The organism is Salinispora pacifica CNR114 (genome assembly GCF_000514775.1).
In the GTDB taxonomy this organism is placed as follows: domain Bacteria; phylum Actinomycetota; class Actinomycetes; order Mycobacteriales; family Micromonosporaceae; genus Micromonospora; species Micromonospora pacifica.
In genome coordinates, this window is sequence record NZ_AZWO01000017.1 from 1 (window position 1) to 54,691 (window position 54,691).

General features: G+C 70.5%; 59 protein-coding genes and 1 pseudogene (1 of these 60 cut by a window edge). 27 read left to right on the plus strand and 33 right to left on the minus strand.

Annotated features, from left to right (window positions below):
- Positions 1-976 (plus strand): alpha/beta fold hydrolase (locus B118_RS0111975; protein ID WP_028188370.1); only part of this gene is annotated, 976 nt, incomplete at its 5' end.
- A gap of 89 nt (positions 977-1,065) precedes the next feature.
- Positions 1,066-1,554, plus strand: a complete 489-nt coding sequence (locus B118_RS0111980; protein ID WP_027646959.1) for a methylated-DNA--[protein]-cysteine S-methyltransferase — start codon at positions 1,066-1,068, stop codon at positions 1,552-1,554.
- On the opposite strand, the gene B118_RS0111985 is transcribed toward B118_RS0111980, so the two are convergent.
- Positions 1,551-1,784, minus strand: coding sequence for a DUF397 domain-containing protein (locus tag B118_RS0111985; protein WP_018254948.1), 234 nt, complete (start codon positions 1,782-1,784; stop codon positions 1,551-1,553). The two genes, B118_RS0111980 and B118_RS0111985, sit on opposite strands and share 4 nt — an antisense overlap.
- 146 nt (positions 1,785-1,930) lie before the next feature.
- Between B118_RS0111985 and B118_RS30270 the strand changes: the two are divergent.
- A pseudogene (locus tag B118_RS30270) lies at positions 1,931-2,023 on the plus strand (methylated-DNA--[protein]-cysteine S-methyltransferase); the annotation flags it as partial.
- On the opposite strand, the gene B118_RS0111990 reads toward B118_RS30270, so the two are convergent.
- Together B118_RS0111990 and B118_RS0111995 are read right to left on the minus strand one after the other, a co-directional pair.
- On the minus strand, positions 2,020-2,253 hold the full coding sequence (locus B118_RS0111990) for a DUF397 domain-containing protein (RefSeq protein ID WP_018221908.1): 234 nt from the start codon (positions 2,251-2,253) through the stop codon (positions 2,020-2,022). The pseudogene B118_RS30270 and the gene B118_RS0111990 overlap by 4 nt on opposite strands.
- Before the next feature lie 2 nt (positions 2,254-2,255).
- Positions 2,256-3,110 carry a helix-turn-helix domain-containing protein gene (locus tag B118_RS0111995; protein WP_026270893.1) on the minus strand — a complete coding sequence of 285 codons (855 nt, stop codon included), beginning with the start codon at positions 3,108-3,110 and terminating at the stop codon, positions 2,256-2,258.
- Between the two features lie 416 nt (positions 3,111-3,526).
- Between B118_RS0111995 and B118_RS0112000 the strand changes: the two genes are divergently transcribed.
- Positions 3,527-3,832, plus strand: a complete 306-nt coding sequence (locus tag B118_RS0112000; protein ID WP_028192820.1) for a hypothetical protein — start codon at positions 3,527-3,529, stop codon at positions 3,830-3,832.
- On the plus strand, positions 3,832-4,089 hold the full coding sequence (locus B118_RS0112005; RefSeq protein ID WP_027646960.1) for a hypothetical protein: 258 nt from the start codon (positions 3,832-3,834) through the stop codon (positions 4,087-4,089). The genes B118_RS0112000 and B118_RS0112005 overlap by 1 nt, the downstream gene beginning before the upstream one ends.
- Before the next feature lie 29 nt (positions 4,090-4,118).
- Here the strand turns inward: B118_RS0112005 and B118_RS0112010 are convergent, their stop codons facing one another.
- Positions 4,119-5,819 carry an RCC1 domain-containing protein gene (locus tag B118_RS0112010; RefSeq protein WP_028192821.1) on the minus strand — a complete coding sequence of 567 codons (1,701 nt, stop codon included), beginning with the start codon at positions 5,817-5,819 and terminating at the stop codon, positions 4,119-4,121.
- Positions 5,820-6,309: 490 nt separating this feature from the next.
- Here B118_RS0112010 and B118_RS0112015 point away from each other — a divergent pair, with 490 nt between their 5' ends.
- Together B118_RS0112015 and B118_RS0112020 are read left to right on the plus strand one after the other, a co-directional pair.
- Positions 6,310-6,927, plus strand: a complete 618-nt coding sequence (locus tag B118_RS0112015) for a hypothetical protein (RefSeq protein WP_018812343.1) — start codon at positions 6,310-6,312, stop codon at positions 6,925-6,927.
- Between the two features lie 123 nt (positions 6,928-7,050).
- The gene (locus B118_RS0112020; protein WP_028192822.1) at positions 7,051-7,536 is read left to right on the plus strand and encodes a GNAT family N-acetyltransferase; all 486 of its coding nucleotides are present in this window, start codon (positions 7,051-7,053) and stop codon (positions 7,534-7,536) included.
- A gap of 107 nt (positions 7,537-7,643) precedes the next feature.
- On the opposite strand, the gene B118_RS0112025 is transcribed toward B118_RS0112020, so the two are convergent.
- The 3 genes from B118_RS0112025 to B118_RS0112035 form a co-directional block, all read right to left on the minus strand.
- A complete protein-coding gene (locus tag B118_RS0112025; RefSeq protein WP_028192823.1) occupies positions 7,644-8,540 on the minus strand; it encodes a hypothetical protein in 897 nt (298 codons plus the stop codon).
- A 114-nt stretch (positions 8,541-8,654) separates the two neighbouring features.
- Positions 8,655-9,734, minus strand: a complete 1,080-nt coding sequence (locus B118_RS0112030) for an inositol-3-phosphate synthase (protein WP_018221916.1) — start codon at positions 9,732-9,734, stop codon at positions 8,655-8,657.
- Between the two features lie 23 nt (positions 9,735-9,757).
- On the minus strand, positions 9,758-10,393 hold the full coding sequence (locus tag B118_RS0112035) for a PadR family transcriptional regulator (RefSeq protein WP_018221917.1): 636 nt from the start codon (positions 10,391-10,393) through the stop codon (positions 9,758-9,760).
- A gap of 171 nt (positions 10,394-10,564) precedes the next feature.
- Between B118_RS0112035 and B118_RS0112040 the strand changes: the two genes are divergently transcribed.
- Positions 10,565-11,020, plus strand: coding sequence for a DUF5318 domain-containing protein (locus B118_RS0112040; RefSeq protein WP_028185228.1), 456 nt, complete (start codon positions 10,565-10,567; stop codon positions 11,018-11,020).
- Positions 11,021-11,159: 139 nt separating this feature from the next.
- On the opposite strand, the gene B118_RS32805 is transcribed toward B118_RS0112040, so the two are convergent.
- A complete protein-coding gene (locus B118_RS32805; protein ID WP_028188366.1) occupies positions 11,160-11,978 on the minus strand; it encodes a hypothetical protein in 819 nt (272 codons plus the stop codon).
- Here B118_RS32805 and B118_RS0112050 point away from each other — a divergent pair.
- Complete coding sequence (locus B118_RS0112050) at positions 11,947-14,241, plus strand: transglycosylase domain-containing protein (RefSeq protein ID WP_238323906.1); 2,295 nt, start codon at positions 11,947-11,949, stop codon at positions 14,239-14,241. The genes B118_RS32805 and B118_RS0112050 overlap by 32 nt on opposite strands.
- Positions 14,242-14,398: 157 nt before the next feature.
- Entirely contained in the window at positions 14,399-15,874 is a 1,476-nt protein-coding gene (locus tag B118_RS0112055) for a glycosyltransferase family 87 protein (RefSeq protein ID WP_028192825.1), read from the plus strand.
- Positions 15,875-15,890: 16 nt separating this feature from the next.
- Here B118_RS0112055 and B118_RS0112060 read toward each other — a convergent pair whose 3' ends face one another.
- Positions 15,891-18,032 carry a hypothetical protein gene (locus B118_RS0112060; protein ID WP_028192826.1) on the minus strand — a complete coding sequence of 714 codons (2,142 nt, stop codon included), beginning with the start codon at positions 18,030-18,032 and terminating at the stop codon, positions 15,891-15,893.
- Positions 18,029-18,820: a deoxyribonuclease IV gene (locus B118_RS0112065; protein ID WP_028192827.1), complete on the minus strand. Its 792-nt coding sequence runs from the start codon at positions 18,818-18,820 to the stop codon at positions 18,029-18,031. The genes B118_RS0112060 and B118_RS0112065 overlap by 4 nt, the downstream gene beginning before the upstream one ends.
- A 536-nt stretch (positions 18,821-19,356) precedes the next feature.
- Between B118_RS0112065 and rpsF the strand changes: the two genes are divergently transcribed.
- The 5 genes from rpsF to dnaB all read left to right on the plus strand — a co-directional run bounded on the left by rpsF (position 19,357) and on the right by dnaB (position 22,842).
- Complete coding sequence (rpsF, locus tag B118_RS0112070) at positions 19,357-19,647, plus strand: 30S ribosomal protein S6 (protein WP_025618049.1); 291 nt, start codon at positions 19,357-19,359, stop codon at positions 19,645-19,647.
- Positions 19,648-19,737: 90 nt separating this feature from the next.
- The gene (locus tag B118_RS0112075; protein WP_018221923.1) at positions 19,738-20,271 is read left to right on the plus strand and encodes a single-stranded DNA-binding protein; all 534 of its coding nucleotides are present in this window, start codon (positions 19,738-19,740) and stop codon (positions 20,269-20,271) included.
- A 41-nt stretch (positions 20,272-20,312) separates the two neighbouring features.
- Complete coding sequence (gene rpsR / locus B118_RS0112080; protein ID WP_007073789.1) at positions 20,313-20,552, plus strand: 30S ribosomal protein S18; 240 nt, start codon at positions 20,313-20,315, stop codon at positions 20,550-20,552.
- Between the two features lie 14 nt (positions 20,553-20,566).
- Positions 20,567-21,013 carry a 50S ribosomal protein L9 gene (rplI, locus tag B118_RS0112085; RefSeq protein WP_018221924.1) on the plus strand — a complete coding sequence of 149 codons (447 nt, stop codon included), beginning with the start codon at positions 20,567-20,569 and terminating at the stop codon, positions 21,011-21,013.
- A gap of 422 nt (positions 21,014-21,435) precedes the next feature.
- The gene (dnaB, locus tag B118_RS0112095; RefSeq protein ID WP_018812334.1) at positions 21,436-22,842 is read left to right on the plus strand and encodes a replicative DNA helicase; all 1,407 of its coding nucleotides are present in this window, start codon (positions 21,436-21,438) and stop codon (positions 22,840-22,842) included.
- Positions 22,843-22,986: 144 nt separating this feature from the next.
- Here dnaB and B118_RS0112100 read toward each other — a convergent pair whose 3' ends face one another.
- Genes B118_RS0112100 through B118_RS0112110 form a run of 3 tightly spaced genes read right to left on the minus strand, consistent with a single transcriptional unit; the run spans position 22,987 to position 25,322 of the window.
- Entirely contained in the window at positions 22,987-23,361 is a 375-nt protein-coding gene (locus B118_RS0112100) for a TFIIB-type zinc ribbon-containing protein (protein ID WP_018812333.1), read from the minus strand.
- Positions 23,362-23,380: 19 nt separating this feature from the next.
- Positions 23,381-24,013: a phosphoribosyltransferase gene (locus B118_RS0112105; RefSeq protein WP_018221928.1), complete on the minus strand. Its 633-nt coding sequence runs from the start codon at positions 24,011-24,013 to the stop codon at positions 23,381-23,383.
- A gap of 19 nt (positions 24,014-24,032) precedes the next feature.
- A complete protein-coding gene (locus B118_RS0112110) occupies positions 24,033-25,322 on the minus strand; it encodes a glycosyltransferase 87 family protein (RefSeq protein ID WP_028192828.1) in 1,290 nt (429 codons plus the stop codon).
- A gap of 124 nt (positions 25,323-25,446) precedes the next feature.
- On the opposite strand from B118_RS0112110, the gene moaC reads away from it, so the two are divergent.
- The 4 genes from moaC to B118_RS0112130 are packed head-to-tail and all read left to right on the plus strand — an operon-like array spanning position 25,447 to position 28,138.
- Positions 25,447-25,938 (plus strand): cyclic pyranopterin monophosphate synthase MoaC, encoded by a 492-nt coding sequence (gene moaC / locus B118_RS0112115; RefSeq protein ID WP_026185566.1) that lies wholly within the window; start codon positions 25,447-25,449, stop codon positions 25,936-25,938.
- Positions 25,935-26,408, plus strand: a complete 474-nt coding sequence (locus tag B118_RS0112120; RefSeq protein ID WP_018221931.1) for a MogA/MoaB family molybdenum cofactor biosynthesis protein — start codon at positions 25,935-25,937, stop codon at positions 26,406-26,408. Before moaC ends, B118_RS0112120 begins: the two co-directional genes overlap by 4 nt.
- Before the next feature lie 54 nt (positions 26,409-26,462).
- Positions 26,463-27,713: a molybdopterin molybdotransferase MoeA gene (locus B118_RS0112125; RefSeq protein ID WP_018812330.1), complete on the plus strand. Its 1,251-nt coding sequence runs from the start codon at positions 26,463-26,465 to the stop codon at positions 27,711-27,713.
- Positions 27,710-28,138, plus strand: a complete 429-nt coding sequence (locus B118_RS0112130; protein ID WP_018221933.1) for a molybdenum cofactor biosynthesis protein MoaE — start codon at positions 27,710-27,712, stop codon at positions 28,136-28,138. The genes B118_RS0112125 and B118_RS0112130 overlap by 4 nt, the downstream gene beginning before the upstream one ends.
- A gap of 19 nt (positions 28,139-28,157) precedes the next feature.
- On the opposite strand, the gene B118_RS0112135 is transcribed toward B118_RS0112130, so the two are convergent.
- Entirely contained in the window at positions 28,158-29,591 is a 1,434-nt protein-coding gene (locus B118_RS0112135; RefSeq protein ID WP_028192829.1) for a glycosyltransferase 87 family protein, read from the minus strand.
- A 212-nt stretch (positions 29,592-29,803) separates the two neighbouring features.
- Positions 29,804-30,349 carry a DoxX family protein gene (locus B118_RS0112140; protein WP_026185568.1) on the minus strand — a complete coding sequence of 182 codons (546 nt, stop codon included), beginning with the start codon at positions 30,347-30,349 and terminating at the stop codon, positions 29,804-29,806.
- Positions 30,350-30,490: 141 nt separating this feature from the next.
- On the opposite strand from B118_RS0112140, the gene B118_RS0112145 reads away from it, so the two are divergent.
- Positions 30,491-31,027, plus strand: a complete 537-nt coding sequence (locus B118_RS0112145) for a GNAT family N-acetyltransferase (protein ID WP_033660614.1) — start codon at positions 30,491-30,493, stop codon at positions 31,025-31,027.
- 30 nt (positions 31,028-31,057) lie between these two features.
- Here B118_RS0112145 and B118_RS0112150 read toward each other — a convergent pair whose 3' ends face one another.
- From B118_RS0112150 to B118_RS0112180, 7 genes are all read right to left on the minus strand, one after another.
- Complete coding sequence (locus B118_RS0112150) at positions 31,058-32,296, minus strand: ATP-binding protein (protein ID WP_018812326.1); 1,239 nt, start codon at positions 32,294-32,296, stop codon at positions 31,058-31,060.
- Positions 32,297-32,482: 186 nt separating this feature from the next.
- Positions 32,483-32,983, minus strand: a complete 501-nt coding sequence (locus tag B118_RS0112155; protein ID WP_018812325.1) for an LppU/SCO3897 family protein — start codon at positions 32,981-32,983, stop codon at positions 32,483-32,485.
- Between the two features lie 82 nt (positions 32,984-33,065).
- The gene (locus B118_RS0112160; RefSeq protein WP_028185223.1) at positions 33,066-36,260 is read right to left on the minus strand and encodes a UvrD-helicase domain-containing protein; all 3,195 of its coding nucleotides are present in this window, start codon (positions 36,258-36,260) and stop codon (positions 33,066-33,068) included.
- Between the two features lie 61 nt (positions 36,261-36,321).
- Positions 36,322-37,572 (minus strand): metallophosphoesterase, encoded by a 1,251-nt coding sequence (locus tag B118_RS0112165; protein WP_028192830.1) that lies wholly within the window; start codon positions 37,570-37,572, stop codon positions 36,322-36,324.
- 13 nt (positions 37,573-37,585) lie between these two features.
- Complete coding sequence (locus tag B118_RS0112170; RefSeq protein WP_028192831.1) at positions 37,586-37,882, minus strand: MoaD/ThiS family protein; 297 nt, start codon at positions 37,880-37,882, stop codon at positions 37,586-37,588.
- A gap of 1 nt (position 37,883) precedes the next feature.
- The gene (gene moaA, locus B118_RS0112175) at positions 37,884-38,897 is read right to left on the minus strand and encodes a GTP 3',8-cyclase MoaA (RefSeq protein WP_026270884.1); all 1,014 of its coding nucleotides are present in this window, start codon (positions 38,895-38,897) and stop codon (positions 37,884-37,886) included.
- A 1-nt stretch (position 38,898) separates the two neighbouring features.
- Positions 38,899-39,807 carry a fructosamine kinase family protein gene (locus tag B118_RS0112180; protein ID WP_018221943.1) on the minus strand — a complete coding sequence of 303 codons (909 nt, stop codon included), beginning with the start codon at positions 39,805-39,807 and terminating at the stop codon, positions 38,899-38,901.
- A 150-nt stretch (positions 39,808-39,957) separates the two neighbouring features.
- Here B118_RS0112180 and B118_RS0112185 point away from each other — a divergent pair, with 150 nt between their 5' ends.
- From B118_RS0112185 to B118_RS0112195, 3 genes are read left to right on the plus strand one after another with little or no spacing between them, the layout of a single operon-like run.
- Positions 39,958-41,028 (plus strand): DUF4192 domain-containing protein, encoded by a 1,071-nt coding sequence (locus tag B118_RS0112185; protein ID WP_018812319.1) that lies wholly within the window; start codon positions 39,958-39,960, stop codon positions 41,026-41,028.
- Positions 40,959-41,741 carry a molybdenum cofactor guanylyltransferase gene (mobA, locus tag B118_RS28240; protein WP_018812318.1) on the plus strand — a complete coding sequence of 261 codons (783 nt, stop codon included), beginning with the start codon at positions 40,959-40,961 and terminating at the stop codon, positions 41,739-41,741. Before B118_RS0112185 ends, mobA begins: the two co-directional genes overlap by 70 nt.
- Complete coding sequence (locus B118_RS0112195; RefSeq protein ID WP_026270882.1) at positions 41,738-42,007, plus strand: DUF6457 domain-containing protein; 270 nt, start codon at positions 41,738-41,740, stop codon at positions 42,005-42,007. The genes mobA and B118_RS0112195 overlap by 4 nt, the downstream gene beginning before the upstream one ends.
- A gap of 79 nt (positions 42,008-42,086) precedes the next feature.
- On the opposite strand, the gene B118_RS0112200 is transcribed toward B118_RS0112195, so the two are convergent.
- Together B118_RS0112200 and B118_RS0112205 are read right to left on the minus strand one after the other, a co-directional pair.
- Complete coding sequence (locus tag B118_RS0112200; RefSeq protein WP_018812316.1) at positions 42,087-44,033, minus strand: beta-propeller domain-containing protein; 1,947 nt, start codon at positions 44,031-44,033, stop codon at positions 42,087-42,089.
- A gap of 130 nt (positions 44,034-44,163) precedes the next feature.
- Positions 44,164-44,619, minus strand: a complete 456-nt coding sequence (locus B118_RS0112205; protein ID WP_018221948.1) for an Lrp/AsnC family transcriptional regulator — start codon at positions 44,617-44,619, stop codon at positions 44,164-44,166.
- Positions 44,620-44,725: 106 nt separating this feature from the next.
- Here B118_RS0112205 and ddaH point away from each other — a divergent pair, with 106 nt between their 5' ends.
- A complete protein-coding gene (gene ddaH / locus B118_RS0112210; RefSeq protein ID WP_018221949.1) occupies positions 44,726-45,511 on the plus strand; it encodes a dimethylargininase in 786 nt (261 codons plus the stop codon).
- A 62-nt stretch (positions 45,512-45,573) separates the two neighbouring features.
- Here ddaH and B118_RS0112215 read toward each other — a convergent pair whose 3' ends face one another.
- Positions 45,574-46,767: an ABC transporter substrate-binding protein gene (locus tag B118_RS0112215; RefSeq protein ID WP_018221950.1), complete on the minus strand. Its 1,194-nt coding sequence runs from the start codon at positions 46,765-46,767 to the stop codon at positions 45,574-45,576.
- Between the two features lie 82 nt (positions 46,768-46,849).
- On the minus strand, positions 46,850-47,644 hold the full coding sequence (locus B118_RS0112220) for an alpha/beta hydrolase family protein (RefSeq protein ID WP_018221951.1): 795 nt from the start codon (positions 47,642-47,644) through the stop codon (positions 46,850-46,852).
- A 79-nt stretch (positions 47,645-47,723) separates the two neighbouring features.
- Between B118_RS0112220 and B118_RS0112225 the strand changes: the two genes are divergently transcribed.
- Positions 47,724-48,341, plus strand: a complete 618-nt coding sequence (locus B118_RS0112225; protein WP_026185572.1) for a bacterial proteasome activator family protein — start codon at positions 47,724-47,726, stop codon at positions 48,339-48,341.
- A gap of 20 nt (positions 48,342-48,361) precedes the next feature.
- Here the strand turns inward: B118_RS0112225 and B118_RS0112230 are convergent, their stop codons facing one another.
- Together B118_RS0112230 and B118_RS0112235 are read right to left on the minus strand one after the other, a co-directional pair.
- Positions 48,362-49,183, minus strand: a complete 822-nt coding sequence (locus tag B118_RS0112230) for an HAD family hydrolase (protein ID WP_018221953.1) — start codon at positions 49,181-49,183, stop codon at positions 48,362-48,364.
- 204 nt (positions 49,184-49,387) lie between these two features.
- Complete coding sequence (locus B118_RS0112235) at positions 49,388-50,128, minus strand: hypothetical protein (RefSeq protein WP_028192832.1); 741 nt, start codon at positions 50,126-50,128, stop codon at positions 49,388-49,390.
- Positions 50,129-50,324: 196 nt separating this feature from the next.
- Between B118_RS0112235 and B118_RS0112240 the strand changes: the two genes are divergently transcribed.
- Positions 50,325-50,669: a metallopeptidase family protein gene (locus tag B118_RS0112240; RefSeq protein ID WP_018727698.1), complete on the plus strand. Its 345-nt coding sequence runs from the start codon at positions 50,325-50,327 to the stop codon at positions 50,667-50,669.
- Positions 50,670-50,744: 75 nt separating this feature from the next.
- On the opposite strand, the gene pheA is transcribed toward B118_RS0112240, so the two are convergent.
- The 5 genes from pheA to B118_RS0112265 form a co-directional block, all read right to left on the minus strand.
- Entirely contained in the window at positions 50,745-51,695 is a 951-nt protein-coding gene (gene pheA, locus B118_RS0112245) for a prephenate dehydratase (protein WP_018221956.1), read from the minus strand.
- Between the two features lie 9 nt (positions 51,696-51,704).
- Positions 51,705-52,190: a hypothetical protein gene (locus B118_RS0112250; protein ID WP_026185573.1), complete on the minus strand. Its 486-nt coding sequence runs from the start codon at positions 52,188-52,190 to the stop codon at positions 51,705-51,707.
- A 267-nt stretch (positions 52,191-52,457) separates the two neighbouring features.
- The gene (locus B118_RS0112255; RefSeq protein ID WP_018221957.1) at positions 52,458-52,841 is read right to left on the minus strand and encodes an ACT domain-containing protein; all 384 of its coding nucleotides are present in this window, start codon (positions 52,839-52,841) and stop codon (positions 52,458-52,460) included.
- 75 nt (positions 52,842-52,916) lie between these two features.
- Positions 52,917-53,375 (minus strand): hypothetical protein, encoded by a 459-nt coding sequence (locus tag B118_RS0112260; protein ID WP_018221958.1) that lies wholly within the window; start codon positions 53,373-53,375, stop codon positions 52,917-52,919.
- Positions 53,376-53,516: 141 nt separating this feature from the next.
- Positions 53,517-54,227 carry a hypothetical protein gene (locus B118_RS0112265; RefSeq protein ID WP_026185574.1) on the minus strand — a complete coding sequence of 237 codons (711 nt, stop codon included), beginning with the start codon at positions 54,225-54,227 and terminating at the stop codon, positions 53,517-53,519.
- Between the two features lie 160 nt (positions 54,228-54,387).
- On the opposite strand from B118_RS0112265, the gene B118_RS0112270 reads away from it, so the two are divergent.
- Positions 54,388-54,691, plus strand: partial view of an arginine deiminase gene (locus tag B118_RS0112270; protein WP_018221960.1) — the start only. The gene runs 917 nt beyond the window's last position; only the first 304 of its 1,221 coding nucleotides appear in the window; its start codon is at positions 54,388-54,390; its stop codon lies off the right edge, out of view.

A 54,691-nucleotide genomic window follows, 5' to 3' on the forward strand; every position in this document is an offset into this window, starting at 1 on the left:
CCGCCGTCGTCCCGTGTGGGCCGCGCTGCTGGCCGGTGTGGCCGTGCTCAGTATCGCCGCCGGCGGCACCGCCATCGCCACCAACAGCGCCAGCGAGGCCCAAGCCGACCCCGCCGCCGCCGGAAAACGATCAGACCGCAACGAGGGCTTCGTCACCACCCGCGACGGCGTCGACATCTTCTACAAAGACTGGGGCCCCCGCGACGGACGACCCGTCATCTTCAGCCACGGCTGGCCCCTGAACTCCGACAGCTGGGAATCCCAGATGATGCACCTGGCCGACAACGGCTACCGCGTCATCGCCCACGACCGCCGAGGCCACGGCCGCTCCTCCCAAACCTGGGAGGGCAACGACATGAACCACTACGCCGACGACCTCGCCACCGTCATCAAAAAGCTCAAGCTCAAAGACGCCACCCTCGTCGGATTCTCCACCGGCGGCGGAGAAGTCGCCCGCTACGTCGGCCGACACGGCACCGACCGCATCGCCCAGGTCGCCCTCGTCGGCGCCGTCACCCCACTGATGCTCAAAACCCCCGACAACCCCAACGGCGTACCCATCGACGTCTTCGACGGCCTCCGCGAAGGCTCCCTCGCCGACCGCTCCCAGCTCTACCGCGACCTCGCCAACGGACCCTTCTTCGGCGCCAACCGCCCCGACGCCCAGGTATCGCAGGGCATGAAGGACACCTTCTGGCTCCAGAGCATGCAGGCCGGCCACAAGGCCGCCTACGACTCGATCAAAGCCTTCTCCGAAACCGACCTCACCGAAGACCTCACACGCTTCGACGTACCCACCCTCATCATCCACGGCGGCGACGACCAGGTCGTACCGATCGAGAACTCCGCCAAGGAAGCCCACGAAATCGTCACCGACTCCACCCTCAAGATCTACCCCGACGGCCCCCACGGCATCACCGACACCCACAAGCAGCAGCTCAACAACGACCTACTCACCTTCGTCAACAGCCTCTGACCACCCAGACCACCACAAACCGGGGGTGGGCCGGCCACAACGGGCCGGCCCACCCCCGGTTTGTCGTACCGGCGAAGGAGAATGGGCGGATGCGCTGGACCGTGCTCGCCTCGCCGATCGGCGAGTTCTCCCTGGCCACCGACGGTGAGACCGTGTGCGGAGCGCACTTCGCGCGGGTCACCGAGGCGGCCGACGAACCAGCCGACGACCTCTCGGCCCGCGCCGTGGCCGAGCTACGGGCCTACTTCGCCGGTGAGCTGACCGCCTTCACCGTGCCGGTGCGGATCCCCCGGGGTTCGGAGTTCGAGCGGGCGGTGTGGCGGGAGATGACCGCCATCCCCTACGGGGAGACGCTCACCTACGGCGAGGTGGCCCGGCGGCTCGGCGACGCCTCGGCGGCGCGCGCGGTCGGCGTGGCATGCAACCGGAACCCGGTGCCGGTGATCGTGCCCTGCCACCGGATCGTCGGTTCCGGCGGGAAGCTGGTCGGCTTCGGTGGCGGGCTCGACCGGAAGGTGAAGCTGTTGGAGTTGGAGGCCGGCGTGGCCCTTCGGCGAAGCTGGTCGGCGGCGGGCTAGCCGGTCAGGGTGCCGGACCGTAGGCCGGTGAGGAAGTCGGTCCAGCTGGTGGCGGAGAAGCCGAGGACCGGACCGGAGCGGTCCTTGCTGTCGCGTACGGCGACTCGCCTGCTCCCATCGAGCACCGGCCCCGCCTCCACGCAGTTGCCGCCACCGTTGCCACTGCGGGTGCTGACTCGCCAATCAACCGGTGCCAGGTTCACCGGTCTGGTCGTGTCTGTCGCCACCATTGCCAACTCACTCCAGACGCGCCTCGAGATCGAAGAGAAGTCGCTGCACGGCACCGTTGCGCAGTGCCATGGTGCGAAGACGATCGTCGCCGTAGTCAATCGACCTTGTCGAGAAGTAACCGGCTGATCGTGCGTTATCTGGAGCTGTCGGCTTCGGTGGCGGGCTCGACCGGAGGGTGAAGCTGTTGGAGTTGGAGGCCGGCGTGGCCCTTCGGCGAAGCTGGTCGGCGGCGGATTAGCCGGTCAGGGTGCCGGACCGTAGGCCGGTGAGGAAGTCGGTCCAGCTGGTGGCGGAGAAGCCGAGGACCGGGCCGGAGCGGTCCTTGCTGTCGCGTACGGCGACTCGCCTGCTCCCATCGAGCACCGGCCCCGCCTCGACACAGTCACCGCCACCACTGCCACTGCGGGTGCTGACGTGCCAGGCGACCCTGCTCGGCTCGATCGGGTGGACCCAGGTCTTCGCCGCCATGCTCACTCCAGACGTGCTTCCAGATCAAAGAGGAACCGCTGCACGGCCCCATTGTGTAGGGCCGCGCTGCGCAGTCGATCGTAGCGCCGGAAGAGTGAGTGTGCCTTGTCTCCCTCGACCACGATGCTGCCGGCGGCAGTGGCGATGCAGCCGGCTGGCGGGTACGGCCGGCGCATTCGGAAGGCGTCGAAGGAACCGTTCGGGCTGGCATGTGCGCCCGCCTCGCCCGGTAAGATCATGATTTCAACATTCGGCCAGGTGGCCACAGAACGCAGGTGAGCGAGTTGTGCACGCATGACTTCCGTGCTGCCCACCAGCCGGCGAAGGGCGCACTCGTCAATGACGGTGGAGAGCTGGACGGGCTCGGCGTCAGTCAGTCTGCGTTGGCGGCCCATTCTGACTTCGACAAAGCGGTCAATTTCGGTGTTGGAGGCGCTGTGGTCCCAGGCGCGGATCACAGCCTCGGCGTACTCGTGGGTCTGTAACAGGCCGGGCAGCACAGCGACCTCGAACGAGTAGATGTGGGTAGCCCTGCTCTCCAGCCAGACCCAGTCGATCAGTGCGCCGGCGACGTTCGCAGTGAACCCGTCCCACCAGCCTTTCTGCCAGACGTCTTGCGCCATCGTCTTGAGATCTTCCCTGCGCTTTGGGTCGTCGATGCCGCATACGTCGAGGTATGCCAGCACCTCGGGTAGGCGGGCAGCGACGAATCCAGACTCCATCCGGCTCAACGTGCCAGGGTTGCGATTTACGTAGTCGCCGACCTCTTTCAGGGTCAGCCCCGCCGTCTCCCGCATCACCCGGAGTTGCTGGCCGATCCATTGCGCTCGCAGCGTCGCTGTCTGCCCGCCCGCCATTGTTGCTCCTCTCGACGTAGCCAGCTTCGTATAAAAGCATGGCCAGCACAATATTGTGGTTTCCGTGATGATGGTCCATGCTGGCTGTGCTGAACTAACTACCGAAAGTTGAGGAGCGGGTCGGGGTGGGCTCTGGTTTGGCGGCCGGCCCACCCCGACCCGGAAACGAGCCGTGGGAGACATCGCGATAGATCGCGTCCCGAAGACCGACTCAGAGACTGTCTACCATGCCGTACCCCTGTGCCGGCAGCCCGCCGGTCCCAGGCCGATGCGTGCCTCCCCCGGCTTCCGACCGTCCGGTGCTTCTCGATGCCGGACCAGGCCGGGCGTGCATTTGGTCCTACGCCGTCGCGATTGGTCGTGGCTGCCAACTCCGTTGCGACCTGTGCGCGCCCCAACGGAAGGGTGCCAACGGCATGGCTGTCCATCAGAGCAGCGCGCGAGCGGAAACGCTGGCCGCGCACGAGATGCTCGCCGCGCATGTCCTCGATCCGGAAAGCCAACTCTGCCGGGTCTGTCTGGCTGTCGCACCATGCTCACCGGCCAACGCGGCGGCAAACCGGCTGGTCGAGCTGGGCCTCCCGGTTCTCGAACCAGTACTGCCGTCGCAACGCCGCGACGCGCTGCGGCGCTGGTTCGCGCCACATCGGCGAGTTCGACCACGTTCGGCACCGCTGCTCACCTGGGCCTGGCGTAGGCGGTTCGGGTTGGTGGTGGACTGATGCGACTCAGCTTCGATCCGGAGGAGCCACCGGAGGACCCGCCGGCCGAGTGCGTGTCGCCGACCGTTTGGCGGTTGAGCTATCGGCTGCACCGCAGCCACCAACTCACCGATGCCGGCCGTTGCACCTGTGGCGACCCGTTTCCGTGCTCTTCTCGCCGGCTCGTGGAGCGCGGCTTTTTGGCAGCGCTCGGCGTGAACACCGAAGTAGGTCGTGCGGGCGATCTGCTGGACCGACTCACCCAGGAGGAGAGGTAGCGCTGAGGTGCCGACCAACGACGGCTCGCTCAGCGCGGGTGGTGGGTTGGTCGGTATCGGCGGGCGAGGTGGATCAGGGCGGTGCCGATGAGGAGGAGCAGGGCGGCGGCGCCGACGGTGGTGGGCAGGCTTGGGCCGGTGATGGGGAGCCCGGGGTCGTCGGGGGTGTCGGGGCTGGGGCTGGTGGGTGTGTCGATGGTGATGGTGGTGGCCTCCGACTGACCGCTGGGGCAGGTGTTGGTGCTGGTGTAGTGGGCGGTGAGGGTGTGGCTGCCGGCCGGGAGCCTGGTCGTGTGGGCGGCGGTGTTGGCGCCATCCAGGGGCACGGTGTGGAGGTCACTGCTGCCGTTTCGGAAGGTGATGGTTCCGGTGGGGGCGTCGGTGGTGCAGGTGACGGCGGCGGTGAGAGTGACGTCCTGATCCGGTTCCGGGTTCCGCGGTGCGACCTCCAGCGTGGTGGTGGAACTCGGTCGTTCGATGAGGGCCATGCCGTGGTCGTTGCCGGCGGCGATGGTGGCGATGGCGGCGCCGGTCGGCAGGTTGACCTTCACCGGGGTGTTGCTCTGGTTGGTGGTGCCGTCGCCCAGTTGGCCGGCGTAGTTGCCGCCCCAGGCGAGGGCGGCGCCGGTGGAGGTCATCGCCAGGCTGTGGCCGCCGCCGGCGGCGATGGTGGTGAGCGTGGTGCCGGTCGGTAGGTCTACCTCCACCGGGGTGTTGCGGTTGGTGGTGGTGCCGTCGCCCAACTGGCCGTAGTAGTTGTAGCCCCAGGCGAGGGCGCTGCCGGTGGAGGTCATCGCCAGGCTGTGGACGCCGCCGCCGGCGGCGATGGTGGTGACGGTGGTGTTCGGGGGGAGATTGACGGCCACCGGAACAAGACGGTCGGTGTTGGTGCCATCGCCCAGCTCGCCGTAGTTGTTACTGCCCCAGGCGAAGGCGGTGCCGGTGGAGGTTGCCGCCAGGCTGTGGACGCCGCCGGCGGCGATGGAGGTGACGGTGGTGCCGGTCGGCAGGTCCACCTCCACCGGGGTGTTTCTGTTGTCGGTGGTGCCGTCGCCCAGTTGGCCGGCGTAGTTGCCGCCCCAGGCGAGGGCGGTGCCGGCCGTGGTTATCGCCAGGCTGTGGACGGCGCCGGCGGCGATGGAGGTGACGGTGGTGCCGGTCGGTAGGTCCACCTCCACCGGGGTGTTGCGGTTGGTGGTGGTGCCGTCGCCCAACTGGCTGAAGAAGTTGTAGCCCCAGGCGAGGACGACACCATCGGAGGTCAACGCGAGGCTGTGGTTGTGGCCGGCGGCGATGGCGGTGATCGTGGTGCTCGGGGGGAGGTTGACCGCCACCGGGGTGTTTCTGTTGTCGGTGGTGCCGTCGCCCAGTTCGCCGGAGATGTTTTCGCCCCAGGCGAGGACGGCACCATCGGAGGTCAACGCGAGGCTGTGGCCGTTGCCGGCGGCGATGGCGGTGATCGTGGTGTTGGCCGGTAACTCCGCTTCCACGGGGACGGGGCTGTCGGTGGTGGTGCCGTTGCCGAGCTCGCCCTCGCCGTTTCCTCCCCAGGCGAGGACGGTCTCCGACATCGCGTTGGACGCGGCAGGCCGCTGCGCGAGGGCTGGCCACCCGCCGGTCACCTGTGTCACGGTCACCGCCAGCGCGAGGAAGAACCAGCCGGTCACGGTGCGTCCCGCTCGGCGCGCGTCGGTGTCCCGGACTACCCATCGGGGAGTTTCCGGCATCATTTGTACCTCCGAGCGGACAGTGCTGCGCAAACCAAACGTGCGTATCATCGACTACCGATCTCCCGGACCGGCTGAGAAACGCCCGGCAATGCCCGAATCGGCCAAATCTCCCCTGCCCGAACGCTGGCCGTCGAGGGGTGTGCCGAAAGGCCACCATTGAGGTCGATGCCCTGAGCTCGGGAGCGGTCTGTCTGATAGATGCCTGTTTGAGGGGTGACCGGGGTCGCGGTGGGGGACGGAATCGTGGCGGGCGCCGGGGCGTTACACCATGCGTACGACCGAGGAAGTGCCCCGCCGTAAGCGGGGACGGCCGCCGGGAATGGCGGTGGCCGGCCGGTCGTTATCTCCGGACCGGCGCCGTGCGTGTCCCGACGAGACCCGCGGTCGCCGACCTATCCCTTGGTTCTTTGAGCGCCGGACGGTGCTTGTACCCCGCTCCCGACCCCCTTCGGGTGCGTGTGGGTGTCGACCCCCGAATGGAGCAACACTCATGAACACGATCATGTTGCGTAGTGCGCTTGGTATTGCTGGTCTGGCCTTCGGTGCCGGTGTGGTCGCTGGTCCCCAGGCCTTCGACACCAGCACCGATTCCACCCCCACCCCCACCCCGAGCGCGTCGGCGGCCTCGACCACCGCGGCGGCCGCGGTGCCGGCGGAGAAGCCGGACATGGGCACGCTGATCCCGCACGGTACGCAGGGTGAGCAGTCGCGGATCGACCTGGGTGGCGAGCAGACCGGCAACGTGAGAGCCATCATCGAGGCCACGAAGGCCGCTGGCATGGACGAGCGGGCCGCCGTGGTGGCGATCGCCACCAGTCTGCAGGAGTCGAAGCTGGAGAACCTGGGTCACCTGGGTGCGCGTAACGACCACGACTCGCAGGGCCTGTTCCAGCAGCGTCCGTCGTCTGGTTGGGGCACGGTGGAGCAGATCACCGACCCCGCCTACTCCACCACCGCTTTCCTGGAGGGTCTGCGGCAGGTCGAGGGCTGGCAGGACATGCCGTTGACCGAGGCCGCGCAGAAGGTGCAGGTGTCGGCGTTCCCGTTCCACTACGCCCAGTGGGAGACCCAGGCCGCTGACCTGGTGGCCGAGCACTGGACCAGCTGACCCAAACCCGTAGACCTAACCCACAAGGAGAAAGACACTGTTGGCCGGCACCCGGTTCGGGTGTCGGCCAACAGCTCTCTCTGGAGCGCGCTGCCGGTTTTAGGAGGAGGTGACCAACGCCCGATGACGATTCGTGAGTTCCAGGAAGCCGACTGGCCGCAGGTCTGGCCGATCCTCCGGGAAGTCGTACGGGCTCAGGAGACGTTCACGTACGATCCGAACCTCTCCCCTGACGAGGCGCGTGAGGTGTGGATCGAGCCAGCACCCGGGTTGACCGTCGTCGCGGTTAGGAGTGAGCGGGTCCTGGGCAGCGCGAAAATGGGTACGAATCGGGCGGGACCCGGGTCGCATGTCTGCACGGCCAGCTTCATCGTGGCCGCCGGCGCCCGCGGGCAGGGGGTCGGCACCGCGTTGTGCCGCTTCGCGCTGGACTGGGCTCACCAGCGCGGGTACGCCGGCATGCAGTTCAACGCCGTTGCCGCGTCGAACCGGACTGCGGTGTCGGTGTACGAGCGGCTCGGCTTCCGTATCGTCGGTACGGTGCCGGGTGCGTTCGCTCACCCGACGTTTGGTCGGGTCGGTCTGCACGTGATGTACCAGGAGCTCTGATACCCGCCACCACATATCTCACCCGCCGGCGGGAACACGGTGTGGGCCGGCACCCGGTTCGGGTGTCGGCCAACGGCTGCCGCTGGGAAGCGCTGGTTGTCGGGCTGTCACCGCGGACTGTTGGTGACGGTCTGCCCGCGGCGTCCGGCGCGAGTCAGGCCGACGGCGAGCAGTGCGTACGCGATCAATTCGATGGCGGCGGCCAGCGCGGGAAGCGGTGCCAACCTCAGCGACGGCGGCGCGAGGACGAACGAGCTGACCACGGCGGGGTTCCACCTGACGGCGAGCAGCAGGTCCATCGTGGCAAGCGCCAGGTCCACCTGCGGCAGGGCGGCGACAGCGAGGAGCGCGGCACCTACGGCGGCGATCGCCCGACCCCGCCGGAACAGTACGGCGGTGAGGCAGATCGCGACCAGCCCGAGTACGAGTGGCGCCAGCAGCACCGAACCGGCGCTGAGCACGGTCGTTGAGACCGGATCGGTCGAAGTGGAGTTCGATTGCTCTCGCGCGGACAGGTCGAGGGCCAACTCACTGAGCCGGACGGCTGGATATGCCACGAACAGCAGAGTGGCGAGTACGGTGCCCACAACGACCGGCCTCCGACGCGCGGCCGGCTGGTGGGCGATCGGCCAGCGACGTCCGGCTCCGAGCAGCAGCAGGGAAGCAGTCAGGGGCGCCCAGGTCAGGGCGAGACCGTCGGTGAGCAGGACCGGCGACGGAGAGGGGCCTTCGGGCGCGGGGAGCAGCAGCCGCAGGTCGCGGTCATGGTTGATGGCGGCCGGAGCGGTGCGGTACGCCTCCACGACGAGCACGAGGAGTGTGGCCGGTACGACCCAGCGGGGCTTCGGCAGCTCACCGAGGAGCGCGTAGCCCCCAAGCGCCAGCAGAGCCAAGATCTCCGCGTGGCGCAGTGGGGGATCGTCGAACAGGACGCCGAGGACGTGGGTGGTGGCCAGTACGGCCGCCGTGCCGAGCAGCAGCGGTCGTAGGCGCACCGCCGTCATGCTGCCACGAGTGTTGGTGGTGTGCTGCCCCACGCCGGACGCGGCACGGTGCGCTCGCCCGCGACGGCGGTGCGGGCCGGAGCCACCCGGGCCCGGCCCGCACCTGTCAGAACGTCAGCGTGCGATCTCGCCGGCGATGAACTCCTCGACGGCGGCGTGCGCGTCGGAGTCGGCGTACTGCACCGGCGGGGACTTCATGAAGTACGACGACGCCGACAGGATCGGGCCGCCGATCTTCCGGTCCAGGGCGATCTTCGCGGCCCGGACCGCGTCGATGATGACGCCGGCCGAGTTCGGCGAGTCCCACACCTCAAGCTTCAGCTCCGCGTTGAGCGGGGTGTCGCCGAAGGAGCGGCCCTCCAGGCGGATGTAGGCCCACTTGCGGTCGTCCAGCCACGGCACGTGGTCCGACGGGCCGATGTGCACGTCGCTCTTGGCCATCTCGTGCGGCACCTGGGAGGTGACCGACTGGGTCTTCGAGATCTTCTTGGAGACCAGGCGGTTGCGCTCCAACATGTTCATGAAGTCCATGTTGCCGCCGAAGTTGAGCTGGTAGGTGCGCAGCAACTCGACGCCACGGTCCTCGAACAGCTTCGCGAGGGCGCGGTGCACGATGGTGGCGCCGACCTGGCTCTTGATGTCGTCACCGACGATCGGCAGGCCCGCGTCCTCGAACTTCTTCGCCCAGACCGGGTCGGAGGCGATGAAGACGGGGAGGGCGTTGACGAAGGCGCAGCCGGCCTCGATCGCGGCCTGGGCGTAGAACTTGCCGGCCTCCTCGGAGCCCACCGGCAGGTAGGCCACGACCACGTCGACCTTGGCCGCGCGCAGCGTCTCGGCCACGTTCACCGGCTGGGTGTCCGACTCCTCGATGATCTCGCGGTAGTACTGGCCGAGACCGTCGAACGTCGGGCCGCGCTGCACGGTCACCCCGGTCGGGGGCACGTCGCACAGCTTGATGGTGTTGTTCTCGCTGGCGACGATCGCCTCGGCGAGGTCCATGCCCACCTTCTTGGCGTCCACATCGAACGCCGCGACGAACTCCACGTCCGAGACGTGGTAGTCGCCGAAGGTGACGTGCATGAGACCCGGGACGCGGTCGTTCGGGTCGGCGTTCCGGTAGTACTCCACGCCCTGTACGAGGGACGAGGCGCAGTTACCCACACCGACGATGGCGACGCGGACGGAGCCCATAGCGTCTGCCTCCTTCTCCTTCATCACGGCCGCTCTTCCCTGGACTCTCCAGGCGGAGGCGGGCTGTTGTCTTCTGGTCGACCGCCGGCCGCCCCGGTGATCGGGGCTGTCGGGGCACGGCCGGAGCGCTCGTTGGCGATGAGCTCCTCCAGCCAGCGAACCTCACGCTCACAGGCGTCCAGGCCGTGGCGTTGCAGTTCCAGGGTGTACGCGTCGAGCCGTTCGGCGGCGCGACCGAGCACGTCGCGGAGCCCTTCGCGGCGCTCCTCGATTTTGCGGCGGCGACCCTCCAGGATGCGAAGTCGGGTTGCCTGGTCGGTGCGGGCGAAGAACGCGAAGTGCACGCCGAAACCGGTGTCGTCATACGTCTCGGGCCCGGCTTGGGCGATGAGTTGGGCGAACCGTTCCTTGCCCTCCGCGGTGATTTTGTAAACCACGCGGCCTCGTCGGCTGGTCAGCGCGGGAACGTCCGAGACGGTGGGTGTCTCGTTGGCCTCGGTGATCCACCCTGCCGCCTGTAGGCGGCGCAGGGTCGGGTAGAGGCTTCCGTAGCTGATGGCCGCCCGGATGGCGCCGAGTTTCGCGGTGAGCTCCTTGCGTAGCTCGTAACCGTGCATCGGAGCCTCCTGCAGGAGACCGAGGATGGCGAATTCGAGCACTGCCATCCTCCTTACCCTGCTCACCCGAGCACTAACCGCGACGATGTATCGGGCCGATACATCGTCACGCTAGCGGATTGCCGCGGGTGGGGCAAACCTCGCACCGCCGTGTCTCGATTACAGATAGTCACTCGGTCGCCGGGTGGGGCGGCACCGCGTACTCTCGTGCTCATGCGTACGCAGCGCCAGGTGGTCGACTACTCGCTCCGGAAGCGGGCGGCGCTGCGGGATCTCCTGACCAACCGGGTCGGCCCGGATGACCTCTGCGATGCCTCGCCCTACCTGAAGAACGCGGCCCGGTTCCACGGCGAGCCGACCGACGAGCGGTGCCCGATCTGTCGGAGTGAGAACCTGACGCGCGTGCACTACATTTACGGCGACGAACTCCGGCAGTCCGCCGGTCAGGCCCGGAGACTGGCGGAGCTGCCCGCGTTGGCGATGACACTGCGTGAGTTTCAGGTCTTCGTGGTAGAAGTGTGCCTCGGCTGCGCCTGGAACCACCTCATCGAGCAGTATCTGCTCGGCCGGGACGGGCTGGCGGAGAACAGGCCGGAGCAGGTCGTGGTGGGCGGGGCGCCCTCAACGGACGCCCCAGGCAGGCGACGGAGGCGAGAGGCGCAACGGTGACGTCAGCACGATCGGTCGCTTCGGCCCGACGGGCCACCGCCCAGCTCGATCGACGTTCTGATAGTCCGATTAGCCCGCTTGATTGGCAGATAGGCACCTTTGCGCGGCTTGGTCGCGTTGTATCACTGGGTGCCGCAACTCACGGCAAACCGGTGGTGGCGCGGCAGCGCTCCACCGCGACCGGCAGGGTGTGAAGAATGAACTCGTACGGCGACCCCAGCTCCTCGCGTGGGCGGGCCCAGATACCGGGCCAGCACGGCGTCCCCGGGCGGGCCGACGACGCGTACCGTGCCCCCGATGGTGCGGCACGTTCCCAGTCGGCCGGACCGGAGGGAACAGCGGGCCGCGCCTCGGTGACACCCCGGGGCGGCGCTTCCAGCGGCCGGGCTTCGGTTGGCGGCTCGGCCTCCGTCCCCATCCAGGGTGCCGCCGGCTCGGCCTCGGTTGGCCGGTCAGGCCGCGCTTCGGTGCCGACCCCGGCCGGATCGGGCCGTGCTTCGGTGCCGGCGCCGGCCGGGCCGGGCCGTGCTTCGGTGCCGGCGCCGGCCGGGCCGGGCCGTGCCTCGGTGCCGGCGCCATCCGCGCCCGGACGCGCCTCCGTGCCGGTATCCCCCGCGCCGGGTGGCTCCGCCGGGCGCGCGAGCGTCGGTGCCGCGAGCGGTTCGGCCTCCGTTGGGTCGGCCTCCGTTGGGTCGGCCTCCGTTGGGTCGGCCTCCGTTGGGTCGGCGTCCGTTGGGTCGGCGTCCGTGGGGCGGGCCCGAGCCGGTGCCGCAGCGGCCGGAGGCCGGGCCTCGGTGGCGCGGGCCAGCGTCGCCTCGGCCGCCGGTGGTCCCGGCGGCCCGGGTGGCCCCGGCGGATCGGGCCGATCCCGTAATAGTGGCCGTGACCCGAACGCCGCGCGGGCGAAGAAGCGGAAGCGGGCGAACATGTTGATCGCCTCGTTCGCGGTCTTCATCATGCTCGCCGGCCTGGGCGTCGTCGGCTTCACCTACTTGAACACCAACGTCGTCCTGCCCGACCAGATTCCACTTCCGCAGTCGACGACGGTCTACACGAGTGACGGCAAGGGTCTGGTCGCGAAGCTCGGTAACGAGAACCGGACGCTGATCACCAAAAGCCAGATGCCGCAGCACGTGCGGGACGCGGTCGCCGCGGCCGAGGACCGGAACTTCTACCGGCACTCGGGCGTCGACTACAAGGGCATCGCCCGGGCCGCCTGGAACAACTTCACCGGTGGTGACCGGCAGGGCGCGTCCACGATTACGCAGCAGTACGCGCGTAACGCTTACGAGAGCCTTGAGGACGATACCTACGCCCGAAAGGTGCGGGAGGCGATCTTCGCCTCCAAGCTGAACGACAGGTTCAGCAAGGACAAGATCATGGAGAACTATCTCAACGTGATCTACTTCGGCCGCGGCGCCTACGGGGTCGAGGCCGCGGCGCAGACCTTCTTTGGCAAGCCCACCAGCAAGTTGACCGTCGGTGAGGGCGCGGTGCTGGCCGGGCTCATCAAGCAGCCGGAGAAGACCGCCACCCACAACGGGTACGACCCGGCGGTCAGCCCGGAGGACGCGAAGTCGCGCTGGGACTACGTCCTTGACGGGATGGTGGCCGAGGGCTGGCTCGACGCGGCGGAGCGGCCGACCGAATTTCCGGAGGTGAAGCCGCTGGCCGAGGAGGGCAGCGGCTTCGGTGTGGGCACCCCCCGCGGCAACGTCATCAACTACGTGCGGGCGGAGATGGAGCAGTGGGGGCTCTGCACCAACACGGGGGCGGGGGACGAGAGCACGCCCTCCTGTACGAACGCGCTGCGCAACGGCGGTTACAAGATCACCACGACGATCGACGACAAGATGCAGACCGCGATGGAGAACGCGGCCCGAGCGGAGGCGAAGGGCTCGCCTCTCAAGGGCCAGCCGGATAACCTGCAGGCCGCCGGAGTCGCCGTGGACCCCAAGACCGGTCGGGTGCTCGCCTACTACGGTGGGGAGAGTGGCGCCGGCACCGACTGGGCCGGTATGAACACCGATAAGGGCGGCAACCTCTACGGCGGCCATCCGCCCGCCTCGTCCTTCAAGGTCTACACCCTGGCGGCCGCCATCGAGGCCGGCATCTCCGTCAACTCGCGGTGGGACGCCACGCCCTTCACGCCGGAGGGCGCCGGGTACCGCGTCTATAACGCGGGCCGAGACGTCAGTAAGACTTGCGGCAAGTCCTGCACTCTCGACTATTCGGCGGTGAAGTCATACAACGTTCCGTTCTTCCACGTGGCGGATCAGATCGGACCAGACAAGGTGGTCAGCATGGCCCGGCAGGCGGGTATCACCACCATGTGGGACGACAGTCTCAAGCCGTTCAACCTGTTGGCGGAAAAGCCGGAGGACCTGGCGCCGGAGTATTTCGACCGGGTGGTGGGCTATGGCCAGTATCCGATCACCGTCCTCGACCACGCCAACGGTCTCGCGACGCTGGCGAACGACGGCGTCTTCCACCAGGCCCACTTTGTGCTCAAGGTAGAGCAGAAGGACGAGGACACCGGCGAGTGGAAGGTCGTCCGTGGGACCGGGGAGAAGCTGGACGGGCAGCAACGGATCCGCAAGCAGGTCACCGATGAGGTGACCGCGGTGCTGAAGCAAATCCCGGTGGAGAACAAGGACGCCCTCTCCGGGGGGCGGGAGGCGGCCGGGAAGACCGGCACCTGGGAGTTGGACGGGACCCCTAACAACTCGAACGCCTGGATGGTTGGCTACGACGACAACCTGGCGACCGCGATCTGGATCGGTAGCCACGACCCCAATGAGAACCCGGCGATCAAAAACAAGAACGGTGCCGACATCGGCGGCAGCACCATGCCGGCGGATGTGTGGAAAAAGTTCATGAACGAGGCGCTGAAGGACGCGCCCAGGTCTGAGCTGCCGAATATCACCGGAGTCGGGGACGACAAGGCCGGTAACGGCGCGTTGCCGCCCCCGCCGGAGCCGGACTGTGGGCTGCTCGACCTGTTCTGCCCCGATAGGGGCAACAACGGCGGCGACAACAACAACGGCGGCGGCAACAACGGCGGCGGTGACAACGGCGGCGGTGACAACGGCGGCGGTGACAATAACGGCGGCGGCGGTAACAACGGCGGCGGGGGCAACAACGGCGGTGGCGACAACGGTGGGGATACCGGATTCCCACCGCCGCCGAACGGAGGCCCCCAACGACCTGGGCGGGACTAGCCGGGCTGGGCCAGCGCCGTGCCGCACCGTCACGCGTCCCACCTCTTGGGGTGGGGCGCGGCGGTGCGGTAGCGGCGATGCCCAGACCTGCGGTGCGGTAGCGCCAACGCCATCCAGGTGCACGACGGCGACGCCGATCTAGTGCAGGATGCACGTCATGAGCACGCAGACGACGGGCGGCGCCGACAACTCCGCCGCACCGGACCACCCGTCCCGTTCCGACGGCTTCGTTCGTGGCGTCTCCGGCCTGATCGGTGGCCCGTTGGGTGACCACGCCACCGCCTTGGACCGGCCGGTCGGCGGGGAGCGTCGGTTCTGGACCGCGGTGCGGATCGTTCTGGCCCTGGTCTGCCTGACGATGGCCCTGCACTGGGTGCAGAAGTCGCCCTGCCAGGATGGCGCCTGGACGAACAACGTCCAGTACACCCGCTTCTGCTACACCGACGTGCTCGCGCTCTACTACGCCGAAGGGCTCAACGAGGGGAAGGTTCCCTACCTGGACCACCCGGTGGAGTATCCGGTGCTCACCGGCTACTTCATGGGTGCCCTCGGCCTGCCGGTGCACGCGCTCGGCAGCGCGGACCCCGGCCTGAACCAGGCCATGTGGTTCTACAACCTGAACGTACTGGTGCTCGGGGCGCTGGCGGTGGCCACCGTCGCGGTGATCCTGGCGCTGCGGCGCCGACGACCCTGGGACGCGGCACTCTTCGCACTCGCCCCCGCGCTGCTGCTCACCGCCACCGTCAACTGGGACTTTCTCGCCATCGGACTGGCCGCCTTCGGCCTGTTCGCCTGGGCGCGCCGCAAACCCGCGCTGGCCGGCCTGCTACTCGGCCTGGGCGGGGCGGCGAAGCTCTGGCCGCTCTTCCTCTTCTGGCCGATCCTGCTGCTGGCCATTCGGAGTAGCCGGCTGCGGGCCGCGCTCACCGCGATCGGCACGGGCGCGGTGGCGCTGGTCCTGGTGAACCTCCCCGCCGCGCTGGCCAACCCCACCAACTGGGGACGCTTCCTGGAGCTCAACACGGAGCGGGCGATCGACTGGGGCACCCTCTGGTACATCGGCCGCTACCTCGACGGCAGGATCGGCGAGCCCGGCGCCGGCCCGTTCGAGTGGCTGAGCAACAACATTCCGGTGCTGAACAACCTGGCGTACGCGCTGTTCTTCCTGGCCTGCGTCGGCATCGCCGTGCTGGCCCTGCGGGCCCCGCGCCGCCCGCGCCTCGCCCAGCTCGCCTTCCTCGTGGTCGCCGCCTTCCTGATCTTCAGCAAGGTCTGGTCGCAGCAGTTCGTGCTCTGGCTGCTGCCCCTCGCCGTACTCGCCCGCCCCAAGTGGGGTGCCTTCCTGGCCTGGCAGCTCGCCGAGGTCGGCTACTTCCTGGCCTTCTACGGCGAGCTGCTGGGCACCTCCACCGGCACGCCGGTCTTTCCCGAGGGCGTCTTCGTGCTGGCCGCCGCGTTCCGGCTGACCACCGTCGTCGTGCTCTGCGTGCTGGTCATCCAGGAGATCCTCCGGCCGGAGCAGGACGCGGTACGGGCCAGCTACCCCGACGACCCGGACGGCGGGGTCATCGACGGCGCACCGGACGCTCCCTGGGTGGCCAGACAGCGAGCGTCCGTGCCGGTGGCGACCTGACCGACTCGGGATCCGGTCACAGGCGGTAGACGACCACGTCGCCGATCTCCTCCCGGGTGATGCCGAGCGCGTCAACCGGTGCGTCGATGGTGAACTCCCAGGGCGTGCCGGCCACCTGATCCCGAGGGATCAGGACGTTGCGAACGCCCAGGGTGCGCAGGTAGTCGACGCTGGCCTGGTCGGGGAATGTGATCGTCGCCTGACGCACCTCCTCGACCAGGGCCGGGGTGAAGCCACTCCCCCCGTTGACGAGGTCCTGGAAGTGGGTGGTTGACCAGAGCATGACCGGCTGGTCACGATTCGGGTCGCTCGGCAGCACCAGCAGCGGGCCGTCCACCGTGCGCATCGCCGCGGGCTGCACCGGGACGACCGGGTGCGGGGTGCGGTTCAGCCCCTCGGCGGTCACCAACAGCAGTGGCAGCAGCGTGGCCAACCGCAGCCACGGGTTCGGCCAGGACGGGATCCGGGCGGCGGAGATCTTCCGGACCCGGCCGGCGAAGGCGCTTACCGCGCCGGCCGCGAGGAGTCCGAGCAGCAGGGTCGTCCAGAGCATCAGCCGACCCGGCGTACGCAGGCCGTTCCACCCGGGCAGGTAATCGAAGAGCGGCACGTAGGTGTACCGCCCGTCGAATAGTTCGGTGCCCATCGCCAGCACCATGCTGACCACGACCCCCGCCAGCAGCAGGAGCCGGTGCCGGACCCGCCACACCGAGAAGAAGAGGCCGCCCAGGGCGAGCGCGTAGAGCACGTACCCGGGCAGCAAGGTCATCTCCGGTTGCCAGGGCAGTGTCGACCGAGCCCCCTCGTGCAGGTCACCCCAGATTCGCGACTCGGCCGGCGCGGTGAGGAAGCCCGTCGCGGGTGGAGAGAACCAGGCGAGGTCGGCGACGGTCCGCTCCGCCTGCGGATGCAGCTCGACGACGGTGAAGTAGGGGAGTGCGAGCAACGCGCCAACCGCAGCGAAGATCAGCCCGCCGACCACGTTGGCGGCGAACAGCCGCCGACCGAAGGGGCGTCGCACCGGGCGGACGACCCAGCGTCGCAGGAACCAGGTCACCGTGGCGACCAGCCCGGTCCCGGCGAGGACGTACGCGAACGGCAGCCCGATGCCGAAGCCGAGGCTGAGCTGCCAGGCGGCGACCAGCCAGCCGGCGTACACCCAACCGACCCGTCGCTTCTCCGGTCGGTAGCCGTGCCGCAGCGACCAGCCATGCCCCCGAGCGAGCATCGCCAGCGCCAGCGGGATGCCACCGTTGGAGATGACGTTCAGGTGCCCGGCCTGGGCCAGCAACCAGGGTGCGTACGTGTAGGTAACTCCGGCGACCGCGGCGCCGATCCGGCCCGACCCCAACTGCCGGGCCAGCACGTACGCCCCGAACGTGGCGAGGGCGTGGGCCAGCACGAACATGATGTTGTATCGGAGCAGGGCGGCTTCGGGGCCGGTGCCGATCATCCCCGCTGGGGCGTACCCCAGCAGGGTGTCGGAGAAGACGAAGCTCCACCGTTCCGGGAAGAACGCGTTGGCGTGCAACAGCCGGCCCGGGTCGGTCAACAGTGCGTGCCCGGACCAGGCCATCTGCCATGCCTGCAGGCTCGGATCCCAGTAGTCCTGGGGCAGGGTGTAGCGCGGGTAGCGCAGTGTCGGCCAGGTCATCGCGACGGCCAGGGCCAGCGAGCCGAGCGCTGCGAGCATCCACTCGTGGGTCAGGAACCGGCCAACGGAGCGGGTTGCCCGGCCGATCCGGGTCGGTACCGGGGTCGGAGCGGGGCCGAAGGACGCGAACGGGTCCTGTTTCTCCTTGTCGCCGTTAGCACCCTTCGCATCCTTTTCTGCGGTGCCCTCGGCGGTGCTGTCAGCAGAAGTAGCGGTGCCGTCCGAAGAGGAGGCGTCGCCGCGCCCGGCGGCGCTGCCGCCAGCAGTGGTGTCCGCGGTGGTGCTCTTGGTGGCGGTGTCCGCGCTGCCCGCGGTGGTGCTCTCCGCGGTGGCGGTGCTGGTGGGTTTGGCGGTGTCGGCGGCCGTGGCGTCGTCCTTGGGTGATCCGGCGTTACCCGGGCCAGCTTCGAGCTTGTCCATGATGGTCTTGGGCTTTCGGTCACCGGCGGTGCTGGCCGCCTTGGGATTCGGTGGCGGTGGGCCGCCAGGGCGTCCGATGGTCATCCGGTCGTACCCGGCACGCCGAGCTGCTCCCGGAGGAAGGTGATGTCGGCTGCTTGGCCGTCCGCCCCGCCGGGTGTCTCGACCACCACCGGGGCGCCCGCCGCGCGGATCACCGCCACCAGCTGCTCCGGGTCGATCGTGCCGCCGGTCAGGTTGTCGTGTCGGTCCTGGCCCGAGTTGAAGGCGCCCTTGGAGTTGTTGGCGTGGATCAGGTCGATCCGCCCGGTGATCGCCTTGACCCGGTCGACCAGCCCGAGCAACTCCTCACCGCCCGCGTACGCGTGGCAGGTGTCCAGGCAGAAGCCCACCTCGTGATCGCCGATCGTGTCCCAGAGCCGGGCGAGCGCGTCCAGTCGGCGGGCGCAGGCGTTCGTCCCGCCGGCGGTGTTCTCGATCAGCACCGGTACGCCGAAGCCGCCGGATTCCGCCGCGTACGCGAAGGCTTTGCGCCAGTTGTCGAACCCGGTGGCGAGGTCGTCGCCGGCGTTGACGTGGCCCCCGTGCACGATCAGGCCACGGGCTCCGACAGCGGCGGCGGCTCGGGCGTGCGCGAGCAGGAGCTTGCGGCTGGGGATCCGGATGCGATTGTTCAACGTGGCCAGGTTGATCACATACGGTGCGTGCACGTAGAGGTCCACCTCGGCGCTGCGCAGCCGGTCGGCGTCCGCCCGCGGCTTCGGCGTCTTCCAACCCTGCGGGTCGGAGAGGAAGAACTGCGCGGTGTCGGCGGCTCTGGCGGTCGCCTCCGCCAGTGGGTCGGACGAATCGACGTGGGCTCCGATACGCATGCTGGGGAGCCTACGTCGAGTTCACCGACCGACGGCGACCGCAGTGCGGCGACGCGCGTAACCGGCGTGGTCAGAGGTGCGTCACCGCAGTGATCAGTCGTCGTTGAACGAGGTGGGATGGACGGTTCTGTGAGCTTGGACTAGTAGATTGTCTGAGATTTACCGAATTCTCCGACAAGTCCTGCACATTAAGGATATGGTCGGGAAACAACATGATGAAGCCCCGCGGGGTGTCGCCGGTCCAACCTCATCGGTGTGGTCGTTCCTCCCCAGGTCCCACCCAAGGAATGCGGACACGACACCCCGCGGTCTCTGGTTCACGGGGGGCTCGCCTCGACATCGACGTCTTGGCCGGGCCCCCCGTGAACCATGTTCGGGGGCACTTCCACCACCCCGGGCATGATCGTTCGGGCCGGGTATCCTGGTTCGGTTGTCCACGTCCGGCCGGGTCCCCCCGGTTCCGGGTGGGCCACGACGCACGACCTCCTGCCACGGAAGGACCGTGGCCGTCCTAGCCCATAGGAGGTGAGCACGTCTTGCGTCATTACGAGATCATGGTGATCCTCGACTCCAGCCTTGAGGAGCGCACCGTCGCTCCGTCGCTCGACACGTACCTGAACGTGATTCGGACCGCGGGTGGCTCGGTCGAGAAGACCGATGTGTGGGGCCGCCGGCGCCTCGCGTACGAGATCAACAAGAAGACCGAGGGGATCTACGCCGTCATCGACCTGCAGGCAACGCCAGCAGCGGTGGCCGAGCTGGACCGTCAGCTGCGGCTCAACGAGTCGGTGCTGCGTACCAAGGTTATTCGGCCGGAAGTGCGCTGAGGCGCACCCCGACCCCCAACCCCGACACCCCCGGATCAGCCTCGTCGGCATTGTCGGACGGCTCTGTCAGCCTGTACGGCGAGACGATGAGTGCGCGAGGAGATGGTCATGGCAGGAGAAACCATCATCACGGTCATCGGCAATCTGACCGATGACCCCGAGTTGCGATTCACCCCCTCCGGGGCGGCGGTCGCCAAGTTCCGGGTCGCCTCGACGCCCCGGTTCTTCGACAAGTCGTCCAGCGAGTGGAAGGACGGCGAGCCGTTGTTCCTCTCGTGCACCGTGTGGCGGCAGGCCGCCGAGCACGTCGCGGAGTCGCTGCAGCGCGGCACCCGCGTGATCGTGTCCGGTCGGCTGCGGCAGCGGTCGTACGAGACCCGCGAGGGTGAGAAGCGCACGGTAATCGAGCTGGAGGTCGACGAGATCGGCCCGTCGCTGCGCTACGCCACGGCGAAGGTGCAGAAGATGTCCCGCTCGGGCGGTGGTGGTTTTGGCGGCGGTGGTGGCCAGGGCGGCGGAGGCAACTTCGACGACCCGTGGGCCTCGGCCGCTCCTGCTCCTGCTCCCGCGCCCTCGCGCGGCGGGTCCGGTGGTGGCAACTTCGACGAGGAGCCTCCGTTCTGATGGCGCCGAGCGCCCGCAATCGCAAACCAGGAGCAAGGTCAATGGCCAAGGCTGCGGCACTTCGCAAGCCGAAGAAGAAGGTGAACCCGCTAGACAAGGACGGGATCACCTATATCGATTACAAGGACACTGCGCTGCTGCGCAAGTTCATCTCCGACCGGGGCAAGATCCGTGCCCGGCGAGTGACTGGCGTGACCTCGCAGCAGCAGCGGCAGATCGCCCGTGCGGTCAAGAACGCCCGCGAGATGGCGCTCTTGCCGTACACGGCGACGGCTCGCTGAGGGGAGGCGCCGACATGAAGATCATCCTGACTCAGGAGGTATCCGGCCTCGGTGCCCCAGGGGACATCGTGGAGGTCAAGAACGGCTACGGCCGTAACTACCTGCTGCCCCAGGGCTTCGCGATCGCCTGGACCAAGGGCGCGGAGAAGCAGGTCACGCTGATCAAGCGGGCCCGGTCGGCCCGCGAGATTCGTGACCTCGGCCACGCCAACGAGGTCAAGGGCCAGCTCGAAGGGCTGAAGGTAGCCCTGAAGGCCCGCGCCGGCGAGGGAGGTCGGCTCTTCGGTTCGGTCACCGCGGCCGAGATCGTCGCGGCCGTCAAGGCCGCTGGCGGCCCGACGCTGGACCGTCGTCGGCTTGAGCTGCCCAGGCACATCAAGTCGCTCGGCTCCTACCCGGTGCGGATCAAGCTGCACCCCGAGGTGACCGCCGCGTTCGACCTGAACGTCGTTCAGAGCTGACACCCACCCGCACCACCGATCGGGCCCGCGCCGTACTCGGCGCGGGCCCGATCCGTATCCCGTCCCGGCTCGATCGGTATCGTGCCTCGGGCCGAACTGGCGCCGGTATCCCAGCCCGGCGGCTGACTGATTTTCTTTTATCCACAGGGTGTGGATGCTGTTTTTCCAGCTCAGAGTGGTGTTGAGGGAGACTCTTCCACAGTTATCCACAGGCTGTGCACAAGCTGCACACATGCCTTCCCCCTGCTATCCACAGGTTGTCCCGAGACTCGTCCACCGCTGCTGTTGAGGCGTCCTGCTCGTCTTCCGTATGGTTGCCAACCGACCCGCCGCACGATGGCCCCCGATCGCCCTGCGGGTCGAGAAGGCCGTGACTCCGCGGTGGAGCCAGGCCGATGAGCTGACGGTGTGAAGGGGGAGCCGTGTCGGTCGCCGACGAGATGGCAGCCGAACCGCGTGCTGGTGGGCCGACATCGGTGCCGGTGCAGCGGGACGGCCAGTTCGAGAAGACCCCACCGCAGGACATCGCCGCCGAGCAGTGTGTGCTGGGCGGGATGCTCCTGTCCAAGGACGCGATCGCCGACGTGGTCGAGATTCTCAAGAGCAACGACTTCTACCGACCCGTCCACGCCACCGTCTTCGACACGATTCTCGAGATTTACGGCCGGGGCGAGCCCGCTGATTCGATCACGGTCGCGGCGGCCCTGGCCGACTCCGGCGACCTGGTCCGGATCGGGGGCGCACCGTACCTGCACACCCTGATCGCCAGTGTGCCCACCGCGGCCAACGCCGCCTACTACGCCCGGATTGTCAGCGAACGGGCCGTGCTCCGGCGGCTGGTCGAGGCCGGCACCCGGATCGTGCAACTCGGGTTCGGTACCGCCGCCAGCGGCAGCCGGGACGTGGATGACGTCGTTGACCTCGCCCAGCAGGCCGTCTACGACGTCACGGAGCGGCGGGTCAGCGAGGACTTCGCCATCCTCGCCGACATGCTCCAGCCCACGCTCGACGAGATCGAGGCGGTCGGCGCCCAGCACGGCATGATGACCGGCGTTCCCACCGGCTTCACCGACCTCGACCGACTCCTCAACGGTCTGCAGGCCGGCCAGCTCATCATCGTCGCCGGGCGGCCCGGCCTGGGGAAGTCCACGGCGAGCATGGACTTCGCGCGGAATGCAGCGATTCGCGCCAACCAGGCCGCGGCGATCTTCTCGCTGGAGATGAGCAAGGTCGAGATCGTCATGCGACTTCTCTCGGCCGAGGCCCGGGTGCCCCTGCACGTGCTGCGCAGCGGTCAGCTCTCCGACGACGACTGGACGAAGCTCGCCCGCTGCATGGGTGAGATCAGTGAGGCGCCGCTCTTCGTGGACGACACGCCGAGCATGAACCTGATGGAGATCCGGGCCAAGGCGCGACGTCTCAAACAGCGACACGATCTGAAGCTCATCGTCGTCGACTACCTCCAGCTGATGACCTCGCCGAAGCGTACGGAGAGCCGGCAGCAGGAGGTCGCCGACCTGTCCCGTGGCCTCAAGCTCCTCGCGAAGGAGGTCGAGTGCCCGGTTATCGCGGTCAGCCAGCTGAACCGTGGCCCCGAACAGCGGACCGACAAACGGCCCCAGCTCTCCGACCTGCGGGAGTCCGGCTCCATCGAGCAGGACGCCGACGTCGTCATCCTGCTGCACCGTGACGACTACTACGACAAGGAGTCGCCGCGGGCCGGGGAGGCGGACTTCGTGGTGGCCAAGCACCGGAACGGGCCGACCGACACGGTGACGGTGGCAGCGCAGCTCCACCTGTCGCGCTTCGTGGACATGGCGATCGTGTGAGTGGACCCAGCGATCAGGTGCGCGAAGTCAGCTGACCGCGCAGCGTCCGAATCACCGCGCAGCCTGCGGAAGGAACGGGCAGCGTCCGGAAGGATCCCGGCCCGCGCTGCCGCGGCGGGGTCCCTCCGGACGCGCCGTACGGTGTCAGCCGAGCAGGTCGCCCAGGAAGCCCTTGTGCCGCTTCCGCCGGTAGTGCCCGTGGTAACCGTAGTGCTGACCGTGGCTCCCGTAGGCCGGGGCCGGAGCCGGGGGGTAGCCGTGCGCGGGCGGCGGGGGCGGCACGGTGCCGTAGCCGGGCTGCTGCGGCGGTGGCGGCGGGTACCCGCCGGGCTGGCTGGGCTGGGCGGGTGCCGGAGCGGCCTGCTGCCGGTTCCAGTTAGCCTCCGCCTCGAACAGCTTCTCCAACTCGCCGCGGTCGAGGAAGATCCCCCGGCACTCGCTGCACTGATCGATGACGACGCCACTGCGCTCGTACTGGCGCATCTCGCCGTGACACTTGGGACAGGTGAGGCTCATCATCTGACCGTACCTGGTTGACCTAAGCGGTCGCGGTCAACGTGGCGGTGACTTCGTCGTCGGAGACCTCGTGGAAGTCGTCGTAGTAGGCGCTGACCGCGGTGAACTCGGCCGGGTGCTGCGGACAGACAACCTGGTCGGCCTCGGCGGAGAGCAACTCGTACGCCTCCTGCGAGCCGACCGGGGCAGCCGCCACCACCCGTCGGGCACCGAGGTGGCGGGCGACCTGGACCGCGGCGCGGGCGGTGGCGCCGGTGGCGAGGCCGTCATCGACGATCAGGGCGGTGCGGTCGGTGAGATCCAGCGGCGGACGGTCGGCCCGGTAGAGCCGCTCCCGGCGATCCAACTCGGCCCGCTCCTGGCGATCGACCTCGGCGATCTCCGCCGGGCTGAGCCGGCTGGCGATCCGCTCGTTGAGCACCTGGGCCCCGCCGGGACCGATCGCGCCGAACGCGACCTCGGGCGCACCGGGAAGGCCGAGCTTACGGACGGTGATCACATCGAGTGGGGCCTCGAGTCGACGGGCGATCACCTCGGCCACCGGCACTCCGCCGCGAACCAGGGCAAGCACGATGACATCGGGTTCGCCGACGAGCGCGGTGAGCCGATCGGCGAGTGCCCGACCCGCGTCGCCGCGGTCACGAAAGGTGGTCACCTCTCAGGTGTACGCCGGGTTAGTCGGTTTCGTGGCGGGTTGCTGGATTCCGACAGGCGAGTGCGGGGGTCCAGATCAGAAAGGCCAGCGGGTAGAGCAGGTAGCCGAACCGGCTGGCAGGCATGAGTAGGAGCGCGACGAGGAGCCCGTACCCGCAGATGAGCGACGCGGCGGCGGCCGTACGCGGCGGGCGGCGGGTGAGCCGCAGGGCGAAGGCCAGCCCCACGGCAAGCAGCAGCCCGCCGGTGAGTAGCCGCCCGGCGGGCAGCGCGGTGGAGATCAGGTGGCCCGGGAGCGGGGACTGGGCCGGGCTGGTGACCAGGCCTTGGCCGAGCGGGAAGCGGAGCACGTTCTCGACCAACGCGTCGGGGTCGATCAGCAGGACGGGCAGCAGGGCGAGGGCCGGCAGCCCCAGGGCGCCGGCGAGGACCCGCCGGCCGGACCGTCGGGTGGCACCCCAGACGGCCAAGACCACCGCGACCGGCCAGGCGAAGAGTTTCAGGGCAGCGGCCAACCCCACGGCAGCCCCGGCCCGGCCCGGTTTACCGGCGGCGGCGAGGGTGAGCGCGAACAGGCAGAGCGCGAGAACGGGTAGGTCGTCGCCGCCGGTGGCGAGGGTGAGCGCGCTGACCGGCAGGATCGCGGCGGCCTGTACGCCGCGCAGAATGCCGCTGCCGGGCCGGTGTGCCTCGCGGGCGCCGGACCGCCAGAGCGTGCGCCCGGCGAGTGCGAGGATGGCGACGGTGGCGAGCGCGAACCACACCCGGGCGTCGGTCAACGCGGTGTCGACGAGGGCGCGGGGCAGCCCGAACAGGGCCATTGCCGGTTGGTACGGGGTGTAGCCGAAGAGCTGCTCGCTGGTGGGGAGCGCGGCGATCGCCTCGCGGCTGAGATAGGGCGTACCGGTCTCGATCAGCCGCCGCCCGGAGTCCTCAATGACGATGACCTCCTCCTGCGCCCGGTCGGGACGCCCGAAGGCCCGTTCGGTGCTCTGCCAGAGCACCGGCAGCAGCACGGTGGTGCTGGCGGCGAGCCCGGCGACCGCCCAGCGGGTGGCGAGCCCGGTCAGCGGGGAGCCGCGGCGGCGCCGCCAGCTCAGCAGCTGGGCGGTGGCGACGACGGCGGCGACGAGGTAGCCGGCGGTGGCGACACTGCCCCACGCGCGGTGCGGGGCGAGGGCGGAGGTCAGGGTGGTGACTGCGGCGAATCCGGCTGAGGCGGCGTAGAGGGCCAGGTCGACGGCGAGGCCACCGGCGGCGTTGTCAACGGCGGACCACCCGCGGCGTACGCCCGGAACGGCGCTGGTCACGCGGTCAGTTTTGCAGATCGGCGGCGCCGGGTCAGGCGAGCTGGGAAGGACCGCGGTGGTAGCCGGCCGGTGGCCGTTCCAACCGGCGGCCGAGCCCGGCAGAGCGGTGACTAGACTCGCCGTCGTGACGGACTCCGCGCAGCTCACCCACGTTGACGCGGCAGGCGCAGCCCGCATGGTTGACGTCTCCGCCAAGGCGGTGACCGGGCGGCTGGCCGTCGCCGCCGGCCGGCTCCGCACCACCCGTGCGGTCGTTGACCTCCTGCGCCGCGATGGGCTACCCAAGGGAGATGCGCTCGCCGTCGGCCGGCTCGCCGGGATCATGGGCGCGAAACGGACCCCGGACCTGATTCCGCTCTGCCACCCGATCGCCCTACACGGCGTCGCCGTTGACCTGACCCTCACCGACGACACCGTTGAGATCACCGCGACCGCCCGGACGGCCGACCGCACCGGCGTCGAGATGGAGGCGCTCACCGCCGTCGCGGTCGCCGGCCTGGCCCTCGTCGACATGGTCAAGGCCGTCGACCCGGCGGCCACGGTGGACGCGGTCCGTGTCCTGCGCAAGGAGGGCGGAGCGACCGGTGAGTGGGTCCGCCCCGAGGACCGCCCGTGATCCGGGCGCGGGTGGTTGTCGCCTCCAACCGGGCCTTCGCCGGTGTCTACCCGGACACCAGCGGCCCGCTGCTCGCCGCCGGCCTGCGGGAGCTGGGCTGTGTGGTGGACGAGCCGGTCATCGTGGTCCCGGACGGTGACCCGGTCGGTGCGGCGCTGGGCGCCGCCGCCGCCGAGGGGGTGGATGTCGTGGTGACCAGTGGTGGCACCGGCATCAACCCGACGGACCGTACCCCGGAGGTGACCCGGGCGCTGCTCGACCACGAGATCCCGGGCATCGCGGAGGCCATCCGCGCGTACAGCCGGGACCGCGTGCCCACCGCAGTGTTGTCCCGGGGAGTCGCCGGTGTGCTGGGGCGGACGCTGGTGGTGAACCTCCCCGGCTCGACCGGTGGCGCCCGCGACGGGCTGGCCGTGCTCGGGCCGATCCTCGCCCACGCTGTTGACCAGCTTCGTGGCGGGGACCACTGATCGGTTCGCGGACCAACGGGCACGTGCACGCCCCGATACTCTCGTCGGGTGAGCATGGAAGCCGCAGCCGCCGCCCCCGTCGCTCCGCCCCCACCCGCGGGCTGGGAGGAGGCGCGTTCCCGGGCGTACGCGGTGGGTCGAGCTGCCGCGCTGCCGGTGGTGGGTCGGCCGCTCGTTGACCTCGACGGGCATACCCTGGCCGAGCCGTTGGCCACCCGGACCCCCCTACCGGCGTTCCGCACGACCAGCGTGGATGGCTGGGCGGTGCGTGGCGCCGGTCCGTGGCGGATCGTGGGTCGGGTCCTGGCCGGCGGGGTTCCGGCGCCGCTGACCGAGGACGGCACCACCGTCGAGATCGCCACCGGTGCGATGGTTCCCGACGGCGCCGCCGCCGTGCTGCGGGTGGAGGAGTCGAGCCGTACCCCGGACGGGTTGGTGGCCGGCACTCCCCGGCCGTCGCCCGAGTGGCGGCTGCCGGGTGAGGAGGCCGCCGCCGGAGAGGAGCTGTGCCCGGTCGGCACGCCCGTGGACCCGGCGGTGATCGGGTTGGCCGCCTCCTGCGGACACGACACCCTGCGCGTACGGCGGCAGCCGCGCGCGGCGTTGCTGGTCTTCGGGGACGAACTGTTGACGGCCGGGCCGCCCGGGGCGGGGCGGGTCCGGGACGCACTCGGTCCCGCCGTGCCGGCGTGGCTGCGCCGGTACGGGTGTGCGGTGCGCCCCTCCGACGTGGTCGGGCCGGTGGCGGACACCCTCTCGGCGCACGTGGCGGCGCTCAGGGATGCGCTCACCCAGGCCGACCTGGTCTGCACGACCGGCGGCACCATGCACGGACCGGTGGACCACCTGCATCCCGCACTTGCGGCGTTGGGGGCGGAGTACGTGGTCAACACCGTCGCCGTTCGGCCCGGCTTCCCGATGCTGCTGGCCCGGGTGGTCGGCACCGACGGCCGGGTACGCTTCGTGGCCGGGCTGCCCGGTAACCCGCAGTCCGCGATTATCGCCCTGGCGTCGCTGGTCGCACCGCTGCTGGCCGGTCTCGCCGGCCGGCTGATGCCGGAGTTGCCGCAGGCGGTGCTCGCCGAGCCGATTCCCGGGCGGGGCGCCTTCACCCACCTCGCGTTGGTCCGGTTGGATCGAGTCACCGGCACCGCCCATCCGCTCCGGCACGTCGGCTCGGCGATGCTGCGCGGCCTGGCCGAAGCCGACGGGTTCGCGGTGATCCGCCCCGGCGCGTCCGGCGAGCCGGGTGACCGGGTGTCGGTCGTGCCGCTGCCGTTGCTGCCCGGGGAGCGCGGGTCGTGACCGCCCCGACCGTGGCGTTCGGCGAGGTTACCGAGCGACCGTTGGATCTCGCCGCACACGAGGGTGCGGTGGCGGACCGGGCCGCTGGCGCGGTCGTGTCGTTCCAGGGCGTCGTCCGGGATCACGACCATGGCCGAGCGGTGGTCGCGCTGACCTACGAGGGGCACCCGAGCGCCGAGCGGGTGCTGCGCGAGGTCGCTGCCGAGATCGCCGCCGACCCCGAGGTGTACGCGGTGGCCGTCTCGCATCGGGTCGGGCCACTGGAGATCGGCGACGCGGCACTGGTGGCGGCGGTCAGCACCGCCCACCGAGCCGCCGCGTTCGCCGCCTGTGCCCGATTGGTTGACGAGGTGAAGGCGCGGCTGCCGATCTGGAAGCGGCAGGTGTTCGCGGACGGCACCGAGGAGTGGGTGAACTGTCCCTGACGCCGTCCGTGGTCAACGGTCAGCGGCGGCTGGCCAGCGGGACCGGCCGGCTTGGACGCTCGCCGTAGAAGGCCGGCTCGGCCCCGGGGCGCCAGGGCAGCGCGGCGACCAGCACGATCAGCGCCAGGGCCAGCGAATTCTCCATCAGGGCACCGAAGAGACCGTCCTGATAGTGCGACACCTCGGGCAGCTGGTGCTCGTACGGCCAGATCGGTGAGACGAGGAAGAGGAGATAGAGGACCACGGCAGCGGCTCCATGCCGGAGCCCGGTCAGCGTCGGGTACCAGATCGGGGGGCGTAGACCGTTCACTCCGGGTAGTGCCTCCGAGCCGGCCCGGGCGGCGAGCGCCCGGCTGGCGTCCCGGCGGCGGACGGCGGCGTCGGCGAGCACGATGATCGCGGGGATCACCCAGACCAGGTGGTGCGTCCAGGAGATCGGGCTGATCACACTGGTGGTGAGCCCGACCAGGGTGAATGCCGTCAGCTCGTCGCCGTCTGCCCGGGCGTTGGCGGCCCGGGACAGACCGAGCGCGAGCAGCAGGATCGCGAACGTGAACCAGAGCAGCCCCGGGGTCTCGATCGAGTCGTGGAGGCGGGCGAGCAGGCCGGCGAGCGACTGGTTGGGGGTCATGTCGGCGGCACCGACCCGCTCGGTCTGCCAGAGCACCCCACCGAAGTAGGCCCGGGACTCGGGGCCGACAACGGCGAACGACCCGATCGTCACGGTCAGTACCGTGCCGACGGCGGTGGTAGCCACCCGCCACTGGCGGGTGATCATGAGGTAGGCGATGAAGAGAGCGGGGGTCAGCTTCACCGCGGTGGCGAGGCCGATCCCGACGCCCGCCCAGGCGCCGCTGTAGACGAAGCGCAGCAGCGGCCCGTCGGTGGGGGCGCCGTGGGCGCCTCGACGGGATCGCCAGCGCAGACCGACCAGGTCGGCCATGACCAGTGCGAACAGCAGCAGATTGACCTGCCCGTAGCCGAGGGTCTCCCGGGACGGCTCAAGGGCGGTGGCGAGCACCGTCGCGAGCGCCACCGCGTACCACAGGGGATAGTTGAGCCGGTCGGCGATCGGGCGGAGCAGCGCGGTGAGAACCACGGCCAGCGCGGCGACACTCGCCACCGCGTTTACCAGCCCGGCCAGCCCGACCGGTAGATGCGCCATTGGGAGCATGGCGAGCCCGGCGAAGGGCGGGTAGGTGAACCCGAGGGTCGTGTCGGGCGCGATGAACTCGTACAGCTCGTGGCCGTTCGCCCACCACACCGCCGCACCGTGGTAGATCTTCATGTCGAAGAAGTTGTACGGCCGCCCGAACGCGCCGACCGCGAGCCAGGCGGCGTACGCGACGACGGCCACGACTCCGATCCGGATGACGGTCCTACGATCGAGCCCCTGCAGGACACGGCGAACCGGGGTGAGGCGGCGTCCCCGCCGACGGAGAGTCGTCGGCATTGAGTGCCCACCCCCGTACCAATATCGTCCTCGCCGTCCTGGTCCGGTACGGAGCCTAGAACGGTCCCTCACGTGTTTGCCTCCCGCGTTATATGACCGTGTCCGATCCCACACTGGTTTTTGACATTTCTACCGGGTTAACACCGGGCGGTCGGTACGTCGGATTCACTGTTTGGTCCGACGGAGTGCGACGGGAGGAGGATCGACGCTGGTCAGCCAGGGAAGCGTCGAGCCGTCGCTGCCGATCGTACGGCGGTCCGAGCCTGTCGGCGGGCGGTACGAACAGCTCGCGTCGCCCAACGCTGGGAGTGGCCGAGCCGCTGACCGGCCCGCCAGCGCAGCCCCGGCTTCCCGGCGGTGTCCGCGGCGGCCAGCAGGAGCCCACCGAATAGGCCAAGGTTTTTCAGGAAATGGAGTTGGTTGTTGACCCGCTGTCCCGGATCCACGTCAGTCCAGAAGGGATGTCCGGCGATAGTACCCGGCACCAGAGTGCCGGCCAGAACCAAGGCCGCCGGTCGGGTGAGTCGTCCGGTGGCGAGCAGTAGGCCGGCCCCGAACTGTACGGCTCCATTGGCGCGGATCAGGGTCTCGGTATCGGTGGGGACGCCGGGAACGGCTCGTCGCAGCAGGGGCGCGACCCGGTCTGCCATCGGCGTGGCGGCCGGGGCCAGCCGAGCCGGGGCGGCGAGGCTGCGGGCCCCCTCGACCACGAGGATGCCACTGAGCATTACTCGGGCGAGGGAGCGCACGGGTGTCATGGGTCAGTCATACCCTGTCGGATCCGCCGCCACCCCGGCAACCGACCGATCTGGATCGGTCGACCCGGCCTGCCACGCCGAATCGCGGTACTGTCCCGGACGGGCCGGCGCCGGAGGGGTAACGTCCCCGGCGTGACCACCATGCGACTACGGCCCGAGGATCCGGCAGATACCGGTGCGGTTCGGCGGGTCCTCGCTGGCGCGTTCGCCCGTCCCGATGTCACCACCCCGCCGGAGGTCGGCCTCGTCGACGAGCTGCGCGGCAGCGCGGAGTGGCTGCCGGCGCTGGCCATGGTGGCCGAGTACGGGGGTGAGGTCGTCGGCTACGCGCTGCTCACCCGGGTGCGGGTTCGCTCCGACCGCGACGACGTGCCCGCGCTCGCCCTCGGGCCGGTGGCGGTCGCCCCGCACCGGCAGCGCATCGGGCTGGGCAGCGCGGTGGTGCAGGCAGCCCTGGACGCCGCCGCCGAGCTGGGTGAGCGCCTCGTGGTGGTGTTGGGTGATCCGGCCTTCTACCGGCGGTTCGGGTTCGGTCGGGCCGACCGGCTCGGCCTCACCAGCCCCTGGTCCGGGCTCGGTGAGCCCTGGCAGGCCCGGGTGTTGCCCTCGGTCGGCGGTGGCACCGGGCCGCCCGCTCCCGGCGAGGTGATCTTTCCGCCGCCGTGGTCGAAGGTGTGAGTCACCGAGCCGTCGGCTGGCTCGACCCAGCTATGCCGGCTGGGTGCGGAGGTAACGGCCGAAGTGGGGCACCGTGAACGCCACCGTACCGCGTTCACCGGAGTAGATGAGACCCTTTTTGATCAGTGCGTCCCGAGCCGGGGAGAGGCTTGCGGGCTTGCGCCCCAGCGCGCGGGCGATCTCGGCGGTCGGCACGGCCGCGTCCATGTCATCCGGGGTGCCCACGTCCGTACCGTCAACCAGGGAGAGGGTCGCCATCGCCCGCATGTACTCGCGTTCGGCCGGAGTGGCTCGCTCGAACCGGGAGCCGAAGAAGCCCACCGCCAGTTCGGCCTCGGCGTCCGGCGCCGCCACCCGGACGTCGGCGGCGGTGATCGGTGAGCGGGGAGCGTGGTCCCAGGTCGTCTTTCCGTACGCCTGGACGAAGTAGGGATAGCCGCCGGACTTCTCGTAGAGCAGGTCGAGCGCCTTCTGCTCGTACTCGATCTCCTCGCGCGCAGCAGGCGCGCAGAGCGCCTGGTCGGCGGCGACCCGGTCGAGTCGATCGATGCGCTGGTAGCGGAAGAGCCGTTCGGAGTACGATTTCGCCGCGCTGAGCACAGCCGGAAGGTGCGGCAGCCCGGCACCGACCACGATCAGTGGCGCGCCGAGTTGGGACAGCTCGTGGCAGGCGGCACAGAGCGCGGAGACCTCCTCCGGGGCGAGGTCCTGCATCTCGTCGATGAAGACGGCGACGCCGGTACCGACGTCGGCGGCCACCGCGGCGGCGTCGGTCAGCAGCTCCACCAGGTCGATCTCGATGTCGCCGGAGTCGGCCCGCCCGCTCGCGGCGGGGACATCGATGCCGGGTTGCCACCGGTCCCGTAGCCGGGGGGAGGTCCCGCCCCGCCCGCTCGGGGCGGATCGTTGTGCGAAGGCCTTCAGGACACCGAGGAAGGCGTCGATCCGGTCTGGAGCGCGGTGCCGGGGGGCCAGCTCGCGCACGGCCATGTGGAGGGCGGCCGAGATCGGTCGGCGCAGCGACTGATCTGGCCGGATTTCGATCTTGCCGCTGCCCCAGAGTCGGTTGATGGCCTGCGACCGGAGCGTGTTGAGCAGCACCGTCTTGCCCACGCCGCGTAGCCCGGTGAGCATCAGGCTGCGCTCTGGTCGGCCGCGCGCGATCCGCTCCAGCACGATGTCGAAGACGTCCAGCTCCCGCCCGCGCCCGGCCAGCTCGGGCGGGCGTTGCCCGGCGCCCGGAGCGTAGGGATTGCGGATCGGATCCACGCATCGGAGAGTATCGGGCTGTCTAGCAGTGGGGCTAGACCTCGGTAGATGGAGCTACCGGCGTGTCGGGAAGTCCGGTGTCGAGTCAATTCTAGTGCTGTATAGCCTCCACGCTAGACAGCCCTAGGTGTGGAGATAAGCGCGTGGTCCGGTGCCTCGTTGGTGGTCGCCCCCGAGCGGCGGTGCTCAGCGCTGTTTCAGGCAGAGCACGAAGTCGAGAGTGTCCAGGTCACTGTCGAAGAAGAACCAGTTGGTGTAGCCGCCGACGGAGGCGCATTTCGCCGCGGCGTCCTTCTTGCCCGTGGTCGGGCCGTCAACACGGAGCAGCACCTCGTACGTCTGTGGGCCGCACTCGGTGATCAGCAGCTCGGGTTTACCGCCGGCTGGCCCGTTGTTGCGGACGCACTGGCCGACCTCGACGAAGCGGGGGTTGGCCGAAGGGTCTGGGGCCGCGAGACCGGGCCCCGCCGACGTGGCTGGCCCGGCGGAGGAGACCGAGGCCGTGACGTTGGGGGTCGGGTCGGACGCCGCCGGCGTCTCGTCGCCCCCGGCGCGGAACCAGAGGCCACCCGCCCCGACCCCGAGGGTCAGGAACACGACGATGCCGAGTACCGCGACCAGCGGTCCGCGGCGCCGAGGGGGAATCGGCTCGGCACCGTGGCCGGCCGGTGGTTCGTAGTCCGGCATGCGCGTCCTCCAGCGGGAGTGTGAGCGGCTGGACACTCGGGGTATCGCCGCCTTCGCCACCGTAGTGTGTGGCGGCCGCGATTCAGACCAGGCGGAGCTGACGATCCTTGGGGCGGCGGGACTCCGGTTCCCCGAGGCGTTCGAAGAGCCCCGGATCTATTGCGGACAAGAATGGCGAGGGTCGACAGTCGTACTCGGCGCCGTGCCGAAATCGCCGGGCGGCGTGGCTGAGGTAGAGCCGATCCTGCGCCCGGGTCACCCCCACGAAGAAGAGCCGTCGCTCTTCGGCGACCGCGTCGTCGTCCGGCTCGCTACCGGGCCAGCGCAGCGGCAACAGCCCGTCCTCGGCGCCGACCAGGAAGACCACCGGGAACTCCAGCCCCTTGGCGGCATGCAGAGTGAGCAGGGTGACCGCCTGCGCGCGTGGATCGAGCGCGTCCACCTCCGCCCCCGTCGCCAGCTGGGACAGGAACAGGTCCAGGTCATCGCCGCAGCGCCGGGCCAGCGGGGTGAGCAGGTCGACCGCCACCCGTACGTCGGTCGGCCCGGCGGTGCCCGAACCGTCGAGGGTGGGGGTGGCGAACCGTTGCGCGACCACCTGGCCGGCGAGCCGAACCCGAGCCGGCAGGCCACCGTCGACGCCGCCGGTGTGCCGCAACTCCCGGGCGATCTCGGCGACGCCGGGGCGGTCACGGAGCCGGTCATGAGAGCGCTTCTGTACCGGGATGTTCGCCCGGGACAGCGCGTCCACGATCGGTGCGGCCTGCGCGTCGGTGCGGTAGAGCACCGCGATGTCGGAGAACGAGAGCGTGCTCGCGGCGCCGTCGATCCGCCCCGAATCCAGCGAGCGGTGCGACAGCCCACCGACCAACTCGTCCACCGTACGGGCGACGAAGGTGGCCTCGTCGGCGACGGAGATGGCCGCGTACCGCCCGAGCAGCGGGGCCTCCGGGTCGAGTCGGGCCGGGTCCAGCCGGCGGCCCCGGACCAACGACGTCGGGGCGATCGCCTGCACCGCGGCGGCCAGGATCGGTGCCGACGAACGGTAGTTGCGGTTCAGCCGGACCAGCCGGGCATCGGTGAAGTCCTGCGAGAAGCGCAGGAAGTAGCGGACATCGGCGCCCCGGAAGGAGTAGATCGCCTGGTCCGGGTCGCCGATCGCGCAGAGGTTCCCGTCGGCGGGGCTGAGCAACCGGAGGAGCTCGTACTGCACCTCGTCAACGTCCTGGTACTCGTCAACGAAGATCCACTGCCATCGTTCGCGATAGGAGTCGGCCAACCGCCGATCGGCTCGCAGCAGGGTCAGCGGCAGGGTGAGCAGCTCGTCCAGGTCGACCAGGTCCTGCTTGCGGAGCAGCGCCAGATAGGTGCCGTCGTCGTCGCCGGCCTCGGCCCGGGCGGCGGCACGGTCCGCGTCGTCGGCGATCCGGAAGTTCGCCGGCAGGCCAGCGGCCGCATGGTTCTCCCGCAGGAGCTGTAGGCCGACGGAGTGGAACGTGCCGACGGTGACGTCCTCGGCGACCGGCCCGAGTAGCCCGTCGAGTCGGTGCCGCAGCTCCTCGGCGGCGCGTCGGGTGAAGGTGATCGCCAGGCAGCGCTCCGGGAAGACGTTCAGCTCCGCGCAGAGGTACGCGATCCGGTGCGTCAGCGTACGGGTCTTGCCGGTGCCCGGACCGGCCACGATCAGCAGCGGCCCGCCGGGCGCGGCCGCGGCCACTCGCTGCATCGCGTCCAACCGGTCGAGCAGGCCGGTGCCGACCTCCTCCATCCCGGACAGCATCGGCTCGAAGGGCTCGTGCGGCGAGGGGGGTGGTGCGATCGGCGGCGAGGGTGGGCTGACCCGCCTCGGCTCCGGCTTCGTCGCCGGGCGGCGGGCCTTCGGCTTCGGGGTCGGGGTCGGTTCCGCGGGACGGCGCGGCGCCGGCACGGCGGGTACGTCGAAGAGGGTCTCCTGCGCTGCCGAGCCCCCGCCGGGGCGGATTTCGGTCGGGTCGAAGAGGGTGATCACGCCGTACTCGCCATCGAAGCCCGAGACCCGGCGGACCTCCCCCCGACGAAGCCGGCGGATGCCCTCGGCGAGGAGTTCGCCGCCGACCCGGTCGATCTCCGCGAGCGGCGTCCGAGTGAGGATCTCCAGCTCCGGGCCGAGCGCGGCGATCAGGTCGTTGAGCTTGCCCGCGACCTTCTTGGAACGCGCCCCCACCGTGTTGATCTCACCGAGGAGTTCGGCCAGTGGCACCAGGTGGGTGACGTCCCGGGCGTGCGCCGGCCGGTGCCCCACGGGTCGGTCGGCCAACTCCTCCACCCGGTTGAGGACCCCGACGGTCAGCGGCTTGCCGCACTCCGGGCAGCGGCCGCCCGCCGCCCGGGTCTGCTCCGGCGCCCAGTTGACCCCGCAGAGTCGGTGGCCGTCCGCGTGGTACTTCCCCTCTTCCGGGAAGAACTCGATCGTCCCGGCCAGGCCGTCGCCGGTCCGCAGCGCCTCCCGGATGGCGAAGTAGTCGCGGGCGGAGCTGAAGACCGTCGCCTCTCGGGCCAGCGCGGGCGGCGAGTGGGCGTCGGAGTTCGACACCAGCTGGTAGCGGTCGAGGCTGCCGACCCGCCAGTTCATCTCCGGATCGGAGGAGAGGCCGGTCTCCACCGCGAAGATGTGCTCGGCCAGGTCGGCGTAGCAGTCGGCGATCGCGTCGAAGCCGGACTTGGAGCCGAGGGCGGAGAACCACGGCGTCCAGATGTGCGCCGGTACGAGGTAGCCGTCCGGGCTCGCCGCGAGGGTGATCTCCAGCAGGTCGCGGGAGTCCAGGCCGAGGATCGGCCGTCCGTCCGAGCCGAGGTTGCCGATCCGCCCGAGCGCCGTGTTGAACCGGGCCACCGCCGCCAGGTCCGGTAGGTAGACCAGGTGGTGCACCTTGCGCGTCCGGTCGCCGCGTTTGTAGATCGTGGAGATCTCGACGCTGAGCATGAACCGTACCGGGGTGTGCTCCGCCTCGTCGGCGAGGCGCGGCGGTAGCTGGCGAGCGATCTCCCGTTCGGCCTCCGGAGCGAGTCGGTACAGGCCCGGCTCCGCCGGCTGCAGGGTCTCCCGCAGGTGGTCATACCAGGCGGGGTGGGTGAAGTCGCCGGTGCCGAGGACGGCGACGCCCTTGCGCCGAGCCCACCAGGCGAGGTTCGGCAGGGTGAGATCACGGCTGCACGCCCGCGAGTACTTCGAGTGGATGTGCAGGTCCGCGACGAAGGACGGGAGGCCACCGGGGGGTGCGGCGTTGATCGGAGGCACGAGGCATCCTGCCACAAAGCCCACGTCCTACGCTCGCCGCCACGCGCTCACGTGAGCTGCACTATGCCGAACGCAGCTCGACGAGGGTGACCTGTGGCTCGGCGCCGACCCGGACCGGAGGTCCCCAGAAGCCGGCGCCGTTGGTCACGTACACCTGGGTGCCGTTGACCTTGCCGAGGCCGGAGACCACCGGCTGCTCGAGCTGCACCAGATAGTTGAAGGGCGCCATCTGCCCACCGTGGGTGTGCCCGGAGAGCTGCAGGTCAACACCGTGTTTGGCGGCCTCGAAGGCCGCGACCGGCTGATGGGCGAGGAGTACCACCGGCCGGCTCGGGTCCCGATCGCCGAGGGCGGCGGCGTAGTCCGGCGGGCCGGCCACCCCGGTGCCGGCGGCATCGGCGTCGTTGACCCCGGCCAGGTCGAGTGCCCCGCCCCGGGCCTGGATCTCCACCCGGTGGTTCTGCAGGACCCGCAGGCCCAGACGGTCCACCTCCTGCACCCACTCCTCCACGCCGGAGTAGTACTCGTGGTTGCCGGTGACGAAGAAGCTGCCGTGTCGGGATCGCAGGTCGCGTAGTGGCGCCGCCGCCTCGCCCAGCTCGGCGACGGAGCCGTCCACCAGATCGCCGACGACCGCGACGAGGTCGGCGTCCAGCCGGTTGATGGTGGCCACGATCCGTTCGGTGTGGGCCCGCCCGAGCAGCGGGCCGATGTGGATGTCGGAGACGGTGGCGATGCGGAGGCCGTCCATGCTCCGGGGCAACCGGGCCAGGGGGACCTGTACCCGGTCCAGCTGGGGTGGGCCGAGGGCGGTGCGCACGCCGTAGCCGGTCAGGCCGGTGGCGGTGAGCCCGGCGAAGATCGCCGCCCCGCGCGCGAGGAGTAACCGGCGGGACGGATCGTGGTCCGGCTGCCCGTCGGCAGGCGGGGTGGTGGCCGGCGGCTCGGCCGACCCGCCGGCCACCACCAGGGCGGGTTCTGGTGCCGGGGCGGTGGGCGTGGCGGCGGCCCTCCGGCGGCGCAGCACCAGCCGGGCGACCGCCATCGGTAGCTCCAGGGCCACCAGCAGGACCAGCAGGTAGAACAGGATCGCGAGCCAGAGGTAGCCCGGCCAGGCGAGCCAGTGCATCCCGGCTCGGGTGCCGACCAGCGTGGCCGGGGCGAGCGCCGCGAGCACCAGCATGGTGACACTGCCGATGCGTCGCGGCAGCCCCGGCCGGGTGGTGTCGCGTACCAGCCGCTTCCAGAGGTAGAGGTGGACCAAGCCGGTGAAGAGGGCCAGAGCGGCGACGAACCCCAGTACCGCGAACAAGGCTGTGCCTCCCTCAGCCACCCGCGAAGGGGGGCAGAACGTCGATCGTGGCGCCCGCGGGCAGCGGTGCCCGCCGATCGTGCCAGTTCACCCCGTCAACCAGGAAACTGGCGACGCCCAGTACCGCGCCGAGCCGTTCGCCGTGTCGGTCGGCGATGTCGGTCAGGACCGCGTCCAGCGACCGGCCGGCGGGCAGGTGCTCCTCGGCGCATCCGGCCGCGGCCCGGGCCCCGGCGAAGTAGCGGATCGTGAGGGTCGCGGTCCTCCGGTCGGGTCCGGCGTCGTTCGCTGGTCCCCGCAGGTCGGACATGTCAGCCTCCTATCGCGGACATCGAGCGGTCGGGTTGCAGGAACCCCGGGTCGTCGATGCCGTGGCCAGCCCGTTTGCCCCACATCGCGGCCTGCCAGCGGCGGGCGAGCTCGTCGTCGTCGGCCCCGGCCCGGAGCGCTCCGCGCAGGTCGGACTCGGTGGTGGCGAAGAGGCAGTCACGGACCTGACCGTCGGTGGTGAGCCGGGTACGGTCGCACTCTCCGCAGAAGGGGCGGGTGACGCTGGCGATCACGCCGACGCGCGCCGGGCCACCGTTGACCAGCCAGGTCTCGGCCGGTGCCGCGCCCCGGTGGGCTGGGTCCGGCACCAGGGTGTGCTCGGCCCGGAGCAGGGCGAGGATCTCGTCGGCGGTCACCATGGTCGACCGGTCCCAGCCGTGCTGGGCATCCAGCGGCATCTGCTCGATGAAGCGCAGTTCGTAGTGGTTGTCGAGGGCGAAGCGCAGCAGCGCGGGCGCCTCGTCCTGGTTGATGCCGCGAATCAGGACAGTATTGATCTTGACTGGGGTCAGTCCGGCCTTGGCCGCGCCGGTCAACCCGGCCAACACGGCATCCAGTCGGTCCCGTCGGGTCAGCCGGACAAACCGCTCCCGGTCGAGGGTGTCCAGCGAGACGTTCACCCGGTCCAGGCCGGCGGTGCGCAGGGCCGGTGCCAGCCGGTCCAGCCCGATGCCGTTGGTGGTCAGCGAGATGCGCGGCCGGGGGGCCAGCGCCGCGACCGCCGCGACGATGCCGACCAGGCCGGGCCGGATCAGCGGCTCACCACCGGTGAACCGCACCTCGGTCACCCCGAGCCGCTGCACCGCGATCCGGATCAGCCGGACCACCTCGTCGTCGTCGAGGAGCTGCGGCCCGGCGAGCCAGGGCAGCCCCTCGGCCGGCATGCAGTAGGTGCAACGCAGGTTGCACTTGTCGGTCAGGGAGACGCGCAGGCTTCGGGCGACGCGGCCATGCCGGTCCACGAGGATCCCAGCGGTCGGTCGGGCGGCGCTCACCTCACGACGGTAGCGCGCCCGAGCCGAGCAGGGCGCTTCGGGCGGTGTGGGCAACCGCTTCGCGGTAGGTCGCACCGAAGAGCGCGGTGTGCACCAGCAGCAGGTGCAGCTGGTGTAGTGGGATCCGCTCCGGCCAGCCATCGGCCAGCGGCCACGCCTCGTCGTAGGCGGCGCGGATCCGCTCCAGGTGCGGTGCGCCACCGAAGAGCGCGAGCTGCGCGAGGTCGGTCTCCCGGTGGCCACCGTGTGCTGCCGGATCCACCAGCCAGGCCCGGTCGTCGCGGCCCCAGAGCAGGTTGCCCGGCCAGAGGTCGCCGTGCAGCCGGGCCGGCGGTTCGTCGCCGCCGAGGGTGGCGGCCCGGGCGGCGACCTGCTCGACCAGCTTCCGCTCCGCCGGGCCGAGCGCGCCGTTGTCGACCGACATCCGCAGGTATGGCAGGAGCCGGCGCTCGACGAACCACCGCGACCACGGGCCGTCGTCCCGGGTGTTGTCCGCCGGTAGTGTGCCGATGAAGCCCGGCCAGTCGGCGCCGAAGGCCGGGGCACCGGCCCGGTGCAGGGCCGCCAGTTCCCGGCCGAACCGCTCGGCCGCCCCCGGGTCGGGCTCGCCGGGCTCGACCCACGCCAGCGCCAGCAGGTCGGGCAGTGCCACGATCACCTCCGGTACGGCGACCGCGTCCGCCTCCCGTAGCCAGCGCAGCCCGGCCGCCTCGCTGGCGAAGAAGCGCCCCGGCTGGTCTCCGGTGGCCGTCTCGGGCCAGGTCTTCGCGAAGATCGAATGCCCGTCGTCGAGGGTGAGCCGGGTGGCGGTGCAGCTACTGCCGCCGGCGACCGGCGTCTCCCGGATCCGCTGGTGGGTCCGGAAGGTCGGCAGGTGCTCCGGGTGGGCCCGCAGGTACGCCAGATCCATGGGTCGGACGGTAGTGGGTAGGGGCGGGCTGAGGGCGGCGGCGGCCGAGAAGTCGCCGTTACCAGCGTAATTACCGAACGTAGCTGTGGATAGACCGCGTGTCGTCCACAGGGGCGGACGGCGGTCGGGGGCGGCGTACAGGCTGCCGGAATGGCCTCGACTGACCTCCCCCGGTTCTCCGTTCGCTCCGGCGCGGACCTGATCGCCGCCGTGCCCTACCTGCTCGGGTTTCATCCGGCGGACAGCGTGGTCGTGGTGGGGATGCGTGGTCCACGGGTCACCTTCGCCGCTCGGGCGGACCTTGCGGGCTTGGCCGACTCCGCCGCTGCGGCCCGACATCTGGCGGCAGTGGTCGCACAGCAGCCCACCGACCGCGCGACGGTGCTCGGCTACGGGCCCGCGTCCAAGGTCACCCCCGCGGTTGACGCCATCCGGCAGGCCCTGGCCGAGGTCGGGATCGCGGTGCTCGACGCGCTCCGAGTCACCGATGGCCGCTACTGGTCGTACCTGTGCCCGGAGCCGGAGTGCTGTCCGCCCGACGGCACTGCGTACGACTCGAGCACGAGTCAGGTGGCCGCCGCCGCGGTCCTCGCCGGTCAGGTCGCTCTGCCCGACCGGGCGGCGCTCGTCGCCCAGGTGGCGCCGGTCGAGGACGACGAGCGAGCTCGGCTGCGGCGGGCCGCGCAGCGGGCGGAGCGGCGCTTCGCCGACCTGGTGGCCCGGGCAGCCGGGGCCGACCGGTCCGGCGGGCGGTCGGTCGACCGGTCGGGTGGACGGTCGGTGCGGGCGGCGGGGCGCATCGCGATCCGGGCCGCTCAGCGTCGGCACCGACGGGGCGAACGACTCGACGACGACGAGGTGGCCTGGCTCAGTTGGCTGCTGACCGACCAGACGGTGCGAGACCTGGCCTGGGAGCGAACCGACGGGCGGGAGACCGACATCGCGCTCTGGGCCGACCTGCTCCGCCGCGCCGAGCCGGAGCTGATCGCCGCCCCCGGTTCGCTGCTGGCCTTCGCGGCCTGGCGGGCCGGGGAGGGGGCGCTGGCGGCGGTGGCGTTGGAACGGGTGCTCGCCCCACATCCCGACTATTCGTTCGCGCTGCTGGTGGACGACCTGCTTCGGCATGGGGTGCCCCCGACCCAGCTGGCCGGGTGGCCAGCCATCGCGCTGACCGGCGTGGTTCGTCCCCGCCCCCGGCGGGGCCGGCGGGGTACCCGTTGACCAACCGGCAGGTCTCGGCCCGCGGCGGGCCGCTCTTCGTGCAGGTGGGCGCGGGGCCAACCGGGCTCGGCCGGTACCGTAGCCGGGTGCGCAGGTACGCGGCGGTGGTGCTGGCCGGGGGTGCGGCCCGACGGATGGACGGTGTGGACAAGCCAGCCCAGCCGGTCGGTGGGCGTCCGATGCGGGACCGGGTGCTGGCCGCGGTCGCCGACGCCGCACCGCGAATCCTGGTGGGCCCCGCGGCCGGCGTGCCGGCCGACGTGGTGATCACCCGAGAGTCGCCGCCGGGCGGGGGGCCGGTCGCCGCTGCCGCGGCCGGGCTGGCCCGGCTACCCGCCGATGTGGACCTCCTTGCCCTCCTCGCCGCCGACCTGCCGCTGCTCACGGGGGATGCGGTTCGGGAGTTGCTGGGCCAGCTCGAAGACGAGCAGGACGGGGGCCAACCGGCGGCCGGTCCCAGTGGGATTGCCGGGGTGTGTTTCGTGGACGACGCCGGGCGGCGGCAGCCGCTCTGCGGGGTGTGGCGGGTCGCCCCGCTGCGGGCCGCGTTCACCCGGCTGGTCACCCAGCGCCCCCTGGCCGGGGCGTCCCTGCGGGCCCTGCTGCATGGGCTGGCCGTACGCGAGGTGCCGTGGCGTGGGGGCGGCCCCCCACCGTGGTTCGACTGTGACACCGACGAGGATCTACGCCGGGCAGAGGAGTGGGTGCGATGACAACGATGGACGAATGGGTGACGGCGGTCTGCGCCGAGCTCGGCCTCGACCCGGCTCGGGTGCCGGTGCCAGCGGTGCTTGACCTGACGCGGGAGGTGGCGCATCAGGTGTTGCGACCCGGCGCGCCGGTCGCCGCCTACCTGGTGGGGGTCGCGGTGGGCGGGGGCGCGGAACCGGCCGCCGCCGCGGCCCGGATCAATCAGTTGGCCGCCAACTGGCCCGTCGAGCTGGGCTCCGAGGGCTCCGACGACACTCCGAGCCGGTGACGGTGGTGGGCCCGGAAATCCGAGGGGCCGGGGCCCACCACCAGAGCGGGGCTGATCAGCTGCAGGGAAGCCAGGCCCGTCAGCTATTGGGAAGCCAGGCCACACTCTCAACGGTCGTCGGGTCGGAGGCCCGCAGGCCCGCGTCCGACACCGTCCAGAGGGTGCCATCGACGAGCAGCGAACGGGTGATGTGCCCACCAGCCGGGTGGGTCACCTCGCCCTGGTCGGTGAGGGTGTCCCCGGCGACCCGCAACAGACGCAGACCGGCGTTGACCGGGACAGCGAGTAACCCGGTGCTCGGGTCATACCGGAAGGCATGCGGGTCGTGCTCGGCGGCGGACCAGGTGTACGGGCGGTGCCAGCGGTCCAACCGGAGCGGTTGGGCCGGGTCCCGGACATCGAAGAGCGAGACCTGGACCCCCTGGGTGCGTCCGTCGAGGTCGGCCTCCTGCCCGATACCGAGCAGCCGGCCGTCCGAGACCGGGTGTAGGTACGCCGAGTAGCCGGTGATCTTCAGCTCCCCGGTGACCCGGGGGGCGGCGTGGTCGCTCAGGTCGAGCGCGTAGAGCGGGTCGGTCTGCTGGAACGTCACCACGTACGCGGTGTCACCGAGGTAGCGCACCGAATAGATTTGCTCCCCGGGGCCCAGGCCGGTGACCGCACCGGTTCGGGTCAGTACCCCGCCCTGTCGACGCAGCACGTGAACGCCGGACTCCGAGCTGCGTTCGTCCTGGCTCATGATGGCGTTCTGGTCCGTGATGGCGTCCTGGCCCGTGGTGGCGAGCTGGACCATGGTGGTGGCGACGCGTAGGTGGCCCTGCCACTGCGACAGGGCGTACTGGTTGATCAGCCGGCCGGGCACCGTGCCGGCGGCGACGTACCGGGGACGGCCGGCGGCGGCGGTGTCGAACTGGTAGATGTCGGTGACCGAGGTACCGATCTGGCCGGGCCACCGCCCCGGAGTGGACGAAGCCGTCAGATATCGCTGGCCCGCCAGGTAGAGGCTGTCGCCGGTGCTGTAGACGGTGTCCGCGGCGGCGGCCACGCTGACCGGGTCGCCGTCGGTGAGCCGATCAGCGTTGAGGTCGAAGCTGAGTACGGTCAACACGGTGGAGCCGGTGCCGGTCTGCGGGCGGCTGAGTCGGTCGCAGCCAACCCGGCCGCTCCCGCGCTCCGCTCCGGCTGTCCACTCGTAGGCCGGTAGCCACGCGTCGATACCCGCGGCGATCACCGTTGCCCGGTAGGCCGCCTTTCGGGCCGCCTCGTCGGCGCTGGCGGGCAACTCCGGGAAGGTCAGTTGGGGGTGGGACTGGACCACCACCCGGACCGTGCTACCGGTCTGGCGGGCGTCAAGGGTGCGACCGTGGATCTCGTACGTGCTGAGCACCCGGGGTGGGCCGCTCAGGTCGACCAGGTGGAGCCGGGTCGCGGCGGGCGGGCTCGATTCGGGTGACGGCGCGGCAATGTCCTCGCGACCGAGCCTGGCCGCGGGGAAGACCATCAGTGCCGCGTTGGTGAGGACCACCGCGTGATCGCCGAACAGGAGCAGGTCTTGCTGGCCCCAGGGGCGCAGGTCGGGGCCATCGTTGAGGTCCAGCCGCCCGGTGAACCGGTTGGTGGTGGCGTCGACGACCCGGAGCACGCCCTGGCTGATGGTGACGATCCGCTGCCCGTCGGTCTTGACCAGGTCCGGCTCGTCAACGCCGGGCTCGTACCCGTTGGTGAGCGAGTGTTCCCCGGCCGGCTTCAACGCGGCGCTGTCGCTGAGTGCGGACTCCGATGCCGATACGGACCGTTGCTGGGGCACGCCGTTGGCGAGGCCCCACGGGCCGACCTCGGCTGCCGTCGCGGCGCGCAGTTCGGCCAGCGCATCGGCGCAGGAGTCGAAGGAGACCAGCTGTAGAGGTGACTCGGGTCCGGCCGGTGGCGTCTTCGGCGCCGGTGACCGGGCCGCGGCGACGCTACCCGCGAGCAGGAGGAGCGCGAGTAGCGTACCCGCGACAAGGGTGGGACGGCGCGATGTCATGTTCGCTCTGACGCCGCCGGCCGACCCGCGGTTCCCGTGCGGCTCGTTGCCGTACGGCGCGGCGGAGCCCGCGCCAGCGACGCGGCGGGGTGGTGGTCCCGGGACGGCTGGGAGCAGCGGCGATCGGTGATTAGTCGGATGGGCCGACGCCGGGGGACTCGACGAGCCGGGAGAGCACGATGGTGCTGCGGGTGGAGGTCACAAAGGACTCCGCTCGCAGGCGTTCCAGTGCGACCTCGAGGTGGGCGATGTCGGCGGCGCGTAGGTGGACGAGGGCGTCCGCCTCACCCGAGACGGTGTAGGCCCCGACGACCTCGGGGTGTCGGCGGGCGGCGACACCGATCTGCGGTGGCGTGGTTCGACCGGCGCAGAACAGCTCGACGAAGGCCTCGGTGGTCCAGCCGACCGCGGCCGGGTCAACGACAGCGGTAAATCCGCGGATGACTCCGGTCGCGCGAAGCCGATCGACGCGCCGTTTCACGGCCGGGGCGGAGAGGGAAACTCGCTGTCCGATGTCGGCGTACGACGCACGGGCGTCGGCGACCAGCAACGCAATGATTCGCTGATCTACTGCGTCGATCTGCAATGTTCTGCCTCCTGGAAGCAATATTTGTGGCTGTTACCGTTGTTCGACGATACCTACCTTGGTAATCGTGAACCAGCAGCGAGTGCCGCGAAGGCGGACATATCTCATGTGCTCGCCGAAACACTTCGCGGTTGAGTACGCGATCAACCCGTGGATGGACGTCACCGCCGCGGTTGACGTGGAGTTGGCGGTCAAGCAGTGGGACCGGCTGCGCGAGACGCTGGTCGAGCTCGGCCACGACGTGCACCTGCTCACCCCCGAGCCGGGGCTACCCGACATGGTCTACGCGGCCAACGGCGCCCTCGTCGTCGATGGCACCGTCTACGGCGCGCGGTTCAAGCATGCCCAGCGCAGCGCCGAGGCCGCGGCCCACCGCGCCTTCTACCAGTCACACGGTTGGCACTTCATCGCCCCGACCGCCACCAACGAGGGCGAGGGTGACTTCGCGTACCTGCCGGCGGCGCACGGTGGCCTCGTCCTGGCTGGCTACGGCTTTCGGACCGAGCCCGCCGCCCACGCCGAGGCCCAGGAGGCGCTGGGCCGACCGGTGGTCTCGGTGCGGTTGGTCGACCCTCGCTTCTACCACCTGGACGTGGCGCTGACGTCGATCGATGACAGTAACATCGCCTACTATCCGGGTGCCTTCTCCACCACCAGCCAGAAGGTGCTGGCGCAGCTCTTTCCCGCGGCCGTGGTCGCCGATGACGCCGATGCCCTCGCGTTCGGACTGAACCTGGTCAGCGATGGACGCAACGTCGTCCTGAACAGCGAGGCGACCGGCCTCGCCGACAAGCTGGCAGCCGCCGGCTACCAGCCGGTGCCGGTGGCGCTGGCCGAGTTACGCAAGGGCGGCGGCAGCGTGAAGTGTTGCATCGCTGAACTGCGCCCCTAGCGCTCGCTGCCGGGCGGCGCAGCGCCGGCAGGCGGCCGGGGGCGGATCCGCGCCGCCCCCGCTCAGCCGAGCGTGGCCAGCTCGGTCAAGAGCACGTTGGAGAGGAGCTGGCCGTCGAACTGGACCTCCCGGAGGTACCACCGCTGCTGTGGGGTGCGCGACTGGTTGAACTGCCACACGCCACGGGGGCTGTCAATACGGCCGATCTTGCCGAGCGCGAGGTTCACCTCCGCCGGGGTGGGTGACTCGCCAGCACGCCGGATCGCCTGGTTGAGGACGTGCGCCGCATCGTACGACGCCGTCGCGTAGGCCGTCGGCGAGGTGCCGTGCTTCTTGCGGTACGCGGAGGCGAAGAGTCGGTTGGCCGCGTTGTAGACATCGGGCGAGTAGTTCAGGGTGGTCTGGATGCCGAGAACATCCGTCTTGTCCTTGAAGCTCGCCAGGACGTTGCCCTCGGTCAGGAAGCCCGGGGCGTAGACGGGGCCGGTGTATCCCTCCGCGCGGAGTTGCTTGAGGAACTCCACGGCAGCGGCGCCGGCAAAGAAGCAGAAGACGCCGTCCGGAGCGCGGGTCAGCGCCGTGGCGATATCCCGCTGGTAGGCATTCTTGCCCGGGACGCCGGAGATATCCTCCGTCCAGGTGACGGGAGCCGCGATCCGGGGGTCGGACTGCCCGAATTCCTCCTGGAAGCCCCGGAGTACGTCCTCGCCGGCTGGCGAGTCCGGCATGATGATCGCCAGCCGTGCCGACGGGTCGAGCGCATCCTTCAGGTGGCGGCCGAGGGCCCGACCGGCCTCGTCCAGCACGTACGACGTGCGCCAGATGTAGACGACGCTCTGCAGACTGCTGGGGGAGGCGTTGGAGCCGACCAGCGGCACCTGGGCCTGCTCCACGGTGTCTCGGATGCCGAGCATGACGGCCGAGCTGACCACGCCGGTGAGGGCCAGCACTCCCTGCTTGAGCAACTTCTCCACCGCGGCCTGGCCGGATTTCGCGTCGTTGCCCTCATCGGCGGTGACCAGCTCGGTCGGGTGCCCGCCGAGCTGCTCCTCGTTGAGATCCAGGAAGAGTTGGAAGCCGTTGGCCACTTCGGTTCCGACGTCGGTGAGGTCACCGGTCTGCGGAATGAGCATGCCGATCTTGATGGGGCTCAGCGGAGCGTCGGACGTACCACGGCCGGCGCATCCTGCCCCGAGTCCGACCGTGCCCAGCGCTGCCAACAGCTGTAGGGCACGCCTGCGGTTCACCTGTGTCACCGGTCCCTCTCCAGAGTCTTTGCCGGGCGTATCCGGCCCATCCGGCGTTTTACCCGCTTGGCCACGCTGCGTCAACCAGCTCCTAGATTTTGGTGAGGGAACGTAATGCGAGGACGACCTCCGGCCAGGCCGCTGACTCTGGGTCGATGAGGCCGAAATGTTCGCACTCGGGCAGCTCTATAAGCTGGACGTTGCCGCCAGCGGCGTGCCCGGCGGCAACGAATTCTCGGCTCATCGGGACCGGCACCTGCTCGTCGAGGGTGCCATGTATGACTACTGTCCGTGATTTAGGGGGCGGCAGTGAACGCGGATCACAGGCCGCGTAGCGGCCCGGTACCTCGGTCGGACCGCCGCCGAGCAGTGCGGCCACCGCACCCGTGTCCAGGTCCAGCCGGTAGGCCTCGGCCAGGTTCGCCACCGGGGCCAGGGCGAGGGTCCCGCCGACCACGGCGGGCCGGGTGGCGGCGGCGTAGAGTGCCAGCTGCCCACCGGCCGAGTGACCGATGAGGATCGGCGGGCCGGTCGCCACCGCACCGGGGAAGGCCTCGGCTGTCAGTCGGGGTAGCTCGGACACCCCGGTCAGGACGTCGACCATGGTTCCTGGCCAGCCACCGCCGGGCTGCCCGGTCCGGCGGTACTCGACCTGCGCCACCGGAAAGCCGAGCCCGGCCAGCGCGGTCGCCAGCGGCGCGGTGTGCCGGCGGTCGTACTCAGCTCGCCAGAAGCCGCCGTGCACAACGATCACGAGCCGCTCGGCCGGCCCGGCACCGGTTGGCCGGCGCAGATCCGCGACCTGGTCCGGATGGGGGCCGTAGGCGACGGTGACCTCCGGGGCCGGCGCGGGACGGGTGAGCACGGCACGCGGGTCGCTGGACATACCGGTGACGGTAGCGGGTTGCCCCGATCGGCGCTGATCGTTGCTCCCGGAGGGCACCGCCGCCGGCGGCTGGGGAAAGATGGGTGCCATGACCGAAGCGCAGTCCGCAGGACAGAACGACGTGCAGGACCAGGCTGACGAGCAGGGCCAGGACGATGCTGCCCGGTCCGGCACCGTGGTGGTGGTGGGACCGGACGGCCGTCCGGTGGGCACGGTGCAGACCGACGATAGCCAGGAGGACCCGGCCCGACTGGTCGAGCAGCCGGCCAAGGTGATGCGGATTGGCAGCATGATCAAGCAGCTGCTGGAGGAGGTCAAGGCCGCCCCGCTCGACGACGCCAGCCGGCACCGGATGCGGGAGATCCACGAACGGTCCATCGTCGAGCTCAAGGAGGGGCTCGCCGTCGAGCTGCGGGAGGAACTGGAGCGTCTCGCCCTGCCCTTCACCGAGGAGAAGGCGCCCAGCGAGAGCGAGTTGCGGATCGCCCACGCGCAGCTCGTCGGCTGGCTGGAAGGGCTTTTCCACGGCATCCAGGCGGCCTTGGTCGCCCAACAGATGGCGGCCCGGGTGCAGCTGGAGCAGATGCGCTCCGGCCGGCAGGCCCTCCCCAGCGGGCCGGGCGGAATCGCGCCCGGCATGCCCGGGATGGGGCAGCCGGCGGGCGGTGAGGGGCACAGCACCGGCCAGTACCTCTGATCGGTGCGGCCCGGGGGCTGTCAGCGGGTCAGGAGCCGGTCAAGGTAGACGGCGACTCCGTCGTCGTCGTTTCGGAGGGTGGCTTCGTCGGCGGCCGCGTGCACGGCCGGGTGCGCGTTCGCCACCGCCACCCGGGCCCACCCCGCCCAGGAGAACATCGGCAGGTCGTTCGGCTGGTCGCCGAAGACCAGCACCTCCGCTGGGTCCACGCCGAGCCGTTCGGCGACCACCTGGAGCCCGGTCGCCTTGTCCACACCGGGCGGGCAGATTTCGATGAAGCCCAGGCCCGCCTGGGTGAGCGAGGCAGCGTGCGGTGGGATGATTCGCCGGGCCATCGCTAGGAGCTCATCGGTGTGGTGGTCGGCGGTCCGGGCGAAAGCCTTGATCACGTTGCCGGCGAGGCACTCGGCGCGGCTGCGCGCCTCGAACAGCTCTGGGTACGGCCAACTCGCGTGGTAGTCCCCCCAGAGCGGTGCGTTGGACTCGCCGGACGACTCCACCATGACGGTCAGCGGGCCGACCGCTGCCTCCAACTCGGTCAGCAACTCCGCCAGCACCGCACCGGAGAACCACTCGTCGCGGAGCACCAACGGCCCGTCCGGGTCGCTCTGGTCCACCACCCAGCCGCCGTTCGCCATCACCAGGAAGTCGGCGGCGCGGATGTCGTTACGGGTCAGCTCGGTCAGCCGTGGTCCGCGACCGGTCGCGCCGACCATCGGGATGCCGGCGGCGCGCATCCGGTCGAGCACCTCGTGCGTGTACGCGGAGACGGTGTTGTTGCTGCGGACCAGCGTCCCGTCCAGATCGGTGGCGATCAACTTCGGTAATCCCGGGCGGACCATGGCTCCTCCTTCGCCCGCCACCGCTACGGCCAGTCGTCACGGTTGTGTGACCCGGCGTTACGGCGGGCAGCAACCGTACCTCGCGGAGGCGGCGCCAACCATGGCCAATCGGCGAATCCGGCGCCAACGGGTGGCGGGGCGGCAGGGCCGAACCGGTGGTCGGGTAGGCCCGTGGCGCGGGTGGTGCCCGGTGGCGTGGCTCGATCAATCCGGGCGGATGAACGGGGCGGTCGGGCGGACGGTGAGGTCGGCGGGGGGCGGCAGGTCGTCCGCTGCGGCGCGGCGGGGAGCACGCGGTCGTCGGGCCGGCGCTGTCGCCCCGGCCTCCGGTGTTGTCGCCCCGGCCTCCGGTGTTGCCGCACCGGCCTCCGGCTCGGACCTGCCGGCGGCCGGGGCGAGCAGCACGGCAGCCCCGAGTAGTGCGCAGGTCAGTAAGGCGGCGACCATCCCCCGCCCGTATTCGGTGTCGACACCCACCTGGCCGGGGAAGTAGCCGGCGTTTTCGTCTCGGTCGCCGATCGTGGTCATCCCAGCGACCAGCACCGCGAGCAGAGCAGCCGCCAGGGCCAGGCCGGCGATGCGGGCGTTCGGCCGGGTGGCTCCGGTGCCGTACAGGGCGAGGGCGACCGCCACCGCCAGACCGAGGATGCCGACCAGGTAGGCGAGGCCGAGACCACCCGTCCGGTCAACCGTCTCCCGAATCTGGAACGCATCCCCGCCGGGAGTGATACCGGGCAGGTGCTGCACCACCCACGTTTGCGTCAGCGAGGCCAGCCCGGCGACGGCCCCGAGCCCGGCGAGAACGAGTGGCAGGCCTCGGTTACGGAGGAGCTGGGTGATCGAGCGCCGGTGGCCCGATAGTCGAGGAGCGTCCCCGCCCCACTGCCCACCGGCGATCTCATCGGAGCGGTCTTCCTGCCGGGGGATGGGTTGCTTCGGATCCATCGGAGGCCCTTCTCATCGATGAGATTGATCCGCATCATGGCACAACCAGCCAGCGCCGGTTCGGACCGAATCGCCTCCCCCGGCGGCTGTCCGCCTCCCCGCCGCCTGTCCGCCTCCCTCGCCGCCTGTCTGCCTTCCCCGCCGGGGCGGGGCTTCCCGGCAGAAGCTCGGGTACCGGCAGAATGGGGCGGTGGCCATGGAGATGAACCGGGAGCGGTTCGAGGAGTTGGTCGGCGACGCGCTCGACGAGGTACCCGAGGAGTTGCTCAGTCTGATGAGCAACGTGGTCATCCTGGTCGAGGACGCCCCACCCCCCGGCGAGGAGCTACTCGGCCTGTACGAGGGGCACGCCCTGACCGACCGCGGCTGGGACTACTCGGGCGTGCTGCCCGACCGCATCCTGATCTACCGCAACCCGATTCTGCGCATCTGCGACACCGAGGAGGACGTGGTGGAGGAGGTGGCGGTCACGGTTGTGCACGAGATCGCCCACCACTTCGGCATCGACGACGAGCGCCTGCACGAGTTGGGCTGGGGTTGAGCCGTCGGGTCGCCCGGAACAGGTCGGCCACGGCCCGGCGCCGGGCGGGGGTGGCCAGAAACTGTGCGACCGGTCTCAGCTGAGATCCCCGCTACGCAGCCGGGCCAGCCAGGCGGCGGCGTCGACATAGTCGGCGTCAACGGGCCCCGCCGGGGCTGGCCGTTCACCTCCGCCGCCGGTCCAGCGGTGCCGGGGGTACGACCCGAGGAAGCGCACCTGGGCGCAGACCCGACGTAATCCCTGTAGCGCCTCGCCGAGCCGGGCATCGGCCAGATGACCGGTGCAGTCGAGGAAGAACACGTACCGGCCGAGTGCCTCGCCGGTTGGCCGGGACTCGATCCGGGTCAGGTTGACTCCGCGCACGGCCAACTCCATCAGCACGGAGAGCAGCGCGCCCACCCGGTCGTGGGCGATGTACACCGCCAGCGACGTCACGTCGTCCCCCGTGGGCGGCGGGGGCGGCCCCGGCCGCGAGAAGAGCGCGAACCGGGTCACCGCGTCCGGGTGGTCGGCGATCTTTTCGGCCAGTACCGCGAGCCGGTGTCGGGCTGCGCCGATCGGAGCGCAGATCGCCGCGTCGAAGTCGCCAGCGGCGGCCCCGACCGCCGCCGCACCGTTGGAGAGCACGTCAACCACCGCCGCGTCGGGCAGATGGGCGTGCAGCCATGCCCGGCACTGCGTTGACGCCTGGGGATGGGCGGCCACGCTGCGCACCGCACCGAGGTGCCCGCCGGTGCGGGTGGCGAGCACGAACTCCACCGGCAGGATCACCTCCCGCGTGATCACCAACGGCTCGCCCTCGGCCAACTCGTCCAGCGTCACCCCGACCGCGCCACCGATGGAGTTCTCCAGCGGTACCAGCGCCGCATCCGCGGCACCGACCCGTACGCTCTCCAGCGCCTCGCCGACGCTGCGGGCGGGCGTTCGGTTGGCCCGCTCGGCGGCGGGGATGGTCCGCAGCGCCTGCTCGGCGAAGGTGCCCTCGGGCCCGAGGTAGACAAAGCGGGTCGGCGGTGTTCCCGGCATGGCGACAGCCTACGTACCCGAGCTGGCGTCGCAGGCCAGGGTCCGGATGCCGGTTGGGGAGGTTACCCGTACCTCCGCTGTGCAGACGTCGGTGCCGGCGGTGACCAGGCGTGGTGCGGTGCCGGAACCGCGGCTGACGACCTGGAGCGGTTCGTAGCCGGTGACGGCGAGGACGGTGTAGTGCCAGTCGTCGGCGCAGAGCGGCCCGGTCAGCAACCGTACCCGGGCGTCGGCGGGGAGCAGGTCCTGCCCGCGCACCAGGTCGGTCACCTGCTGGCTGGACGGTCCGGCGGGGCACCGGACGGCGACCGGCGTGCTGCTGGCCGTCGGGGTGGACGCCCCCGTCGGCGACGGTGCCGCAGTGGTGGTCGCGGCGTCGGTCGGGCTGGGTGAGGTGGACCGGGCTGACTGGCTCGGCTGGGGGTCGCGCAGCTCGGGCGGGGTGCCGCAGCCCGAGGTGAGCAGTACCGCCAGGAGCGCCACCAGCCCACCCACGGTCGCGGCCGGGATCTGCGACCGGCCACGCCGGGTCGGTGGTCCGGTCCGGGGCCGGTCGGTGGGCGGAGCGGGAGCAGCGGGGCGGAGTCCGGACGGCACGGACGATCCTCAAATCGACATGAATAAGTGCAGCGGATGGGAGACCCATCGTAGGAGGGTCCGCTGGTCCGGTGAAGCCTCAACCGGGCCTCTTCTCGACCGAGGCCAACGCGACCAGCCCCTGGCTAGGTGCGGACCCGCGAGGCCAACGCGACCCAGCCCTGGCTAGGTGCGGACCCGGTGCCCGGCTCGCTCGAGCGCGGTGACGGCCTGATCGAGGCGGACCGCCGGGACCAGCAGGTAGTCGGTGTCGTGGGTGGAGAAGGCAACCACGGAGACGCGGGCGTCGGCCAGCGGGTCGATGAGAGCGGCCAAGCCGGTGGAGAGTGCGAGGTCGGAGGGGCCGACCAGGCGTAGGCAGCGCCAGGTGGTCTCGGTCTGTGCCGGTGCGCGCGTCGCGGGACAGATCACCGACACGCCATCGGTGGTCCAGCTCACCGTGACCACGTCATCGTCGCTCAGCCCGCCCGACAGGCCGGGCGGCAGGGCAGAGCCGGCCGCCAGACGGCAGACGGCGTAATCACCCGGCAGCAGAGCGAGATCCAGCATGAGGGCACCTTACGGCCTCGGGCGGTTCCTACCCAGCACACCGCGTGCGGCGCACGCCACATGCAGTGCTCCGGGTTAGACCTCGGAGAAGAATGTGAGGGAGCCGACGGCTACACCGGCGTGGTGCACCGGGGTGGAGATGGCGTCAACGGTGGCGTCCGGCGCCCCCGCCGACACCCCTTTGATCCGGAGCAGCCCGCGGGCCAGGCGGCCGGAGGTGATGGCGAGGAGCGGTGGGATCTTGTCGAGTTCCGGCTCGGTCAGCTCGCCCCGGTTGGCGGTGAAATCGAGTAACCGCAGGCTACCGTCGAGTAGTGGTTGCCCGATCACGTCCCGACAGTCACCGAGAAAGAGGAGTTGAGACCCGGCGGCGGATACGGCGACCACACGAGTGTCGGCAGCGATGAGCAGGCAGGGCTCGTCTGCCTGGGAGACGGCTACCGACCAGGAGGTGACGTTGTCGTACTCCTGCTCTGTCGGTGCCACCACCGTCGGCACGCGGACTTCTGAGAGCGAGAGTTCGACGTGGGCCACCGCACCTCCTACCTAAACCCAGACGGTCTGCCCACGCTAGCGTGACCCGACGCATTTTCGCTGACCGTGCCGGCAACCGTCAGCTCACTGGTGGTGATTTGGACCGTGACCCACCGACGGTACCGCCGGTGCCCCGGCTTGTCAGCTGCCGTCGCCATACCACCGGTAGTCGGCCGCCGGACGGTAGCTGCCGTTGCGCCAGGTGCCCGGGTGCTGCGCGACCCGGGACAGCTTGGCCGCGGTTTCCGGGCTGATTCGGTTCCCCGCGGCGACGAGGAGCCGGTCCAGTTCCCGGTGGGTGGCCATCAGACAGTCCTCCGGGAGGCCGTACACGCTGATGACGCCGGAGCCGACGAACGTCAGCACCGGCGTCACCGGGATGGGTAGCCCAACCGCGTTGCTGAGGGCCTTGCTCGCCCGCTTGGCATCCTTGCGGGCCTCGGCCACGTAGGCCGGGCGCTTGCCGTTGATCTGTACGACCTCCCCGGCCACCAACACCCGGGCCCGACCGTGATCAACGATGGTGACCGCGTGGAGCCCGCTCGGGCCGATCACGAGAAAGCCGGCGCGTTCGTCCTCGGCGGCGTCGTGGAGCAGATCGAGCGAGTCGGTACGCGGCCATTCGATCACGTGCCAGGCCGGACCGAGTTGGTCGAGTCGACCCAGAGCCCGTGCTCCGGCTGCCTCCAGCCGCCGTGCGCCCCGCTCGGCCCGTCGGCGGCGGGCCCACTCGAGGGGGGAGGAGCGGGGTGGGGCGAGAGCGCCCGGGCTATCCACCCGAGGATGCGGCACCGCCATGGGCGGCAACGCCTGGGCGGAGGGTGCGGCTCGGCGAGCAGGGTAGACAGTCATCGCGACCTCCGGCAAAAGGTCCCTCGAAGTTATGTCCCCGCTACCCTACGTCGCTACTCCCCTGAGAGGGCAAGTTGGAGCGCCGGAGTGAGTGCGGATGAATGCCGTGTTCATCCATCGTTGTTTCGCCGGATACCAAGAACTCAGGCTCTAGGCTGCGATGGTGAGCCACTACGTGGACAGTGAGGTGGGCCGCCTGGGTACGGTCCTGCTGCACCGCCCCGGTCCCGAGCTCGCCCGGCTCACCCCCCGCAACAGTGGTTCGCTGCTCTTCGACGCGATCCCCTGGGTCAGCCGGGCGCAGGAGGAGCACGACGCGTTCGCCGCCGTGCTGCGCGAGCGCGACGTGGAGGTGCTGCACCTGGCGGAGCTGCTCACCGAGACCCTCGCCGGCGACGACGCGCGGGCCGAGCTGACCGAGCAGGTGCTGCGCTCGCCCCGGCTCGGCGACCAGCTACGCGCCC

What these genes read in the sequence shown, in the direction of transcription:
- B118_RS0112005 (WP_027646960.1), top strand. Translation starts at nt 3,832, where the DNA reads ATGCGACTCAGCTTCGATCCGGAGGAGCCACCGGAGGACCCGCCGGCC.
- B118_RS0112010 (WP_028192821.1), bottom strand. Translation starts at nt 5,819, where the DNA reads ATGATGCCGGAAACTCCCCGATGGGTAGTCCGGGACACCGACGCGCGC.
- B118_RS32805 (WP_028188366.1), bottom strand. Translation starts at nt 11,978, where the DNA reads ATGATGAAGACCGCGAACGAGGCGATCAACATGTTCGCCCGCTTCCGC.
- B118_RS0112170 (WP_028192831.1), bottom strand. Translation starts at nt 37,882, where the DNA reads ATGTCCGACCTGCGGGGACCAGCGAACGACGCCGGACCCGACCGGAGG.
- B118_RS0112030 (WP_018221916.1), bottom strand. Translation starts at nt 9,734, where the DNA reads ATGGGCTCCGTCCGCGTCGCCATCGTCGGTGTGGGTAACTGCGCCTCG.
- B118_RS0111990 (WP_018221908.1), bottom strand. Translation starts at nt 2,253, where the DNA reads ATGGCGGCGAAGACCTGGGTCCACCCGATCGAGCCGAGCAGGGTCGCC.
- B118_RS0112155 (WP_018812325.1), bottom strand. Translation starts at nt 32,983, where the DNA reads ATGCCGGACTACGAACCACCGGCCGGCCACGGTGCCGAGCCGATTCCC.
- B118_RS0112000 (WP_028192820.1), top strand. Translation starts at nt 3,527, where the DNA reads ATGGCTGTCCATCAGAGCAGCGCGCGAGCGGAAACGCTGGCCGCGCAC.
- ddaH (WP_018221949.1), top strand. Translation starts at nt 44,726, where the DNA reads ATGTGCTCGCCGAAACACTTCGCGGTTGAGTACGCGATCAACCCGTGG.
- rplI (WP_018221924.1), top strand. Translation starts at nt 20,567, where the DNA reads ATGAAGATCATCCTGACTCAGGAGGTATCCGGCCTCGGTGCCCCAGGG.
- B118_RS0112265 (WP_026185574.1), bottom strand. Translation starts at nt 54,227, where the DNA reads ATGACTGTCTACCCTGCTCGCCGAGCCGCACCCTCCGCCCAGGCGTTG.
- B118_RS0112200 (WP_018812316.1), bottom strand. Translation starts at nt 44,033, where the DNA reads ATGACATCGCGCCGTCCCACCCTTGTCGCGGGTACGCTACTCGCGCTC.
- B118_RS0112015 (WP_018812343.1), top strand. Translation starts at nt 6,310, where the DNA reads ATGAACACGATCATGTTGCGTAGTGCGCTTGGTATTGCTGGTCTGGCC.
- B118_RS0112140 (WP_026185568.1), bottom strand. Translation starts at nt 30,349, where the DNA reads ATGACACCCGTGCGCTCCCTCGCCCGAGTAATGCTCAGTGGCATCCTC.
- B118_RS0112230 (WP_018221953.1), bottom strand. Translation starts at nt 49,183, where the DNA reads ATGGTCCGCCCGGGATTACCGAAGTTGATCGCCACCGATCTGGACGGG.
- B118_RS0112025 (WP_028192823.1), bottom strand. Translation starts at nt 8,540, where the DNA reads ATGACGGCGGTGCGCCTACGACCGCTGCTGCTCGGCACGGCGGCCGTA.
- B118_RS0112185 (WP_018812319.1), top strand. Translation starts at nt 39,958, where the DNA reads ATGGCCTCGACTGACCTCCCCCGGTTCTCCGTTCGCTCCGGCGCGGAC.
- B118_RS0112020 (WP_028192822.1), top strand. Translation starts at nt 7,051, where the DNA reads ATGACGATTCGTGAGTTCCAGGAAGCCGACTGGCCGCAGGTCTGGCCG.
- B118_RS0112125 (WP_018812330.1), top strand. Translation starts at nt 26,463, where the DNA reads ATGGAAGCCGCAGCCGCCGCCCCCGTCGCTCCGCCCCCACCCGCGGGC.
- B118_RS0112040 (WP_028185228.1), top strand. Translation starts at nt 10,565, where the DNA reads ATGCGTACGCAGCGCCAGGTGGTCGACTACTCGCTCCGGAAGCGGGCG.
- B118_RS0112255 (WP_018221957.1), bottom strand. Translation starts at nt 52,841, where the DNA reads ATGCTGGATCTCGCTCTGCTGCCGGGTGATTACGCCGTCTGCCGTCTG.
- B118_RS0112180 (WP_018221943.1), bottom strand. Translation starts at nt 39,807, where the DNA reads ATGGATCTGGCGTACCTGCGGGCCCACCCGGAGCACCTGCCGACCTTC.
- B118_RS0112135 (WP_028192829.1), bottom strand. Translation starts at nt 29,591, where the DNA reads ATGCCGACGACTCTCCGTCGGCGGGGACGCCGCCTCACCCCGGTTCGC.
- pheA (WP_018221956.1), bottom strand. Translation starts at nt 51,695, where the DNA reads ATGCCGGGAACACCGCCGACCCGCTTTGTCTACCTCGGGCCCGAGGGC.
- B118_RS0112145 (WP_033660614.1), top strand. Translation starts at nt 30,491, where the DNA reads ATGCGACTACGGCCCGAGGATCCGGCAGATACCGGTGCGGTTCGGCGG.
- B118_RS0111995 (WP_026270893.1), bottom strand. Translation starts at nt 3,110, where the DNA reads ATGGCGGGCGGGCAGACAGCGACGCTGCGAGCGCAATGGATCGGCCAG.
- B118_RS0112225 (WP_026185572.1), top strand. Translation starts at nt 47,724, where the DNA reads ATGGGTGCCATGACCGAAGCGCAGTCCGCAGGACAGAACGACGTGCAG.
- B118_RS0112050 (WP_238323906.1), top strand. Translation starts at nt 11,947, where the DNA reads ATGTTGATCGCCTCGTTCGCGGTCTTCATCATGCTCGCCGGCCTGGGC.
- B118_RS0112065 (WP_028192827.1), bottom strand. Translation starts at nt 18,820, where the DNA reads ATGCGTATCGGAGCCCACGTCGATTCGTCCGACCCACTGGCGGAGGCG.
- B118_RS0112240 (WP_018727698.1), top strand. Translation starts at nt 50,325, where the DNA reads ATGGAGATGAACCGGGAGCGGTTCGAGGAGTTGGTCGGCGACGCGCTC.
- B118_RS0112055 (WP_028192825.1), top strand. Translation starts at nt 14,399, where the DNA reads ATGAGCACGCAGACGACGGGCGGCGCCGACAACTCCGCCGCACCGGAC.
- rpsR (WP_007073789.1), top strand. Translation starts at nt 20,313, where the DNA reads ATGGCCAAGGCTGCGGCACTTCGCAAGCCGAAGAAGAAGGTGAACCCG.
- B118_RS0111985 (WP_018254948.1), bottom strand. Translation starts at nt 1,784, where the DNA reads ATGGTGGCGACAGACACGACCAGACCGGTGAACCTGGCACCGGTTGAT.
- B118_RS0111980 (WP_027646959.1), top strand. Translation starts at nt 1,066, where the DNA reads ATGCGCTGGACCGTGCTCGCCTCGCCGATCGGCGAGTTCTCCCTGGCC.
- B118_RS0112235 (WP_028192832.1), bottom strand. Translation starts at nt 50,128, where the DNA reads ATGGATCCGAAGCAACCCATCCCCCGGCAGGAAGACCGCTCCGATGAG.
- B118_RS0112100 (WP_018812333.1), bottom strand. Translation starts at nt 23,361, where the DNA reads ATGATGAGCCTCACCTGTCCCAAGTGTCACGGCGAGATGCGCCAGTAC.
- B118_RS0112195 (WP_026270882.1), top strand. Translation starts at nt 41,738, where the DNA reads ATGACAACGATGGACGAATGGGTGACGGCGGTCTGCGCCGAGCTCGGC.
- B118_RS0112060 (WP_028192826.1), bottom strand. Translation starts at nt 18,032, where the DNA reads ATGACCATCGGACGCCCTGGCGGCCCACCGCCACCGAATCCCAAGGCG.
- B118_RS0112220 (WP_018221951.1), bottom strand. Translation starts at nt 47,644, where the DNA reads ATGTCCAGCGACCCGCGTGCCGTGCTCACCCGTCCCGCGCCGGCCCCG.